This window comes from Lentzea indica, from assembly GCF_012184385.1.
Lineage (GTDB): Bacteria > Actinomycetota > Actinomycetes > Mycobacteriales > Pseudonocardiaceae > Lentzea > Lentzea indica.
Genome location: NZ_VSRL01000010.1, coordinates 1 through 57,671, shown reverse-complemented (window position 1 = coordinate 57,671; position 57,671 = coordinate 1). Strand labels below are relative to the sequence as shown.

The following is a 57,671-nucleotide window of genomic DNA, read 5'->3' as shown; positions in this document are numbered from 1 at the left end:
CGAGTTCGACTGGCCCGCGATCAGCAGCAGGGGAGGGCCGGAGCCGTCGACCGAATAGAAGAGGGTGGTTCCGTCGGCGGCACGAGCACGGGGCACGACTGGTCAGTCTAGAACCTTGACTCGGAGGTAGATGGTCTAGTCCAATTCGGGTTGACCCCTGCCGGCCGCCAACGCGTGAGGGATGGAGCAGCCATGCTGTTGTTCGCTCGAATATCCGCGGTGGCCGCACTGGTGCTCGGCACCGTGATCGTGAGCCTCGCCCCTGCCAGCGCCGCCGGAGTCACGGCGACGTTCTCCAAGCAGTCCTGGGACACCGGGTACACCGCGACGGTGACGATCAAGAACGAGACCAGCGCGCCCATCAGCTCCTGGAAGGTCGAGTTCGACTACCCCGCGTCGACGTCCGTCGGTGCCTACTGGGACTCGCTGCTCACCAAGAGCGGCAACCACTACGCGTTCGTCAACCGCGAGTACAACGGCTCTGTCGCTCCCGGCGCCAGCGTCACGTTCGGCTACAACGCCGGCGGCACCGCCGACCCGGCGAACTGCACGATCAACGGCGCGGCCTGTGCGGGCGGAGGCAACCCGCCGACCACGACCACGAGGACCACCACCACAACCACGACAACGACAACAACGACTGGCCCGCCACCGACGGGCAGCCTCCCGCGCAAGGTGCTCGTCGGCTACCTGCACGCCAGCTTCGCCAACGGCTCCGGCTACATCCGCATGCGCGACGTGCCGGACGAGTGGGACGTCATCAACCTCTCGTTCGCCGAGCCAACCAGCGCGACGAGCGGTGAGCTGCGGTTCAGCCAGTGCCCGGTCGCCGAGTGTCCGAACGTCGAGTCCGAGGCCGAGTTCATCGCCGGCATCCGGGCCCAGCAGCAAAAGGGCAAGAAGGTGCTGATCTCCATCGGCGGTCAGAACGGCCAGGTGCGGCTCGAGACCACGGCGGCACGTGACGCGTTCGTGCGATCGGTCGGCGCGATCATCGACAAGTACGGCCTGAACGGTCTCGACGTGGACTTCGAGGGCCACTCGCTGTCGTTGAACTCCGGTGACGTCGACTTCAGGAACCCGACCACGCCGGTGGTCGTGAACCTGATCTCCGCGCTGCGGTCGCTGAAGTCCCGCTACGGCGCGAACTTCGTGCTCACGATGGCGCCGGAGACGTTCTTCGTGCAGGTCGGCTACCAGTTCTACGGCGGCGCGGGCGGCGGCGACGCCCGCACCGGCGCGTACCTGCCGGTGATCGAGGCGATGCGCAACGACCTGACGTTGCTGCACGTTCAGCACTACAACTCGGGACCGGTGATGGGCCTGGACAACCAGTACCACTTCATGGGCGGCTCGGACTTCCACATCGCGATGGCCGACATGGTGCTCGCCGGGTTCCCGGTGCGCGGTGACACGTCGAAGGTCTTCGCGCCGTTGCGGCAGGAACAGGTCGCGATCGGCCTGCCGGCCGCGGTTCCGGCCGGCAACGGGTTCACGTCCGTCGCGGACGTCCACACCGCGTTGAACTGCCTGACGAAGGGCACGAGCTGCGGCAGCTACAAGCCGAAGGGCGTGTACCCGAACCTGCGCGGCCTCATGACGTGGTCGATCAACTGGGACAAGTTCAACAACTACGAGTTCTCCAAGGCCCACCGGGCCTACCTGCCCAGGTAAGGGAGTCGCGAGTGGTTGTGGTCGTTCCGGCGACCACAACCACTCGCCACCTCACGTCAGGGCACGTCGAGCTTGAAGGGGTCGTGTTCGGTCAGCAGCTTGTCCAGCCGGGCTCTGTCCACCCGGCTTGTTATGTAGGTGTCCTCCTGCCGATCCCTGAGCACCTTGGCCAGCGTGAACGCCGAGGTGACCGTGTAGAGCATCGCGATTCCGAGGAACGCGCGCACCCATCCGTCAACGGGCAGGAACACGACTCCGATACCGACGGCGGTCAGCGAGAGTCCGAACGAGAGGACCGCCTGCACGTAGAAGGCAGCGGTCGTCGGGGTGTGCGTGGGCGTGGGAGAAGTCATGATCCCGAGAGTCCTGCGTCACACTCGGGCTGTCATGAGTACTGCTACCCATTTCCAGGTCACGTTCAGGCCAGCGTGGACCAGAACTGGAGCTCGTAGGCCTGCAGCAGGCGGCCGTAGCGCCACGCGTGCTTCGGCTGCCACCCTGCGTCCAGCGCCGCCTGCACGGCCGCGATCGCCCGTTCCTCCAGCTGCGGCGCGGGCGTGGCGAAGAAGTCCACGAACGCGCACGCTTCGTCGCTGAACCCGTAGTGCTCGCGCAGCCCCTTGGCCATGCGGGCGCAGTAACCGCCCCACGCGGTGAAGTTCGCCAGGATCGCGAGGATCACGTCGGTCGGCTCGCCGTTCATCGCCATCCACGCCTGGTACGCCGGGTAGGCCTGGCAGCCGGGGTACGGCTCGTAGCTGTGGAAGTCCTTCGACGACATGCCCGCGGCGTTCGCGAGCGGCTCGAGCATCGGCAGCACCAGCTCCTCGCCGCCCGCCAGCAACGTGAAGAACGCCCGTGCGTTCGGCTCCTCCGCCTTCGCCGCGAGCGCCAGGAATGTTCGCCAGTCCGACGACACGATGTGGTTCTCTTCCGCGGCGAACGTCGCGATCACGGCGCGTGGCGCTTGGCCCGTTTCGATCAGCTTGACCACGAGGTTGTCGTGCTCACCGGGGTGCAGCTCCGTCCGGATGCGCGTGACCAGCTCTTTTGCGTTCATAGACCATGATTCTTCCGCACTGGAGAAATCGTTCGCCACACCATCGTGCCTGCGGGCACGATGTTTCCTCGTGGCTGAACACACCGGCGACGTGCGCGGCCGCGATCTCGCCGATCGAATGGCCGGCGAGCCGATCGGCCTTGATCCCGAACGACTCCGCCAGCCGGTACAGCGCCACTTCCAGAGCGAAGATCGCGGGTTGGGCGTTGCCGGTCTGGTTCAACGCCTCCGCGTCCTCACCCCACATGATCGACCGGAGCGCGGGGTCGAGGTGCGCGAGCACGGCGTCGAGCGCGTCCGCGAACACCGGGAACCGCTCGTACAGGTCCCGGCCCATGCCGAGCCGCTGCGAGCCCTGCCCGGTGAACAGCAACGCCAGGTCACGTTCGGCCACCTCTCCCCTGGCGATCTTGACGCCGTCCACAAGCACCACCCGGTGCTCGAACGAACTGCGCGACACGGCCAGCGAGTAGGCGAGATCGAGCTGGGAAGCATCAACGTCACCAAGGCGCACAAGCTGATCAGCCAGCGCCTCCTCGGACCGTCCCGACACCACCAGCGGCACCACCGCGGCGGTAGCCGTGACCTCGGGATCGGCAACTGCGAACGGCGGCGCTTCCTCGATGATCACGTGCGCGTTCGTGCCGGAGACACCGAACGACGAGACACCGGCGCGGCGCGGATGGTCGTTGACGGGCCAGTCGCGACGCGAGGTGAGCAGCTCGACGTTGCCGGTCTGCCATTCCACGTTCGACGAAGGAGCGTCGACGTGCAGGGTCTGCGGCAGCACACCGTGCCGCAACGCCTGCACCATCTTGATCACACCCGCGACACCGCCCGCGGACTGCGGGTGCCCGAGGTTCGACTTGATGGAGCCGAGCAGCAGCGGCGTTTCCCTGTCCTGCCCGTACGTCGCGAGCACAGCCTGCGCCTCGATCGGGTCACCCAGCGTGGTGCCAGTGCCGTGCGCCTCCACCGCGTCCACTTCGGACGGTGACAGCCCGGCGTTCGCAAGCGCTTGCCGGATCACACGCTGCTGCGACGGGCCATTGGGCGCGGTCAGGCCGTTCGACGCGCCGTCCTGGTTGATCGCGGAGCCGCGCAAGATCGCGAGCACCTCGTGGCCGTTTCGACGCGCGTCCGACAGCCGTTCCAGCAGCACGACACCGGCACCTTCTGACCAGCCGGTGCCGTCAGCGGCCTCGGCGAACGCCTTGCAGCGCCCGTCCGGGGCGAGCCCACCGGCCGCCGTGAACGCCGAGTAGGCGTTCGGCGTGGTCATGACCGCGACGCCGCCGGCCAGAGCCAGGTCGCACTCGCCGTTGCGCAAGGCATGCGCGGCCCAGTGCATGGCGACGAGCGACGACGAGCAGGCCGTGTCGATGGTGACCGCCGGACCTTCGAGCCCGAGCAGGTAGGAGATGCGGCCGGACAACACGCTGGCCGAGAACGCGGTCGTCGCGTACGGACCGGTCTCCTCCAGCGAGCGGTTGAGCAGCGACTCGTAGTCCTGGCCGGTGGTGCCGACGAAGACGCCGGTCAGGCTGCCCTTCAACGACGTCGGGTCGATGCCCGCGCGTTCCAGGGCCTCCCAGGAGGTTTCGAGCAGCAGGCGCTGCTGCGGGTCCATCACGACGGCCTCGCGCGGCGAGATGCCGAAGAAGCCCGCGTCGAAGTCGGCGACGGCGTCGAGGAAGCCGCCCTCGAACGTCGAGCTGGCGAGCCGCTCCAAGTCCCAGCCGCGGTCCGCCGGGAACCGGGAGATCACGTCACGCCCCTCGAACACCAGGTCCCACAACGCTTCCGGCGTCGTCACGCCACCGGGGTAGCGGCAGCCGATGCCGACGATCGCGATCGGGTCGTCGGTGGCGATCGTGGCCGCGCGGACCTCGATCTGTTGCGCGCCGCCGAACAGTTCGTCCCGCAGGTGCCGCGCGAGCGTCGTCGCGGTCGGGTGATCGAAGACGAGCGTCGCGGGCAGCGCGAGCCCGGTCGCGGTCTTGAGGCGGTTGCGCATCTCGACGGCGGTGACCGAGTCGAAACCCAGTTCCCGGAACGCCCTGCCGACCGGCACCTGGTCGCTTTCCGCGTAGCCCAACGTCTTCGCGGCCTCGGCGCGAACCAGGTCGAGCAGCGCGCGGTCGCGTTCGGCTTCGGTGAGCTTCACCAGCCGTTGCTTGAGCTCCGACTCCTCGACGACCTCGTCGGAGGCGAGCGCAGCGCGGACTTCGGGAATGCCGGTGAGCAACGGGCTCGGGCGTTCGGCGGTGAAGCTCGGCGCGAACTTCGCCCAGTCGATGTTGGTGACGGTGAGCTGCGTCTGGTCGTCGGCGACGGCCTGGCGCAGCACCTTCATCGCGAGCTCCGGCGGCATCGAGCCGATGCCGATCCTGTTGAGCGTCTCATACATGCCGTGGTCGGCCGCCATGCCGGCCTCCGCCCACGCACCCCACGCGATCGAGGTCGCCTGCAGACCCTGCGAGCGGCGCAGGTGCGCGAGTCCGTCGAGGTAGGCGTTGGCCGCGCCGTAAGCGGGCTGGCCGCCGCTGCCCCAGCTCGCCGCACCCGACGAGAACAGGATGAAACGCGCTTGTGGTGCCAGCTCGTGCAGGTGCCGAGCCGCGGTGATCTTCGTGTCGAGCAACGCCGTGACATCGGAGTAGCGCAGCTCGTCGATCGGGGCGTCACCGGTGCCGATGCCCGCCGCGTGCACGACGGTCGTGAGGTCGTCGATGCGGTCGAGCAGGCTTTCCAGCGCATCACGGTCTGCGGCGTCGCAGGCCGCGATCGTGACACGTGTGGTCTTTTCCAGCTCTGCCTTCAGTTCTGCGGCACCGGGTGCGTCGAGGCCCCGGCGGCTGGTGAGCACCAGGTGCTCGGCGCCCGCCTCGGCCATCCAGCGCGCGACGTGGCCACCGAGCGCACCCGTACCGCCGGTGATCAACACCGTGCCGGACGCCTGGAACTCCGGGCTGTGGTGGGCGTTCGTCCGGACGAGACGGCGCGCGAACACACCGTTGTCCCGGATGGCGACCTGGTCCTCGGAACCGGTCAGCACCGCCGCGAACCGTTGCGCGGCCTTGCCTTCCAGCCTCGGCGGCAGGTCGATCAGACCACCCCAGCGGCGCGGCAGGTCGAGTGCGGCGACGCGGCCCAGGCCCCAGATCGCGGTCTGCGCCGGGTCGACCTCCTCTGCGCCGACTGCGACAGCGTTGCGCGTGACGGCCCAGATCGGTGCGTTCACACCGGCTTCGGCCAGTGCCTGGACCAGGGTGATCGTCGCCTGCAGGCCGGTCATCGCGATGACGCCGCCGACAGTCTCAGGCAGTCGCTCGACGAGGTCTGCCCGGCTGATCCGCTCGTCGACATCGAGGTGCGCGGCGTCCAGAGCGTTGATCACGTCCTGAGCTTCGGCCCCGGACGTGACCACGAGCCACGTGCCGGTGGGCGAGCCCGTGACGGTGACCGGGGTCCACTGGTCGCGGTACCGCCAGGTGTCCATTGTGGATTCAGACCTGCGGCGGTTGCGCCATTGCGCGAGCGTCTGCGCGACGCCCCGCTCGACGCCGATGTCCTCGAGGCCTCCGTTGTCGACGAGCTCCCAGAACTCCGCGTCCACCGGGTCTGAGGTGTCCTTGACCAGCGGCTCCGGCCAGAACCTCTGATGGTCGAACGGATACGTGGGCAGCAGCGTGCCCTTGCCACCGGCGTACTGCCACCGGACATCGAGACCCGCGACCCACGCCTCGGCCAGCGAAGTCGTGAGCCGCCGCTTGTCACCCTGGTCCCGGCGGAGCGAGCCGATCGCGACGATCTCGGTGCCGACAGCCTCGGCGGTCTGCTGCGCAGGCAGCATCAGCACGGGATGCGCGCTCGACTCGATCAGCACGCGATGGCCGTCCCGCACGAGCTTTTCCACGACTGCGGCGAAGCTCACGGGCCGACGGGCGTTCTGGAACCAGTACTCGGCGTCGAGGCCCGCGGTGTCCATCCGCTCGGCGGTGACGGTCGAGTAGAACAGCACGCTGCCGGTCTGCGGCGTGATGTCCGCGAACAGGTCGAGGATCTGGTCGCGGAGCCGGTCGACCTGCGCGCAGTGCGACGCGACCGTGGACCCGATCACGCGGGCACGGATGTCCTTGGCGACACAGCTCGCGACGAACTTCTCCAGCGCCGGAACCGCTCCGGCGACCGTGCAGGCGTGCGGGCTGTTGACGCCCGCGATCGCCAGCTCCTCCGGCAGCAGCTTCTCGACTTCGGTTGCGGGCAGGGCGATGCTGGCGACGGCGCCGTTGCCGACGAGCTCGTCCGCGAACAGCTGGGACCGCTTGACCACGATCCGCGCGGCTTGCTCCAGGGTGAGGGCGCCCGCGATGTACGCGGCGGCGATCTCGCCTTGGGAATGACCGACGACCGCCGCGGGCTCGACACCGTTCTCGCGCCACGTCTGGGCGAGCGAGATCATGATCGCGAACAGCGCGGGCTGCAGGATCTCGATGCGGTCCAGCAGCTCGGCCTCGCCGCGCAGGACTTCGATCACCGACCAGCCGACGTGGTCCGCGATGGCCCTGTCGGCCTCGGCCATCCACCGCGCGAACGTCTCGTCCTCGTCCAGCAGCTCGACCGCCATGCCGTGCCACTGACTGCCCTGGCCGGGGAACACGAACACTGGTCCTGGCCCGGCCTCCACCGCGTGCCCTTCGACGACCTCGTCGCCGACGATCACGGCACGGTGCTCGAACCGGCTCCGCGCGGCCAGCGAGAACCCGACGTCCATCGGATCCTGACCACCGTCCACCAGCGCCTTGATCCGCTCGACCTGGGCCCGCAGCGACGCCGCCGACTTCGCCGACACCGCCAACGGGATCGAGCCCGCTGCATCGATCCCGGCTGCATCGATCCCGTTTGGGCCCCCTCCGGGGGAGACCGAGGTCCCCATCCCAATCATCTCAGGCAGGTCTGACAGTTTCGGGGCCTCGAGGATGACGTGGGCATTGGTGCCGCTGATACCGAACGAGGACACGCCGGCGCGGCGCGGGCGGGAGACGGAGGGCCAGTCGCGGGACGAGGTGAGCAGTTCGACCGCGCCCGCGTCCCATTCGATGTGCGAGGACGGCGCGGACACGTGCAACGTCTGCGGCAGGACGCCGTTCTGCAGCGCCATGATCATCTTGATGACGCCCGCGACACCGGCGGCCGACTGGGTGTGGCCGATGTTCGACTTGATCGAGCCCAGGTAGAGGGGCTCGTCGCGTTCCTGTCCGTAGACGGCGAGCAGCGCCTGGGCCTCGATCGGGTCGCCCAGCGACGTGCCCGTGCCGTGTGCCTCCACGGCATCGACATCCGTTGGCGCTAGGCCGGCCGATGCGAGAGCAGCGCGGATGACCCGCTGTTGCGAAGGGCCGTTCGGCGCGGTCAGGCCGTTCGAGGCGCCGTCCTGGTTGACCGCGGTGCCCTTCAGGACCGCGAGGACGTTGTGGCCGTTGCGCACGGCGTCCGATTGCCGTTCCAGCACGACCAGACCGACGCCCTCGGAAAAACCGGTTCCGTCGGCGCCCTCGGAGAACGCCTTGCACCTGCCGTCCGACGACACACCACGCTGCCGGGAGATCTCGATGAACGTCGCGGGAGTCGACATCACCGCGACACCGCCGGCGAGAGCCAGCGACGACTCCCCCGTCCGCAGCGACTGTGCGGCGAGGTGCATCGCGACGAGCGACGAGGAGCAGGCCGTGTCGATCGTGACGGCAGGACCTTCCAGACCGAGCACATAGGACACTCGGCCAGACGCGACGGATGGCGACGAACCGGTCCCGTGGTGGCCCTCGAACTCACCGCCGAGCAGCTGCGCGTAGTCGTTGTACATGACGCCCGCGAACACACCGGTGTCGCTGCCCCGCAACGAAACCGGGTCGATCCCGGCGCGTTCGAACGCCTCCCACGCGGTCTCCAGCAACAGGCGCTGCTGCGAGTCCGTGGCCAAAGCCTCGCGTGGCGACATGCCGAAGAAGGCCGGATCGAACTCGCCCGCGTCGTGCAGGAACCCACCGAGACGCGTCGCCGAGGTGCCGATGTCGTTGCCGGAGAACAAGGTGCCGAGGTCCCAGCCGCGGTCGGACGGGAACTCGGAGATCGCGTCCGTGCCGTCCAGCACGAGCTGCCACAGTTCCTCTGGCGTCGTGACCCCACCGGGGAACCGGCAGGCCATGCCCACGACAACGATCGGGTCGTCGTCCGAAACAGTCCGCGTGGCAACGGCGTCGCCGCCGTCCGCCCCGAACAGCTCATCACGCAGGAACGTCGCCAGCACGTGCGCGGTCGGGTAGTCGAACACGAGTGTCGCCGGCAGCCGCAGTCCGGTCACCGCGGTGAGGCGGTTGCGCAGGTCGACGGCGGTGAGCGAGTCGAACCCGAGGTCGCGGAACGCACGTCCGGCGTCGAAGCTCTCCAGCGCCAGCACTGCGCTGACCTGTGCGCGGATCAGGTCGAGCAGTGCGTCGAGGCGTTCGGTGTCACCCAGCGGACGCAGTGTCGCAGCCAGGCCGGTCGCCGCTTCCGAGCCTGCGACGGCGCGGCGCGCGCGGGTCCGGATCAGGCCGCGCAGCAACGAAGGAACGTCACCTTGCGCTCGCAACGTCGCGAGGTCGAGGCGAGCGGGCAGCAGCACCGCCTCACCGGTCGCGAGCGCCGCGTCGAACAGCGCGGTGCCTTGCAACGGTGTGATCGGCGGCATGCCGGCGCGCACCAGGCGTTCCCGGTCGGCGTCGGTGAGCGAACCAGTGAGGCCGACCGTGGCCTCCCACGTGCCCCACGCCAGTGAGACGGCGTTTCCCTGATGTTCGGCGAGCGCGTCGAGGAACGCGTTGCCCGCCGCGTAGTTGCCTTGGCCGGCACCGCCGAGAATGCCTGCGGCGGAAGAGAAGAACACCATCCTGGCGTCTGGCAACAGCTCGTGCAGGTGCCACGCGGCATCGACCTTGGGTCGCAGCACGGTGTCGAACTGCTCCGGCGTCAGCGACTCGATCACGCCATCGTCCAGCACACCGGCGGTGTGCACGACCGACTTCATGGTGTGCTTCTTCAGCAACCGCTGGAGTGCCTTGCGATCACTGACATCGCACTTGACGACCTTGACGGTCGCGTCCACCTCCCAGTCGGGTTTCTGGCCGCTCCTGCTGGCGAGGATCAGCTCCGTGACGCCGTGCTCGGCCACGAGGTGCTGCGCGATCACGCCACCGAGCCCACCCGCACCGGTGATCAGTACCGGGCTTTCCCAGGTGACTTCCTGCACCGCTGCGGCACGGGCCAGACGCGGCACCAGGAGCTGTCCCTGCCTGACGCGCACCTGCGGTTCGCCCACGGCAAGCGCCTGCGGCAGCACGGCGTCGTCGTCGATGTCGGCCAGCACGAACCGGCCGGGGTGCTCGGTCTGCGCCGACCGCACGAGGCCCCACACCGCCTGCCCGGCCAGATCCCCTTCGCGGGTCACGAAAGCCAGCCGCTCGGTACGTCCTGTTGAGATCCACTCCTGCAGCTTGGCGAGCACCCGCGTCGTCAGTGCACGCACCGACTCGATGACGTTGCCGTCTCCCACGACGTGCTCGACAACGACGCCCTCGGCCGCGTCGGACGGCAGCGCGACGGGCGTCCACTCGATCCGGAACAGCGAATCGCGGTCAACCTCGTTCCGCGGCAACGCAACGGGCCGCACGACGAGCGATTCGACCGTGGCGACCGGCTGTCCGGTGGTGTCGGCGAGCGCGATCTCCATCGCATCACCGTTGGAGCGCAACCGAACCCGCAGCTCCGTGGCTCCGGTGGCATGCAGGGACACGCCTTCCCACGAGAACGGCAGCCCGGCGCCGTCCTTCGCGAGCAACGCGGCGTGCAGGGCGGAGTCGAGCAACGCCGGGTGCAGGCCGAAGCCCGCGGTGTCCTGGGACGTCGTGACCTCGGCGTAGACGTCGTCTCCATCGCGCCACACCGCACGCAGTCCCTGGAACGCAGGCCCGTATTCGAAGCCCATGTCCGCGAACCGCTCGTAAGCTCCTTCAACGTCAACGCTTTCCGCGCTCGGTGGCCACGCGGTCGCGTCGAAGGCGCTGGCAGCGCTGCCGGTCGACAGGGTGCCGGACGCGTGCTCGGTCCACGGCGCGTCGTCGTCGGTGCGCGAGTAGATCACGACCGGACGGCGCCCGCTCGCGTCCTCTGCCCGGACGGCGACCTGCAGCTGCACGGATCCGTCGAGCACCAGCGGCGCGGAGATCGTGAGCTCATCGAGCTTCTCGCAGCCCACCTCGTCACCGGCCTTGACCGCGAGCTCCACGAACGCCGTGCCGGGCAACAGAACCGTGCCGCTGACAGCGTGATCCGCGAGCCACGGCCGGGAGCGCGCCGACAACCTCGACGTGAACAGCACGTCCTCGCCGCCCGCGACGCTGACCGCCGCGCCGAGCAACGGGTGCTCGACCGCGCTGAGCCCCAGCCCGGACGGATCGCCGGCCCTGACCTGCCCGGCGGGCCAGAACCGCTGCCGCTGGAACGCGTAGGTGGGCAGGTCGATCAGCTTGCCACCGCGGAAGTCCCACTTGACGTTCAGACCGCCGACATGGGCCTGAGCGAGCGCCGTGAGCAGCTGCCTGCGCCCGCCTTCGTTGCGCCGCAACGTTCCAAGCACCACAGCTTCGGTGTCGTGCGACTCGACGGTCTGCTCGACGCCGAACGTCAGCACCGGGTGCGCACTGGGCTCGACGAAGAAGCGGAACCCGTCGCGCAGCAGAGCGCTCGTGGCGTTCTGGAACTCGACGGTCTGTCGCAGGTTCGTGAACCAGTAGCCGGCGTCCATGATCTCGGTGTCGATCGGCTCGCCGGTCACCGTGGAGTACAACGGAATCACGCTGGTCCGCGGCTCGATGCCGGCGAGGTCGTCGAGCACCCGCCCGCGAATCGCTTCGACCTGCGGGGTGTGCGACGCGTAGTCGACCGCGATCATCCGCGCCCTGACGCTCTGCGTTTCGCACTCCAGCACAATCTCCGCGAGCGCTTCAACCTCACCCGCGACGACCGTCGCCCTCGGCCCGTTGACGGCAGCGACGGCGACCCTGTCTTCGAAGCGCGCGATCCACGGCCGCACCTCGTCCACGGGCAACGACACCGACAACATGCCGCCCTGCCGCGACAACGCCTCGTCGACGGCCTGCGATCGCAGCGCCACCACGCGTGCCCCGTCCTCGAGGCTCAACGCCCCGGCGACCACGGCCGCCGCGATCTCACCCTGCGAGTGGCCGACGACCGCCTGCGGCTCGACGCCGTACGAGCGCCACACCTCGGCCAGCGACACCATGACCGCCCACAGCACCGGCTGCACGACATCGACCTGGTCCAGCGGCAGCTCGTCGGTGAGCACCTCGATCAGCGACCAGCTCACGAACGGCCGCAGCGCCGCGTCGCACTCCGCGATCCGGCGCGCGAACACCTCGTTGGTGGCGAGCAGTTCGCGGCCCATGCCAACCCACTGCGAACCTTGGCCGGGGAACACGAACACCGTCTTGCCCGCGGCCGTGACCTGCCCGGTGACCACATCGTCCCCGATGACCACCGCGCGGTTGTCGAACGCCGCCCGCGCCGCCAGCGTGAACCCGACGTCGACCGGGTCCGCGTCCACGTTCCTGATCCGGCCGACCTGGGCTTCGAGCGCCTCCGCGGACTTCGCCGATACCAGCCACGGCACACCCTCGGCCGGGACCGATCCCGCTGTATCGATCCTGTTTGGGCCCCCTCCGGGGGAGACCGAGGTCCCCATCCCAATCATCTCAGGCAGGTCTGACAATTCCGGAGCCTCAAGGATCACGTGGGCGTTCGTGCCGGACACCCCGAACGACGACACACCAGCGCGACGTGGGCGTGAGACGCCTGGCCACTGACGCGTTGAGGTCAGCAGCTCGACGGCACCGGTCTCCCAGTCGACGTGGGACGACGGCTCGGTGACGTGCAGGGTGCGCGGCAGGACGCCGTGGTGCAGCGCCTGCACCATCTTGATCACCGACGCGACACCGGCGGCGGCCTGGGAGTGGCCGATGTTCGACTTGATGGAGCCGAGCAGCAGCGGTTCGGAGCGGTCCTGGCCGTACGTCGCGAGCAGGGCCTGGGCCTCGATCGGGTCGCCCAAGGTCGTTCCGGTGCCGTGGGCTTCGACCACGTCGACGTCGGAAACCGACAGGCCCGCGGAGGCGAGGGCGGAACGGATCACGCGTTGCTGGGAGGGACCGTTCGGGGCGGTGAGGCCGTTGGAGGCGCCGTCCTGGTTGATCGCGGAGCCGCGCACGACGGCCAAGATGGTGTGGCCGTTGCGGAGGGCGTCCGACTGGCGTTCGAGGACCAGGAGGCCGACGCCCTCGGACCAGCCCACGCCGTCGGCCGACTCGGCGAAGGACTTGCAGCGGCCGTCCGCGGAAAGGCCGCGCTGGCGGGAGAACTCGACGAACGTGGACGGCGTCGACATCACCGTCACGCCGCCGGCCAGTGCCAGGGAGCACTCGCCGTTGCGCAGGGCCTGGGCGGCGAGGTGCAGTGCGACCAAAGAAGAAGAGCAGGCGGTGTCGACCGTGACGGCCGGGCCCTCGAAGCCGAAGGTGTACGAGACGCGGCCGGACGCGAACGTGCCGGCGCTGCCCATGCTCTGGTAGCCCTCGAACTCGCTGCCGCTGATCACGACCGAGTAGTCGGTGTACATGACGCCTGCGAAGACACCGGTCGCGCTGCCCCGCAACGAGACCGGGTCGATGCCCGCGCGTTCCAGGGACTCCCAGGCAGTTTCCAGCAACAGGCGCTGCTGCGAGTCGGTCGCCAACGCTTCGCGCGGGGACATGCCGAAGAACGCCGGGTCGAACAGCGGTGCGTCGTGCAGGAAACCGCCGGAGCGGGTGTAGGAGGTACCGATGTGGTCGGGATCCGGGTGGTAGAGCGAGTCGACGTCCCAGCCTCGGTTGGACGGGAAGCCGGTGACGGCGTCGGCGCCGTCGACGACCAGGCGCCACAGGTCTTCCGGCGACGACACGCCACCTGGGTAGCGGCAGGCCATGCCGACGATCACGATCGGGTCGTCGGAGACCGCGGAACGCACCTCGGCAGAAGGAACGACCTTGTCAGAGCCGAAAAGTTCGTCGCGCAGATACCCGGCGAGCACACCCGCGTTCGGGTAGTCGAAGATCAGGGTCGCGGGCAGGCGCAGACCCGTGAAGGCGGTGAGCTGGTTGCGGAGCTCGACCGCGGTCAGCGAGTCGAAGCCGAGTGACTGGAAGGCGCGGCCGGGGTCGATCTCGCCGGTGCCCGCGTGGCCGAGCACTGCGGCGACCTGGCCTCGCACGAGGTCCAGCAACGCTTCCCGGCGCGCGGTCTCGTCAAGAGCAGCCAGGCGAGCGGTCAGCGAGACGGCGGTGTCCGAGCCCGCGACGACACGACGTGGACGGGTCTTGATCAGGCCTCGCAGCATCGGTGGGACGTCGCCGCGGCCGCGCAGCACGGGCAGGTCGAGGCGCACCGGCACGGCGTTGCCCGCACCCGTTGCCGCGTCGAAGAGTTCGACGCCCTGCTCAACGGTGATGCCGGGGATTCCGGTGCGCGCCAGGCGTTCCGCGTCCGCGCCGGACAGCATGCCCGCGATCCACGGGCCCCACGCCAGCGACGTGCCGGGCAGGCCGTTCACGCGGCGGTGTTCCATCAAGGCGTCGAGGAACGCGTTCGCGGCGGCGTAGTTGCCCTGGCCTGCCGTGCCGATCGTGCCCGCGACCGAGGAGAACACGACGAAGGCGTCGAGGTCGGACGTCAGCTCGTGCAGATGCCATGCGGCATCCACCTTGGGACGCAACACGGTGTCGACGCGGTCTGGTGTCAGCGACTCGACGACGCCATCGTCCAGAACGCCCGCGGTGTGCACGACGGCGCGAACTTCGTGCCGCGCCAGCAGATCAGCGACAGCGGCGCGGTCGGAGACGTCACACGCCTCGACGATCACGAGCGCACCAGCGCTTCCAGCTCCGCGACGTCGGCCTCACCGCGCCGCGAGACGAGCAGCAGATCGCGGACGCCGTGCGCGGCGACGAGGTGTCGCGCGATGATCAGGCCGAGGCCGCCGGTACCGCCGGTGATGAGAACCTTGCCCTGCCACGAGAACCTCTCGGCCGGAGCCAGCCGGGCCAGACGCGGCACGAACGCCTCACCGTCACGAAGCCGGATCTGCGGCTCGTCCAGCGCGAAGACCTCAGCCGGAACCTCGCCGTCCGCCTCCACCAGCACGAAACGGCCGGGGTGCTCGATCTGCGCCGACCTCACCAGACCGCACACCGCCGCCGCACCCAGGTCGCCGGGGCGCGTAACGAACACCAGGCGGTCCTGCCGCTCGTCCGCGATCCACTGCTGCAGCCGCGCGAGCACCCGAGACGTCAGGGCATGCGCGGCTTCGACCGGGGAGCCGTCCGAAACGACGTGCTCCACCTCCACTGAGGCCGTCTCGGTGGGCAGCGCGATGGGCGTCCAGTCGACGTGGAACAACGCCTCGCGCAAGATCCCGGAGTCACCGGCGGGAATCGGGCGGGTGACAAGGGAATCGACCGAGACGACCGGTGTGCCGTGGGGGTCTGTCGCCGCGATCGCGAACGACTTGCCCTGCGGGCGGATGCGCACGCGCAGCGCGGATGCGCCGGTCGCATGCAGCGAAACGCCTTGCCACGCAAAGGGCATGCCACCCTCGGACGTGCTGAGATCCGCAGCGTGCAGGGCGGCGTCCAGCAGCGCGGGGTGCAGACCATAGCGATCCGCCTCGTCGGCGACCGCGACCTCGGCGTAGACGTCGTCGCCCAGCTTCCAAGCCGCGCGCAGCCCCTGGAACGACGGCCCGTACGCGAACCCGTTGTCCGCGAACCGCTCGTAGAACCCGTCCAGCGCAACCACTTCCGCGCCGGTAGGCGGCCAGGCGGACGCGTCGAAGTCGGTGGTGGCCGTACCGGACCCGAGAAAACCGGTGCAGTGTTCGAGCCATGGCGTGTCCGGGTCGAGCCGCGAGTACATCGAGATGGAGCGCCGTCCAGTGCCGTCCGGCGCGCCCACGGCGACCTGGAGCTGCACCGGGTCGTTGAGCACGAGCGGCGCCGACAGCGTCAGCTCGTCGAGACGGTCGAGGCCCAGTTCGTCGCCCGCGCGCAACGCCAGCTCGACGAATGCGGTGCCGGGGAACAGAACGCGGCCACCGACGACGTGGTCAGCGAGCCAGGGCTGGGTCGCGGTGGACAGCCTGCTGGTGAACAGCACTCCCTGACCGTCTGCCAGCTCCACCGCCGCGCCGAGCAACGGGTGACCGACCGCGGTGAGGCCGAGACCGGACGCGTCGACGTTCTTCACGGTCGACGGCCAGAAACGCTGCCGCTGGAACGCATACGTCGGCAGCTCGATCCTGGTGGCGCCGTCGAAGAACGGCTTCCAGTCGACGTCCGTGCCTGCCACATGGAGGCGGGCGAGCGCGGTGATCAGGGCGGGTGCTTCTGGCCGGTCCTTGCGCAGCGCGGGAATGCCGCCGTCGACGAGTGCCGACAGGACGCCGTCCGGACCGATCTCCAGGAACCTCTTGTCCCCCAGTCCGGTCACGGCGTCGTGGAAGCGGACCGTGTCGCGGACGTGGCGGACCCAGCGTTCGGCGTTCGCGACGTCGCCCAGGCCGGGGATGGCCGGGGCGCTGAAGGTCAGGTCCTTGATGGCGTCGCGGAAGTCGTCGAGCATCGGGTCCATCAGCGGCGAGTGGAACGCGTGACTGACGGACAGCTGCTTGGTCTTGCGGCCCTCGAACTTCGCGACGACGGCGCGGGCTTCCTCTTCCACGCCCGCGATGACGAGGGATTCCGGGCCGTTGATCGCGGCGATGGACACGCCGGGGGTGAGGTGCGGCGCTACCTCTGTTTCGGTGGCCTGCAAGGCCATCATCACGCCGCCGGTCGGCAGCGCCTGCATCAGCGCGGCGCGCGCGGAGATCAGCGTGCAAGCGTCTTCGAGACTGAACACGCCCGCGATGTGCGCGGCGGCGATCTCGCCGATCGAATGGCCGGCGACGTGGTCGGCCTTGACGCCGAACGACTCGACCAGGCGGTAGAGGGCCACCTGCAGCGCGAAGATCGCGGGCTGCGCGTTGCCGGTCTGGTTCAGGGCTTCGCTGTCGTCGCCCCACATGACGCTTCGGATGTCGAGGTGCTGGGCGACCTCGTCGAACGCCGCGCGGAACACGGGGAACGCCTCGTACAGCTCGCGGCCCATGCCCAGGCGCTGCGAACCCTGGCCGGTGAACAGCATCGCGAGCGGCTTCCCGGTGGCGGTTCCGCGCGCGATCTCGGCACCGTCGAGCACCACCGCGCGGTGGTCGAACAGCGTGCGCAACGACAGCGAGTACCCGACGTCCCTCGGGTCCGCGCTCACCTCGGCCAGCTGCGCGAGCTGTCCATCCAGTGCCGCCTCGGACTTCGCCGACACGAGCCACGGAATCGATTCCGACTGGACCCCCCAGGGGGAGACCGAGGTCCCCTTTCCAATCGTCTCACCGGGCACCGACGATTCCGCGCGGGAAAGATCGACAACGCCCGAGTTGTCCACAGGCGTCGAGTTGTCCACAGAAACCGGGGTGGGGGTTGCGGCTTCGAGGATGAGGTGGGAGTTGGTGCCGGAGACGCCGAACGACGAGATGCCGATCCGGCGAGGGCGGTCGACAGAGGGCCACGGGGTGGCGGACGTGAGCAGGGAGACCGAGCCCGCGGTCCAGTCGACGTGAGAGGAGGGCTCGGTGACGTGCAGGGTGCGCGGCAGGACGCCGTGCCGCATCGCCTGCACGACTTTGATCACCGAGGCCACGCCCGCCGCCGCCTGCGTGTGACCGATGTTGGACTTGATGGAGCCGATGTAGAGCGGAACAGCGCGGTCCTGGCCGTAGGTCGCGATCAGAGCGGCGGCCTCGATGGGGTCGCCCAGGGTCGTGCCGGTGCCGTGGGCCTCCACGGCGTCGACGTCCGAGGGCGTCAGGCCGGCGGAGGCGAGGGCAGCACGGATCACCCGTTGCTGCGAAGGGCCGTTCGGTGCGGTGAGGCCGTTCGAGGCGCCGTCCTGGTTGACAGCGGAACCCCGCAGCAGGCCCAGAACCTGGTGGCCGTGAGCGACAGCGTCGGAAAGCCGCTCCAGGACCAGCATGCCCGCACCCTCAGACCACCCGACACCGTCGGCGGAGTCCGAGAACGCCTTGCAGCGTCCGTCGGACGCGAGACCGCGCTGCAGGGTGAACTCGACGAAAGCGTGCGGCGTCGCCATGATCGTCACGCCACCCGTCAGCGCCAGCGAGCATTCACCGGAGCGCAGAGCCTGCATGGCCAGGTGCATGGCGACGGACGACGAGGAGCAGGCCGTGTCGACGGAGACCGCGGGACCCTCGAAGCCGAACGTGTAGGAGAGGCGGCCAGAAAGCACGGACGCGATGAGGCCGGTGGAGGCGTGCCCGTCGCCGTCCACCGACACCAGATCCGCATAGTCCTGGCCGTTCGTGCCCACGAAAACGCCGGTCTGCGAACCCCGCAACGCCGTGGGATCGAAGCCTGCGCGCTCCAGCGCCTCCCACGTGAGCTCCAGCATCATGCGCTGCTGCGGGTCCATGCCGAGCGCCTCGCGCGGCGAGATGCCGAAGAAGTCGGCGTCGAAACCAGCCAGGTCCGACAGGAACCCGCCCTCCTGAGCCAAGGAGGCACCGGCGCGCAACGACGACAGGTCCCAGCCGCGGTCCGTCGGAAACGAGGAGACCACGTCCCGTTCCGACGACACGACGTCCCACAGCTGCTCGGGAGTGACCACCCCGCCGGGGAAGCGGCACGACATGCCCACGATCGCGATGGGCTCGCTGTGCTTCTGCTCCAGTTCGAGGACGCGTTCACGAGCCCGGCGCAACTCGACCGTGACTCGCCTCAGGTAGTCGGCAACCTTGTCCTGCTGCTCTTCCTGCACTGGTCCGTCCTCATTTCGTGCGGGCAACACTGCTACTACGAGAGGTCGAGCAACTCGTCGTCGATGATGTTCAGGAGGTCCTCGACGGAGACGTTGCGGATGTCTTCGTCCGAAGTGGACACAGGCTTCTTCAGGCGCCCGAGCAGCTTCTCCAGGCGATCGCGGATGGCGTCGTGATCGTCGGCCGAGGAGGAAACCAGCGCGGTCTCGAAGCGGGCCAGCTCGGCCAGAACGGAACCGTCGGCCGACGAGGACAGGCCGGCGAGCAGGTGCTCGGCGACCAGGCGCGGCGTCGGGTGGTCGAAGACCAGCGCGGACGGCACGGGCAGGCCGGTCGCGGCCTTCAAGCGGTCGCGCATCTCCACGGCGGTCAGCGAGTCGAAACCCTGGTCGCGGAACGCCTTCTCCGCGTGGATCGACTCGACGCCGGAATAGCCGAGCACAGCGGCAGCCTCAAAACGCACCAGGTCCAGCAGCACACGCGACCGGTCGGCCTCGGAGAGGCCGGCGAGCTTCTCCTGCAACGCGATCTCGGCGCCGGAAGCGTCAGCCTCCGAGGACAAGGCCGCGGCGACCTCGGGAATCGCGGAGAACAACGGCGACGGACGTGACGCGGTGAAGCCCGGCGCGAATCGAGCCCAGTCGGTGTTCGTGACGGTCAGAACCGTTTCGCCGTCCGACACCGCCTGCACCAATGCCGTCAGCGCCAGCTCAGGGTCCATCGGCAGCACGCCGTGGCGGCGCAGCTGGTCGTAGGCCTCCGGATCGGCCGCCATGCCGGCCTCCGCCCACGCGCCCCACTGCACGGACGTCGCCACCAGACCCTGACCGCGGCGGAACTGCGCCAGGCCGTCCAGATACGCGTTCGCGGTCGAGTACGCGGGCTGGCCTCCACTGCCCCACGCCGCCGCGCCCGACGAGAACAGCACGAACGCGTCGAGATTCCCGGTCAGCTCGTGCAGGTTCCGCGCCGACACCATCTTGGCGCGCAACAACTCCCCCAGCTGATCAGCGGACAACTCGGCCAACGGAGCGTCGCCGCTGTCAACACCGGCGCAGTGGACCACGGCGGTCAGATCCGGGAAACGTTCCAGCAGCTCTTCCAAAGCAGCGCGGTCGGCGACGTCGCAGGCCTCGACCGAGACCTCGGCGCCGAACCCTTCGAGCTGGGCGACCAGGTGCTCGATCCCCGGTGTCATCGGGCCACGGCGCGAGGTCAGCACGATGTGCGAGGCACCACGCGCGGCAACGGAACGAGCCACGAACCCGCCCAGCGCACCGGTGCCGCCGGTGATCAAGACTGTGCCGGACGGCGTCCAGTCCTCGCCGTGCTCACCACGCGGCGCCGGCACGAGGCGACGGGCGAACACACCGTTGCCGCGCACCGCGATCTGGTCCTCTCCCAGGGAGTTCGTCAACGCGGCCTGCAGACCCTGCGCGATCTGGTTGTCCACGCCGCCAGGCAGGTCGATCAGTCCACCCCACCGGCGCGGCATCTCGAGCGCGGCGACCCGGCCCATGCCCCACAACGCGGCCTGCACCGGCGACGTCACGATGTCGCCGTGCCCGGTCGACACGGCGCCGCGCGTCACCGTCCACAACGGAGCCTCGACTCCCTCCAGTGCCCGCAGCAGCTCCAGGGTCCCGGCCAACGGGTAGGGCACGTCGCCCGAGTCGTCCGCGACACCGAGCAGCGACGCGACGCCCGTGAACTCTCGACCGGCCAGCGAAGCGATCTCGTCCGGGGACACCGCGACCCCGCCGAGGATCTCCACGACGTCCCGTGTCCACGTGTCCCACTTCCCCGGCGGTACGACGACCAGCCAGGACCCGGTGAACGCACCGGACATCGACAGCCGGTGCCACGACTCCCTGAACCGCCAAGAGTCCACAACGGACTGCGAACGCTGCCGTGTTCGCCACGAGGACAAAGCGGGGACAACGGCTGCCGCCACCTCGGGATCGAGATCCAGCACGGAGGCCAGCTCGTCGTTCTCCACCAGCTGCCAGAACGCCGCGTCCAGCGGATCGGCCTTGCCTGCCGCGACCTCGGGCTCCGGCCAGAACCGGGAACGCTGGAACGCATAGGTCGGCAGGTCGACGCGCACCGCTCCGGCGCCCTCGAACAGCACGGTCCAGTCGACCGGGACGCCCGCGACGTGCAGGCGCGCCAACGCCGACACCGCGGAAGCCTCCTCTGGCCGTTCACGGCGCAGCATCGCCACGACAGCGGTGTCCAGCGGCACCGCACCGGTCTCGGTCATCTCCGCCACCAGCGCCGACAGCACGCCATCGGGACCGAGCTCCAGGAACGCCGACACACCCTGACGCCCCAACGCCCGCACGCCGTCGGAGAACCGCACTGCCTCACACACGTGCCGCACCCAGTACTCCGGCGACGTCAGCTGGTCGCGCACGGCCAGCTGCCCGGTCACGTTCGACACGACCGGGATCTGCGGCTCGGAGAACGACAGTCCCTCGACGACCGCGCGGAAGTCGTCCAGCATCGGGTTCATCAAGGGCGAGTGAAACGCATGGCTGACCGTGAGACGCTTAGTCTTGCGGTCCGCGAACCGGTCCACGACCGCCGCCACGGCATCCTCGGTGCCCGCGACGACGACCGAACGGGGCCCGTTCACCGCGGCCACTGAGACGTCCGGACCGAGCAGCGGCAGCACTTCCTCCTCGGTCGCCTGCAGCGCGACCATCGCCCCGCCTGAAGGCAGTGCCTGCATCAGCCGCGACCGCGCGTCCATCAACCGGCAGGCGTCCTCCAGCGAGAACACCCCGGCCACGTGGGCGGCGACGATCTCACCGATCGAGTGGCCGCCCACGAAGTCCGGCCGCACACCGAAGGACGCGGCCAGCCGGAACAGCGCCACCTCGATGGCGAACAACGCCGGCTGCGTGTACCGGGTCGCGTTCAGCGCGTCGACGTCGTGGCCCCACATCACCTCCCGCAGCGAGACGTCCAGGTGCTCCAGCACCGCGTCGAACGCCGAGGCGAACACGGGGAACCGCTCGTACAGCTCACGTCCCATGCCGAGCCGCTGCGAGCCCTGCCCGGAGAACAGCACGGCCAGCGGCCGCTCGGAGGCGACACCGCGCGTGATCTCCGTGCCGTCCACGACGACGGCGCGGTTCTCCAGCTGCGCCCGTGCCGACACCAGTGATGCCGCCACGTCCAGAGCGGGGGCGTTCACCGAGCGCAACCGCTCCAGCTGCGCGTCCAGAGCAGCGGACGTCTTCGCGGAAACCACCCATGGCACGACCGAGAGCACCGTGGACGGCTCCTCCGGCTTCACCTCGACCTCAGGCGCCTCCTCCAAGATCACGTGTGCGTTCGTGCCGGACACACCGAACCCCGACACGGCAGCACGTCGTTCACGCGAAACCGAAGGCCACGGCTGGTCGGACGTCAGCAGCTCGACACGACCAGTCCCCCACTCCACGTGCCTCGAAGGCTCAGTCACGTGCAACGTGCGCGGCAGAACGCCGTGCCGCAACGCCATCACCATCTTGATCACGCCCGCGACACCCGCGGCGGCCTGCGTGTGGCCGAGGTTCGACTTCACCGACCCCAGCCACAGCGGAACCGAGCGGTCCTGCCCGTAGGTCGCGAGCAACGCCTGCGCCTCGATCGGGTCGCCCAGCGTCGTACCCGTGCCGTGCGCCTCGACCGCGTCGACGTCCGAAGTGGACAGACCGGCGGACGCAAGCGCTTGCCGGATGACTCGCTGCTGCGACGGGCCGTTCGGCGCGGTCAATCCGTTCGACGCACCGTCCTGGTTGATCGCCGAGCCGCGCAGGACAGCCAGAACGGTGTGCCCGTTCCGCCGCGCGTCCGACAGCCGTTCCAGGACCACGAGACCGGCACCTTCTGACCACCCAGTGCCGTCAGCGGAATCCGAGAACGCCTTGCAGCGGCCGTCCGCGGCCAGTCCGCCCTGCCGGGAGAACTCCACGAACGTCTGCGGCGTCGACATGATCGTCACGCCGCCCGCCAGCGCGATCGACGACTCCCCCGACCTCAGCGACTGCGCCGCCCAGTGCAGCGCCACCAGCGACGACGAGCAGGCCGTGTCGACGGTGACCGCCGGGCCCTGCAGACCCAGGGTGTAGGCGACGCGGCCGGAAACGACACTGCCCGCCGTGCCGGTGGTCCAGTAGCCCTCGGTGCCGGCGGGCGCGTCCAGCAGCCCTGCGCCGTAGTCGTGGTACATCACGCCGGCGAACACACCGCCGTTCGTGCCGCGCAACGACACCGGGTCGATGCCCGCCCGTTCGAGCGCCTCCCACGACACCTCCAGCAGCAACCGCTGCTGCGGGTCCATCGCCAGCGCCTCGCGCGGCGAGATCCCGAAGAACTCGGCGTCGAACTCCGCGGCGTCGTACAGGAAACCACCCGAGCGCGTGTGCGAGGCGCCGTCGAACAGCTTCTCCAGGTCCCAGTTGCGGTCCGCCGGGAACGGCGACACCACGTCGGCACCCGACGTCACCAGCCGCCACAGGTCCTCCGGCGACGACACACCGCCGGGATAGCGGCAGGCCATGCCGACGATCGCGATCGGCTCGTCCGGTACCGCCCGCACGGCTTCCAACGGCACAAGGGCAGCGCGCTCACCCAGCAACTCGGCCCGCAGATGCCGTGCCAGAACCACCGGAGTCGGGTAGTCGAACGCGACCGGCGCGGACAGGTGCAGGCCCGTCGCCGCGGTCAGCCTGTTGCGCAGGTCGACCGCTGTCACCGAGGTCAGACCGAGCTCGCGGAACGTCTTCTTCGACTCCGCCCGTTCCGCGCCGGTCAGCCCGAGCACGCCCGCGACCTCGGTGCGCACGAGGTTGAGCAGGAAGATGTCCTGCTCCTCCGTCGACATCGCGACCAGCCTCTGCCGCAACGCCGCCAGGTCGCGCTCGTCGGGGGACGCCAGTCGCGCGGACACGTCGATCAGGCCGCGCAGCAACGCCGGCACCTCGGTCGACGACGTCTGTTCTCTCAAGGCAGCACTGTTGATCCGCATGATCACGGCCTGCGCCAGGCCGGCGGAGCTCGCGACGTCGAACATCGCGGTGAACTCGTGGGTCGACAGCTCACCCACCCGCGACGCCGTCGTCGGCGCGTCCGTCGACCCGACCGCGAGGAACGTCGCGGCCAGCTCGCGCCTGCGACGGTAGCGGGCCAGCGCGTCCAGGAACGAGTTGGCCGCGGCCTGCTCACCGGAGCCGACCAGTCCGAGGGCACCGGCGACCGTGCAGAGCATGACGAACGCGGTGACGTCGCCGTTCTTGGTGAGCTGGTGCAGGTTCACCGCACCGTCCACAACAGACCGGAACACGTCGGAGCGGGGCAGGTTCGACGACGGTTTCGCCGGGTGCTCACCCTCGCCGTGGATGACCGCGGTGATCGGCCTCTTCAGCTTGCCCAGCACCTCAGCCAGTGCGGCGCGGTCCGCCACGTCGCAAGCGGCGACCGCAACCCGCGCGCCCAGCTCCGACAGCTCCGACTCGAGTTGCGCCGTCGCCTCGTCGGTGCGGCCGCGCGGGCTGATCAGCAGCAGGTGCCGTGCCCCGTACGCGGCGACGAGATGCCTGGTCAGCGCCGCGCCCATGGTGCCGTCCGCGCCGGTCACGACGACCGTGCGCTTGGGGTCGATGCGCAGCACCTCGTCGCTGTCGACCGACGCCGACACGCGTTTGAGCCGGGGCATCAGCGCGATGCCGGATCGGATCGCGAGCTGTGGTTCGCCGGCGGCGACCGCGAGCGGCAGCACACCCGCGGACGGCGCGAGGTCGTCGATGTCGATCAGTGTGAAACGGCCGGGGGACTCCACCTGCAGCGACCGCAGCAAGCCCCACACCGGCGCGTGCACGAGGTCGCGCACGTCCTCGACACCGGCCGCGACAGCGCCACGCGTCAGCACAACGAGCCGGGACTGCGCCAGCCAGTCGTCGTTCACCCACGTCCGCAGCACACCGCCGACCTTGCGCAACGCCTCCTGCGCGGCCGTCGTGAGCTTGCCGCCGGTGTCCATGTCGTCGGGGCAGCACAGCACCGCCACGTCCGGCGCGGGCTCTCCGTCCACAACGGACACGTGCAGCGCGGCCGCGTCGGGGTAGGTGGCGACGTGAACGCCTGCCGACACAAGAGAAGCGGTGAGGCCGAACATGTCCGGGCCCACGACCGCCCAGCGCTTCGCCAGCTCCAGGCTGGTGGTGCGGACCGACGGCATCGGGGCCCAGTCCATGCGCAGCAACGACTCGTGCTGCCCGCCGCTCGCCGCGCGCAGCCGGGCGGGGCGGTCGAGCAGCACGTGCCGCGTGATCTTGCCCGAGGTCGTGCGCGGGATGTGGTCGATCTCGTACAGCTCTTCCGGGACCTTGAAGTTCGAGAGCTGCTCGCGGCAAGCGTCGTACAGACGCACGGGATCGAGACCCTGCTTGCCGGGCACGACGAACGCGATCGGCACCTCGCCGAGGATGTCGTGCGGCTTGCCGACGACCGCGGCGTCGGCGACGCCGGGCACCTTGAGCAGCACCTCCTCCACCTCGCCGGGGTGGATGTTCTCGCCGCCGCGGATGATGAGCTCCTTGACGCGGCCGGTGATCGTGACGTAGCCGTAGCGGTCGCGCTTGGCCAGGTCACCGGTGCGGTACCAGCCGTTCGGCATCGCCTGGGCCGTGGTCTCCGGCTGGTTGTGGTAGCCCGCCATGAGGCTCGGGCCGCGCACCCACACCTCACCCTCGGCCTCCGCGTCGACGTCGACACCGGTGTCCGGGTCGACCAGCCGCACCGCGAGACCAGGCACCGGCAGACCGCACGAACCCGGAACCCTGGTGCCGTGCGCCCAGTTCACCGCGATCAGGCCGCACGTCTCGGTGCTGCCGTAGCCATCGAGCAGCGCGACACCGAACAGGGCCTCGAACTCGACGCGCAACGCAGGCGGGCACGCGGAACCCGCGGTGAGACAACGGGTCAGGGCGCTCGACGAGACCTCCCGCGTGCGCGCGACTTCGAGAAGATGGTGGTACATGGCGGGAACACCGCACATGAACGTGTAGTCGTCACCTTCCAGCGCGGTCAGCACTTCGTCGGCCGCGAACCCGTCGAGGATGCGAGCACTGGCGCCGACCGCGGTGACCCCGACGACGCACAGCACGTGCGCGAGGGAGTGGTGCAACGGCAAGGGCCACAACACCTTGTCGTCGTGGTGCAGGCCGATGACCGGGGCGTAGCAGGCGGCGACCGACCACAGGCAGCTGCGCTGGGTCGACAGCACGCCCTTCGGTTTGCCGGTGGTGCCTGAGGTGTAGAGCATGAACGCCACGTCGTCCAAGCCCTGGTCGTCGCGCGCGGGGTTCGCGGGGCCTCGCGTCGTCAGGTCTTGGTACGACACAACGGAGTTGCCGCGCGGGAGCGGTTCGTCGCCGCTGACGACCACCTTGAGATAGGGACGGCCCGGCAGCAGCTTGCGGACCTGGTCGAGGTGCGCGAAGTCGGTGATCACGACGCGGGCGCCGCTGTCGTCCAGCACATAAGCGAGCTCGGCGTCGGCTGAGTGCGGGTTGAACGGCACCGCGACCGCGTTCGCGCGCGTGACACCGAGGTAGCTCTCGATGATGTCAACGCCGTTGCCGAGGAAGATCAGCGCCCGGTCACCCGGCTGCAGCCGCAGTTCGGCGAGGTGCCCGCCGAGCCGCCAGGTCCGCCGCTCCAGTTCCGCGTACGTGACCGCGCGGCGTGAGTCCGCGAACGCGACCTTCTCCGGCGCGTTCGCGGCGTGGTATCGCAGCAGCTCGGACAACGGCCGGATCAGCTCGGTTCGAAACATCCCGACGGCGCTCCCTATTTACTGGCGGGGTGGCTTGCACCTCGAGCGATGCTAGCCTCGGCCTCATCGGTCCAGTAAGTAGGAAATCCCCTAGCACCCCCCTAGGACCCCCCTATCATCCCGCCCGAAAGTGCTTTCCCCTGGCGGAGGAGTTTTGCGGAGCTCGCCCGGTGCTAATCTTTGATCACCGGCCCGGAAGAGAAGCTCGAACAAATACACGGTTCAACTCCGCCAAATGTTTTACCTACTCCTCGGAGGGGCATTCCAATGACTCAGGCGCAGCAGACGGTGAACCTTCCCAGCTCGGTGTTCACCGGCCTGACCGAAGTCAGCGAGATCGCGGCGACCGGAAACGTTCTCGGAGTCATCAACTACACCACCGAGTGCACCGACCCGCGCGTCGAGAATGGCCAGCTGAGGCTCGACCTGCACATGGCAGCCACCGACAGCGAAGCATTCGCGGAGGTGTGGACGACCGCTCGCCCTGTCGAGACGGGCGAGCACCACGGTGCCGTTTACGCCCACGACGGGGAGTACCTGCTCGTCGCCGGCCGGATCGCCCCGACGGGCCGCTACACCGAGGACACCCGCGCCGCGTACGTCGCCGCGCTGGACCTGATGGACACGCTCGGTTACAAGAACTGCTTCCGCATGTGGAACTTCATCAACGACATCAACGCCGACAACACCGAGGGCCTGGAGATCTACCGGGACTTCTGCAAGGGCCGCGCGGAGGCGTTCGAGCTCTTCCACTTCGGCGACAAGGAGGTGCCGAGCGCGACCGGAATCGGCTCGCAGGGCGGCGGGATCGCGTTCTACTTCCTCGCCTCCCGCTCCGCCGCGCTCACCTCGGTGGAGAACTCCAAGCAGATGGCCGCCTACCACTACCCGAGGCAGTACGGCCCGCGCCCGCCCAAGTTCGCGCGGGCCACCTACCTCGCCGCCACGCACACCGACCGCAGGTCAGGGCAGCTCTACGTGGCGGGCACCGCCAGCATCCGCGGGCACGAGACGCTGCACGACGGCGACATCGTGAAGCAGGTCGAGCTGTCGCTGGACAACATCGAGCACCTCATTTCCGACGAGAACCTGGCGGACTACGAGATCACGCAGGGCAATTCCTTGCTGAACCTCGACAACATCAAGGTCTACGTCCGTCACCGTTCCGACATCCCGGCCGTGCGGAAGATGTGCGAAGAGCGTTTCTCCCCGAACGCCCGAGTCCAGTACCTGAACGTCGACGTCTGCCGTGCCGATCTCCTCGTGGAGATCGAGGGCATCGTCGCCTGAATCGTCCAGCCGAACCAGAACCAGGAGCGAGAACAATGCCTCAGACGGTGAAGCTGACGGAGTTCACGTACACGCAGACCGCAGCCCCGTGGATGACGTTGCCCGCCACGCAGCAGCCCCACTGGCACCACCACCCCGACTACGACCTGATCGAAGCAGAACTGTCCGGCGCGCTGCCCCTGGTCGCACATTCCGAAATTCGCGAGGCGAAGCGAGCACTCGGCCTGGCCGCACTCGGTGAGGCGCGCGTCCTGCAGCTCGGCGACTGCGCGGAGACCTTTTCCGACGCCGACCCGCTGACAACTTCCCGAAAGGTGCGGAACGTGCAGCGCGTCGCCGCCCGACTGGCGGAACGGACCGGCCAGGAGGTGGCACGTTTCGGACGGATGGCGGGCCAGTACGCGAAGCCTCGTTCGAGCAACTTCGAAACTGTCGACGGGGTCGATCTGCCGTCCTTCCGTGGCGAGCTGGTCAATTCGTTCGAGAACGACATTTTCGCCCGCCGGCACGACCCCGAGCGAATGCTGCAGGCCTACGACGCCTCGGCCGCCGTTGTCCGAGAAGTGCGCGCCCATTGGACGGGAAGTGCCGAGGAACTGTCCGGTGGCCCGTGGGTAGCTCACGAGGCATTGGTGCTGGATTACGAGAACGCGCTCATTCGCACGGACGACCGCACCGGGGAGCAGTTCCTCACCTCGACGCACTTCCCGTGGATCGGTGAGCGCACCCGCCAGCTCGACCACGCGCACGTCTCGATGTTCGCCGCGATCGCGAACCCGATCGGCGTCAAGGTCGGCCCGACCGCGGACCCGGACACGGTCGTGAGGTTGTGCCAGCTGCTCGACCCGCACCACACGCCCGGCCGGTTGACCTTGATCATCCGCATGGGGCGCGAGGACGTCCACATCGCCCTGCCTCCGATCGTCCGCGCGGTGCGGCGCGCCGGCCACCCCGTCGTCTGGATCTCGGACCCCATGCACGGCAACACGGTCACGGCCGAATCTGGGCGAAAGACTCGACATGTCGCCCATATCATCGAGGAGGCCACGGCGTTCCGGCACATCCTGGAGACCGAGGGCGCACACGCGGCCGGTTTGCACCTGGAAGTGGCCGCGACCGACGTGACGGAGTGCGTCGGCGGGCCTGTCCCCGACGAGAAGGCTCTCTCCGAGCGCTACGAGACCCTCTGCGACCCCCGGCTGAACCCCGAACAGGCGCTCGGAGTGATCGACTCGGTTTTCTGACTCCCAGAAGATGTAACCCAGACAGGGAAACAGATGACGTCACCGCAGCCGGCCGGCCCGGCCGCAGCCGACACCACCCCAGAGTCCGTTGCGGCGGACGTGGCGGTGGTCGGCTGCGGCCCGGTCGGCCTCGTTCTGTCCATCCTCCTGGCCCACAAGGGATGGCGGGTCGTCATCCTGGAGAAGTACCGCGGTCAGTACCCGTTCCCGCGCGTCGTCGCGTTCGACGGCGAGACCGCGCGCTCGTTCGCGTCGGCCGGCATCGGCGCCGACCTGATGGAGCTCGGGGAACCCCTGGGCCAGTACATGTTCCAGAACGCCGAGGGCCGGGAGCTGTTCTCGTTCGAGGCCCCCTACGAGCCCGGACGTGACGGCTGGCCGATCGCCACCGTGATGCACCAGCCGACGTTCGAACGTGCTCTGCGCGAGCACGTCGCGTCCCTGCCGAACATCACGACATTGTTCGGGCACAAGGTGGAGACGATCGCCGACCACGGCTCGCACGTGTCGCTGACCGCGTCCGGTTCTGATGTCGCCGGTGACGTGACGGCCTCCTGGGTCGTCGGGTGCGATGGCGCGAACAGCTTCGTGCGCGACGTCATGGGCACGCGGATGATCGACCTCGACTTCAAGCACGACTGGTTGCTGGTCGACGTCGTCTTCCACGAGAAGCGGGCGTTCAGGCCGAACGACGTGCAGGTGTGCGATCCTGCGCGGCCCACGACGATCGTCGCTTCCGGTCGCGGGCACCGGCGGTGGGAGTTCATGAGGCTGCCGGGTGAGTCGATCGAAGAGATGTCCACTGTGGAGCGCATGTGGGAGCTGCTCGCGCCCTATGACGTGACTCCCGCGAACGCCGACCTGACGCGGAACATCGTGTACACGTTCCAGGCGGCGATGGCGGACAAGTGGCGCAACGGACGACTCTTGCTGGCCGGCGACTCCGCGCACCTGATGCCGCCGTTCGCCGGGCAGGGCATGTGCTCCGGCATCCGTGACGCGACGAACCTGGCGTGGAAGCTCGACCTCGTGCTGCGGGACATGGCTTCTGACGCGTTGCTGGACGCGTACCAGGCGGAGCGTGCTCTGCAGGTGCGGCACACGATCGAGATGTCGATCGAGGTGGGCAAGATCGTGTCGGAGCTGGACCCCGTCGCCGCGGCGCGGCGGGACGCGTTCCTGATCGCCATGCAGTCCAAGCCCGAAGGCGTCGACCTCGCGCCTTCCGCCTATGCGCTGGAGGACGGCGTTGTCCGGTGTGGCGCTGATGGGATCTTGCTGCCGGATGGCGAGTTGTCGCCCCAGGGTGTTGTCGCGCGTGGTGCCGTGCGGGACCGGTTCGACGACGTCGTGGGGCGTGGGTGGCAGCTCATCACCACGCTGGACCCGTACGAGGCTCTGGGTGAGGACGAGCTCGAGTTCCTGAAGACGCTCGGGACGCACCTGGTGCGGGTGATGCCGGCCGGGATTCCTCCGAAGATCGCTCGGGCGCACGAGGTGGTGGACGTCGAGCGGCTCTACCTGCCTTGGCTGGCCGGGCACAGGAAAGTCGCGGCGCTGGTCCGGCCGGACTACTACGTGTTCGGGTTCGCGAAGGACCGGGCGGATCTGCCCGCGCTGGTGAACGAGCTCAGGGGTCAGCTCCCGCTGCTCTGACAGCAGCGGGAGCTCCACCCCCGGTCGCGCTAGACCAGGACTGGGGCAGGGCGTGGCGGCGGCACCACCCAGCCGACGGTCAGCGGGTCTGCGCTCCCGTCGCGCTCCGCCGTGGGTTCGGTGTCCTCGAACGCGTGGAGAACGTTGCGGCGGGCGGCGCGGTCCGGGTCGAGCCAGCCCGGTGGGTAGAAGCGCGGCAGGCCGTGCACCATCCTGACTTCCCACGTGCTGTGGTGGATCAGGCGGTGGTGGTTGCGGCACAACAGCACGGCGTTGTCGACGGAGGTGCCGCCACCGTTGGACCAGAACCTGACGTGGTGGGCGTCGCAGTGTTTGGGCGGGCGGTCACAGCCGGGGAAGGCGCAACCCTGGTCGCGGGCCACCAGCACTCGGCGGATCGCGGCCGGGAAGGTTCTGGCCTTGCGGCCGATGTCCAGCGGCTGGGAGCGTTCGCCCAGGACGAGGGGGATGACGCCCGCGTTGCAGGCGAGCTGGCGGGCGTCCGCGGCGGGGATGCGCTCCCGGTTGTCGAGCATCGCCTGACCTGCCTGGTTCACCAGGTCTTCGTAGCGCATCGTGAGGGTGAGGCTGACCGGTTCGCCGCCGTGCTCGGGCAGCTGGTCGGCGCGCAGCACCAGGTCGACGAGCTCGGCGAGCGCGTCACCTTCGCGTTCGGAGCGCGAGCGGAGATCTGGGCCTTCCTCTGGCGTCTCCGGGCGAGGCTTGGCCAGCGGGTCGATCAGCGCCTCGTACTTCGCGCCGGTGATCCTGTCCAGCTTGGCCCAGATCTCGAGGTGCTCGCCCTTCCAGCGCATCACGTGCTGGTTCACCGGCGGCGCGGGCTCCTGGTCGGAGGGCTCGGGATCGTCCTGGTACAGGCGGTAGGCCAGTTCCTTGCCGAAGGAGCGGACGGCGCTCGGCTCGTGGGCCCGCGCGAACTCCACCACCGGGGCTTCGGCTTCAGCGGGGAGCTTCTTCATCACCTCGGCGACAGCGGCGATGTGGTCGGCTGAGAGCGTGCCTTCGGCGACGGCCGCGGCCGTCACGGGCAGATCGGGCTCCAGCACGCTGCCGGTCGGCGTGATGTCGTGGCTGAGCGCGTGGGCGTTCGCGAGCCATTGGCGGGCCGTCCTCAGGTCCCAGCGGACCGCGTGCCGCAAGACCTGCGGCAGATCTTTGTAGCCCAGCTCGTCCGCCGCGCCACGGCGGTCCAGCTCCGCGATCTTCTGCAGCACCGCGTGCTCGCGAACCCGGATCTCCACGACCTCGTCGACGACGCTGCTCAGCAGCTCGTCGGTGGACAGGAGACACAGGTCGGGTTCGCTCACGTGTTCGACGCTACCGCAAGATCACGGTTTGATAACGGCCGAGGGCGAACACGATCGAGTGAAAGGCTCGGAGTCCTCGGTGGACTATCACGCCGTGCTCGGCAGGTAGGAGTGCAGATCGGCCGGCAAGTCCTTGCGGTACTTGACTTTCAGCTTCCGGTACACCCTGGTCAGGTGCTGCTCGATCGTCGAAGGCGTGATGTACAGCTTCGACGCGATCTCCCGGTTCGTATACCCGACAGCCGCCAGAGCGGCGACCCGGCGCTCTGCATCCGTGAGCGTGGCTATGGGATCCACCGGCTTCTCCTCCGCCTGCGCGTCCTCGGCGTCGGCCTTGCCACGCGAAGGCAGCAGCTCCTCGCACAACTCGGCTGCGTCGCACACGTTGGCCACGTGCCAAGCACGGCGAGCCACGGTCCAAGCCCGCCGATGTTCCCGCAAAGCCTGATGCGCCTTGGAAAGATCAGCCAGCGCACGAGCCAGCTCGTACTGGTCCCCGTACTCCTCCAGAATCACCACCGCGTCCTGCAGCAGCTGCGGCCGGTTGTGGGGTTGGTTCGTCGCGGCCAGGAGCCTCAACGCGACGCCACGGGTACGAGAAGCGTCCGGTCCCAGCCGAGCCAGCTGCTCGTTGATCAACCGCTTGGCCTCGTCACGGTTCGCCCCGTGCAGCAACCAGGCCTCCGCGGCCGCCGTGCGCCAAGGAACCACCCCCGGCTGATCCACACCCCAGGAGGTCATGAGCTCGCCGCACGAAAGGAAGTCCGCGAGAGCCGCGTAGTGGCGAGTCGTGGCCAGGTAGTGGTGCCCGCGCGCGTAGAGGTAGTGCAACCCGTACCGCGATTGGAACATCGCCTCGGGTACCGGCTGTTCGAGGAACGAGGCAGCGTCCTCGTGCCGCCCCATCTTGGTGGCGGCGTTGATCAGAATCCCCAGCGGCATCCCCAGCGCCACACCCCATCCGCCGGCGGGCATGAAGTCCAAGGCGTTCTGCGCGTGCTCAAAAGCCGTGGTCAGGTCACCGCGCCGCAACGACACCTCGGCCCGCACGCACGAGAAGAACGCCCGTGCCACCGCGAGGTTCTTGGCCCGTGCCTCCTCCAGCAGCTTGTCGCACCACTGCGCCGCCACGTCGAGCCGGTCCGCGTACACCAGCGCCTGCAACGCCAGCATCGCCGACTCCGGCCCCCACGACCCGCTGTCGGAAGGCCGCGCGGCCTGCAGGACGTGCTCGGCATCGGTCGCGGAAGAGTCGTTGGGGCCGTACGTCAGCACGTTCGCCAAAGCGCTGACCGCCTTGAGCATCGGCCCGGACGTCAGGCTCACCATCCGGGTCTTCACCGGCTCGGACTGGGGCCGCCGTGCCAGCGTCGGGTGCGAGCAGGCCAGCCACAGCTCCATCGCGCGCAGCCCTGCGCTCGACGCCGCAGTACGCCGGACCCGCTCCATCGCCTCGGTGGCCTCGTCGACCTGGCAGTTCCACAGCATCGGCTGCACCAGCGACGTCACGTCGCGGTCGGAGAGCTGCCCGGCTCGCATCGCCGGCACCACCGTGGCCAGCCTGCGCCCGGCGGCAGACGGGTTGACCCGCCACTCCACCCGCACGAGCTTCGCCGCGATCGCCGCCCGCCCGTGCACCTCGACGCAAGCCCGATGCGCCAGCTCCACGTACCGCAACGCCGTGTCGATCTGCTCGTCGCGCAACGCGTGCTCGGCGGCCTCCTCGAAGACCGGAACCATCCAGGGGTTCTCGGAGTGGTCGGCCATCACCAGGTAAGGAGCGACCTCGGTGGCCGGCGCGCCCTCGTCGTGCAGCAGCAAGGCAGCCCCGAGGTACATCTCCTTGCGGTCCTGAGTGGACAGATCGTCCAGCACGGCACCGCGAGCGGCCGGGTCACGGAACCACCCGTCGCACAACAGCCCTGCCTCGTTCATCACGTCCAGCGCGGACGCGACGGTCTCGGCATCGGCGCGGGCAAGGCGTCCCAACGATTCGCGCGTCGCGTTCTCGCCGGTCACCGCCAAAGCCCGCGCAACAGGCAGAACGTGGTGGTCACAGCGGTGCAGGCAGCTGACCAGCGCGCGCCGATAGCTGGGGCCGATGACGAGACCACCGTCGTCGCGCGGCTTGCACAGCCTCTGGTCGTCGAGCAACGAGCGGACCAGCAACGGGTTGCCCCCGGACAGCGACATCGCGCCCTCGGCGTGCAGCGGCATCTCGAACAGCTCGTCCAACGCACTCAGCGGTGTCAGCTGGACATCGCGGCAGTGCGGGTGCCGCAACAGTTCGGTGTGCAACGGCGTGTGAGCGGCGCGCGGCGACGCGGTCTCGCTCAGCATCAGCAGCACCTTGGCCTGCCCCAGCCGTCGGATCAGGTAGAGAAGCCAGTGCAACGAGGAGGAATCCGCGTGCTGAACGTCGTCGATGCCGATCACCAACGGCGACTCGGCGGTCAAGTCCAGCAACGCGATGCACAGCGCGTGCAACTGCCGGGCAGCAGGTCCGTCGGCGGAACGGGTGGCGGCGTCGAGCAGCTCGCCCACCTCGGCCGGGGCGTCCAGCGGGTGGAAGATCTGGCCCACCACACCGAAAGGCAGGTCGCGCTCGAACGCCGAGCACGTCGCCTTCACGAAGTTGACGCCCGAAGCCTCACCGAAGGCGTGCAGCAGCTCGGTTTTCCCGCTCGCGACAGGACCCGTGAGCAGCGCGACCCTTCCAGATCCTGACAGGGAGTCCGTCAACAGTGCTTCCAAGGTGGCCCACTGGTCGTCGCGCTCGATCAGGCCCGCGAGCCTCGCCTTGGTGATGCTGTTGTCGGACGTCCCGGTCATGATGATGTGCCTCTCGCCAGGAAAGCCGCCGTGCCGCAGCGCGGTGTGTGCTGTTGAGGCACCACCGCGTCCCCCAGGATCGCGGGCATGACGAGTCGACGTCGAGGGTCGCAGGCGACCACGTCCTCATGAAATCGATACGCGCCAGTTCTAGGTGTTCGCCTGGACTTGCGGTGCTTTCCAACACTAGGGCTTCTTCTGGAGAACACTGGCACCCCGGGACACACCCCCGCGCCGTCCGGCAGGCTCGTCGCCACAACGTCATTTCCTTGTTGGGCGCCAGCCCGAAGGGTGAAATCCATGAGCCAGCGGCCGATCCTGTTCGTCAGTCTGCCGGAAAGCGGCCTGCTGAACCCCATGCTCGTGCTAGCGGAGGAACTGTCGCGCCGCGGTGTCGAGAACCTGTGGTTCGCCACCGACGACAAGGGCCGCGAGGAGGTCGAGGCGGCGGCGGTCGGCTCGCCGATAGAGTTCATCTCGCTGGGTGACGTGATTCCGGAGATGTCGTCGGTCACGTGGCCGGACGACGTCTACGCGAAGGTGACGCAGCGATCGCGGTTCAAGGCGCGCAAGGCCGTCATCGAACAGACACATCGGCCAGAGCTGCGGATCCCCAAGTACCGCAAGCTCTCCGAAGCGGTCGAGCAGATCCGGCCGGCGCTGATGGTCGTCGAGTCGATGTGCATGTTCGGCTACGAGGTCGCCATCACCAAAGGTGTTCCGTACGTGATCAGCAACCCGTTCGTGGCGTCGAACCTGGTGACGTCCGCGGTGCCGATCGGCCCGTCCTACACGCCGAAGGACTTCCCGCGCCCCCACACCGGCCTTCCCGCCGACATGTCCTGGAAACAGCGCTGGGCCAACAAGCTCTTCGGGTGGCGCACGCTCGCGATGGCGTTCTCACGGCAGAACAAGGAACGCAACGCGCAGAACGAGAAGGTCGTCGCGGAGCTCGGCATCTCCCCCGACGCACGCGGCCAGTTCGCGCGGGTCGAGAAGTCGGAGCTGGTCCTGTGCTACTCGATCCCGGAGATGGACTACGAGTTCGACATCCCCGAGAAGATCCGCACGGTCGGCGCGCTGGTGCCACCACTCCCCCAGGCAGAGCCCGGTGAACTCGGTGAGTGGCTGGACGCGCAGAAGTCCGTGGTGTACGTGGGTTTCGGCACGATCACGCGGCTGACCCGCGACCAGGTCGAGGCCTTCGTGCAGGTCGCCCGCAGCATGGAGGGCAAGCACTCGATCCTGTGGAAGCTGCCGCGCGACCAGCAGAAGTTCCTGCCCGGCGAGCTACCGGGCAACCTGCGCATCGAGACGTGGGTGCCGTCGCAGCTGGACGTGCTGGCACATCCGAGCGTCAAGCTGTTCTTCACGCATGCGGGCGGAAACGCGTACACCGAAAGCATTTACTTCGGCAAGCCGATGGTGTCACGGCCCCTGTGGGTCGACTGCTACGACCAGGCCGTGCGGGCCACGAGCTTCGGTGTCGGGCTGACGCTGGACAAGCCGCACACCGTCGACCCGCGGGACGTCGTGGACAAGCTCACTCGCGTCCTGGACGACCCGGGGTTCCGCGAGAACGCCGAACGTCTCGCCGCGCTCCAGCACGCCGCCGGTGGCCGCAAGGCGGCCGCCGATCTGATCCTCTCCTTGCCCGCACTGGCCCAGAACTCGACGGCATCGAAGTGAGTTGACGATGAGCTACCGATTCCCCGTGTCGATGCCTTCGTTGCGCGGCAACGAGCTCGAGTACACGACGAAGGCCGTGACGGACGGCTGGATCTCTTCGCAGGGCCCGTACGTGCCCCAGTTCGAAGAAGCTTTCGCCGCCTACAACAACGTCCGGTACGGCGTCGCCTGCTCGTCCGGCACTACAGCGCTGACACTCGCGTTGCGCGCGCTGGGCGTCGGGCCCGGTGACGAGGTGATCGTGCCCGAGTTCACGATGATCGCCTCGGCGTGGGCCGTGACCTACACCGGTGCGACGCCCGTATTCGTGGACTGCGCGGACGATCTGAACATCGACGTCACGTTGATCGAGGAGAAGATCACCCCGCGCACCAAGGTCATCATGCCGGTGCACGTCTACGGCCGGCAGTGCGACATGGAGCCGATCCTCGAGCTCGCCTACGAGTACAACCTGCGCGTGGTCGAGGACTCGGCCGAGGCGCACGGAGTCAAGCCGACCGGTGACATCGCGGCGTTCTCGCTGTTCGCCAACAAGATCATCACATCCGGTGAGGGCGGTGTCTGCGTCACCAACGACCCGCACCTGGCGCGGCAGATGGCACACCTGCGCGGTATGGCCTTCACGCGAGACCACAGCTTCCTGCACAAGAAGCTCGCGTACAACTTCCGGATGACCAACCTGCAGGCCGCGGTCGCGCTCGCGCAGACCGAACGCCTCGACGAGATCATCGCAACGCGCGCACAGATCGAGAAGCGGTATGACGAGGGCCTTCGAGGCATCGATGGAGTCACCCTCATGCCGCCGCGTGACGTGTTGTGGATGTACGACCTGCGCGCGGAGCGCCGTGAGGAGCTCATGAGGTTCCTCGCCGAGAAGGGGATCGAGACCCGCCTCTTCTTCAAGCCGATGAGCAGGCAGCCCGGCTATCTCGACCCCGTGTGGCCGGCGCTGAACGCGAACCGGTTCGCCGAGGACGGGTTGTACCTCCCCACCCACGCCGAGCTGACCGAAGACGACCAGGACCACATCGTGGGGCAAGTCCGCCAGTTCTACGAGGTATGAACATGACGAGTACCGCCGACTCCGACCTAGTCCCGTTCATGATGCGCCGCCCCGGCGCGCCCTTCCCTCCTCCCGAGTACGAGGACTTCCGCACCAAACCCGGCCTGGTGAAAGCCGCGTTGCCGTCCGGCGAGACGGTGTGGCTGGTCACCAGGCACGAGGAGGTGCGCGCGGTGCTCACCGACCCGCGCATCAGCTCCAACCCGACGCACGAAGGATTTCCGCGTCCGTCGCGCACCGTGGGCGCACCGTCCGCGGACGACGTTCCTGGCTGGTTCGTGTCACTGGACCCGCCGGACCACAACAGGTTCCGCAAAGCGCTGATCCCCGAGTTCACGGTGCGCCGCATCCGGTCGTTGCGCCCGGCGGTCGAGGAGATCGTCGACCGTTCCATCGACCAGATGCTGGCCAGGGGCGACTCCGCCGAGCTCGTCGAGGACTTCTCGCTTTCGGTGCCGTCGCTGGTGATCTCGTCCTTGCTGGGTGTACCGAAGGTGGACCGCGACTTCTTCGAGGAGAAGACGAAGGTCCTGGTGACGCTGACGTCGACCGACGAGGAACGGGACAAGGCGTCCGAGCACCTGTTGCGCTACATCAACAGGCTGATCACGATCAAGACCAAGCGCCCTGGTGACGATCTGATCAGCAGGCTTCTCCATGGCGGTCTGCTGACGCCACAGGAGCTTTCCGGCGTCGCGATGCTCCTGCTGATCGCGGGCCACGAGACGACGGCGAACAACATCTCGCTCGGCGTCGTGACGTTGCTGCAGCAGAAGCAGTGGATCGACGACGACCGCATGATCGAGGAGCTGCTGCGCTACCACTCGGTGGCCGACCTGGTGGCGCTGCGCGTGGCGGTCGAGGACGTCGAGATCGGCGGTCAGCTGGTCCGCAAGGGCGAGGGAATCGTGCCGCTGGTGGCGGGCGCGAACCACGACCCGGAGATGTTCGAGCGGCCGCACGAGTTCGACCCGTCCCGGTCGGCGACCGGGCACGTGGCGTTCGGGTACGGCGTGCACCAGTGCCTCGGCCAGAACCTGGTGCGGCTGGAGATGGACGTCGCCTACCGGGGCCTGTTCCGGCGGATCCCGACGCTCGAGATCGCGGTTCCACTGGAGGAGCTGCGGTTCAAGTACGACGGAGTCCTCTTCGGACTCCACGCGCTTCCCGTGCGCTGGTAGTTCTGGTTTGGGAAAGGAACGTCATGGCTCGGATCAGTGTGGACACCGGTAAGTGCATCGGCTCGGCTCAGTGCGTGCTGGCCGCGCCGGACGTGTTCGACCAGGACGACGACGGGTTCGTCACCGTGCTCGACGACGCCCCCACGGGCGAAGCTGAGTCGGCCGCGCGCACGGCCAGGGGCATCTGCCCGGCCACAGGCGATCACCGTGCAGGACTGAGTCAGCGGCCGCGGCGGGGTTTCGCGCGCTTGGCCGGTTGCTTCTGCTGCCGGGCCTTGGCGGGACCCTGCCGCTGCTGCGGCTTCTTCTGTGCAGTCGTCTGTGACGTCTTCTGGGCCGGCTCCGGCGCGGGGCCGCGGGTGCTGTTGACCGTGCGGCCGCGGACGATGCCGATCAGGTGCTCGACCAGCTCGGGGTTCTCGTCGCGGATCGGGAACGACAGCGCCACCCGTGACTGCGGAGCGTCGCTCAGCGGCACGTACTTGAGGTCCTTGCGGTGGTGCAGCCTGGCCAGCGACTGCGGCACGACGAGCAGTCCCACGCCCGCGGCGACGAGCTCGATGGCGTCCGCGGTGGTCTGCGGCCGTTCGACAGGCGGCTGACCGGGTGGTGAGTCCCATTCGAGCGTGTCGTCCAGCGGCTGCCACAGCACGTGCGTCGAGAGGTCCTCAAGGGACAGTTCCTCGGCCGCGGCGAACTCGTGGTCCTTCGGGAACACGACCACGCTGATCTCGGTGTAGAGCGGGATCGCGTGCAGGTCCTCGCGGTCGCCGGGCAGCCTGAGCAGCGCGGCGTCGGCCTCGCCCGACCGCACCGTCTGCGCGGCTTCGGCGGCGGTCACCTGTACGAGGTGCAGCGGGGCCTCCGGCAGGCGTTCCTGCCAGACCCGTGCCCACTTGCCCGGCGTCACGCCTGGGACGTACGCGAGCGTGAACGATCCGGTCACGTGCTGAGGCTACCGGACGAGGCGGTTACTCTTTCCGCATGAAGTCGCAGCAGACGATGAAGCCCGCCACCGCCGCCAAGAAGCTCGGCGTGTACCTCGAGGCGACGCCCGAGGAGTTCCAGGCGGGCGTCGTGTCGCGCGATGAGCTGAATGAGCTGCAGGCCAACCCGCCGGAGTGGCTGGCGGACCTGCGCCGCAACGGCCCGCACCCCAAGCAGCTCATCGCGCAGAAGCTGGGCATCTCGACCTCGGCCCTGGTGCGTGCCGGCATCACCGAGGCGCTGACCACCGACCAGATCAACGCGATCAAGGAAGAGAATCCGGACTGGCTGGTGCGCGAGCGTCAGGTCTACGCCGACTTCAAGGCCGAAGAGGCGCGCCTGAAGGAGAAGGCGCGCCTCGACGAGGAGTCGTCCTGAGTCGCTGACACGGTGCGGACAGGTGATGGTGCTCACCACGTGAGCGGGAACTTCTCCAGTCCACCGGCCAGCCGGCCACCGGGGTGCGATTCGAGCTCCGACTCCGGCACCGCGAGGCGCAGCGCGGGCAGGCGCTCGAAGAGGGTCGTGTAGGCGACGGCGAGGATGATCCGCACGAGCGGGGCGCCGGTGCAGTGCCGCATGCCGTGGCCGAACGTGAAGTGGTGGTTGGGCGAGCGGGTGACGTCGAACCGGTGCGGGTCGTCGAACGCGCGCGGGTCGAAGTTGGCGAGCGAGAAGTCGAGCATCACGAGGTCGCCCTCACGGATCGTGACGCCGCCGATCTCGATGTCCTCGCTCGCGTAGCGGGGCAGGACGGGCGAGCTGATGGTGGCGCGCATGACCTCGTCGACGGCGCGGGCCATGATCTCCGGGTCGGCCATGGCCTTCTCGCGCTGCTCCGGGTTGCGCAGGAACAGCAGCACACCGAAGTCGAGGTGGCTTGCCAGGCCCGCGAGGCCGGTGAACAGCAGCGTGACGACGTGGAGGCCGATCTCCTCGTTCGTCAGGCCGGTCTCGATGAAGCGGGAGATGACGTCGTCGCCGAGCTCCGACCTGCGCCGTTCGCCGATGTCGGCGGCGAACCCGAACAGCGGGTCCATGCCGGCCTCCGCGGATTCCTGGTCGGACGCGCCGACCGTGTCCATCATCTCGAGGAGTTTGCGGCGGTCCTCGACGGGGATGCCGACCATGTCGCAGAGTGCCTGCTGCGAGTAGTCCATCGAGTAGGCGTCGTGCAGGTCGACCGGCGGGCCGGCGGCGATGATCGCGTCGAGCTTGTCGTTCGCGATGGCCTCGACGCGTTCCTTGCGTTCGATGACGCGGCGGGCGGCGAAGCTCTTGGTGTAGAGGACGCGCTTCTTCTCGTGGCGCTCCTTCTCGACCTCGATGTCGTCGCTGGTGACGAGCATGTCGAGCATGGGGTTGCGCATGAACCGCGGCGCGTTGTCCGGGTCTTTGTGGCTTCGGCCGAGCTTCTGGTTCTGCAGCAGCGACTTCACCTCGGCGTGCCGGGTGACGAGCCAGCCCTTGTCGCCGGCGGGCGTCCGGATGCGGCACACCGGAGCCTGCTCCTGCAACCGCAGCCGGAGTTCGCTGAACGTCAGGATCGACGGCAGTTCGACCCCGATCAGGGGCAGTTCCTGCGATGTGGTCATGGACGCCTTCCCAGGTTTCTTCGGTGGGGGTTTGCTGTCAGGCCCTGACGGCGGCGAACGTGCCGAGCCAGTCCTCCATCACGTCGGCGACGACGCCGGCGTCCTCCTTCACCATCGCCATGTGGTCGGTGGTGACGACGCGGATCTCGTCGGCCGGCACGTCGACGTCCTGGTCGGTCGTCACGAGGTCGGTGCCCTTGACCTCGTTGGCACAGCGGATGAGCAACTTCGGAACAGTCGTGTGAAGGCCGGTGTCGATGATGAGCGGGAACCAGTGCGCCATGGCGGACAGACGGGTGCTGTTCATGTTCACCGCAGGTGAGTCCATGGTGTTGAAGTAGTTCGTCGTAACGGCGTCGAAGTCCATGCCCTCGCTGGAGTTGTAGTTCATGCTCAGCGTGTCGAGCATGATCACCGCTTCCGGGGTGATCCCCCACGTCTCCTCGAGCACTGCCGCCGCGAAGTAGGCGAGCGTGCCGCCGGAGGAGTGTCCGACCAGGACGAACGGGTCGCCGTCCGTGCCGTTCAGCACGCTCTCCGCGACCCACCTTGCGGCGGCCTCCGTGGTCCTGGGCAGCGCCTCGCCTTCGCCGAAACCGATGAGCGGCAAAGCGCTCACGTGCCGCTTGCCGCGCAGGTGAGCGGCAAGCCTGGCGTACATGTGCACGCCGGCGGTGGCGCCGGGTGCGCTGACGCAGACCAGCTTCGGGAGCTTCGGGCCGTCGGCGAGGGTGATCGGGCTCGGCAGGTCCTCGAGTTCAGCCGGGCTGTCGAACATCGGGCGCAGGTTGGCGACGGCCTTGAGCATCCTGAGGCCCTCGACGACCTTGCCGGTCGTGACGCTTTCCATGAACAGGCCGAACACCGTGTCGTTCGTGTTGACGGCCACGCCGTTGCTCGTCGGCCCGGCGATGGTGCCGAGCTCGCCGTCGACCCTGATCGCGAGTGCGGCTGGCGTGCCGCTGTCGAACACGGCGCTGCCGGGGAGTTTGAGTGCGAGCATGTCGTTGAGCTGGTTGCGCAGCTCGACGGCGATGAGCGAGTCGAAGCCGAGCTCCAGGAAGTTCTTCTCGGGGTCCACTTTGGACTTGTCGTTGTGGCCGAGGAGTGCGGCGCAGGTGCCGAGGACGAGCTCGCGGACCTCGTTGACGCGCTCGCCGGGATCGGTGTCGCGCAACCGGTCCAGCACCGTGATGGCGGCCATCTGGCTCTGCTGAGGGATGATCTGCTCGTCGACGATGTCGCGCAGCAGCGGGGCGACGCGCTGCTGGTTGCGGTTGACGTGCATGGGGATGACGACCCGCTTGCGTTCGGCGAGGGCGGCGTCGAACAGCGCGAGACCCTGTTCGGCGGCCAGTGGTGGCATGCCGGAACGGGCGATGCGGTCCATGGCGGCGTCGCTGAGGCCCGCGGTCATGCCGCCGTCCTGCGCCCAGGGACCCCAGGCGAGGCTGATGGTGTTCTCGCGACTGGTCGCGAGTGCGTCGAGGTAGGAGTTGGCGGCGGCGTAGTTGCCCTGGCCCGCCGCGCCCATGACGTTGGCGACCGAGCTGTAGAGGACAAGCAGCTTCAGGTCGTGCTGGGCGAGCAGGTGCGCGGCGTCGACCTTCGGCGTGAGGACGCTGGTGAGGCGGTCCGGGGTGAGCGCGTCGACGAGGGCGTCGTCCAGCACGCCCGCCGTGTGAATCACGGTGGTGAGCGGGCGTTCCGTGGCGGCGAACAGGGTCTGGACGTCGTTCGCGTTCGAGATGTCGGCGGCCGCGACCGTGACGGTGGCGCCCTTGTTCTCCAGTTCATGCTTGAGGTTCTGCGCACCGGGTGCCTCCTCGCCGCGACGGCTGGCGAGCAGCAGGTGCTTCACGCCGTGCCGGGTGACCAGGTGCCGGGCGAGCTCGGCGCCGAGGCCGCCGGTGCCACCGGTGATCAGGACCGTCTCGTCCTCGTCCCACTCGTGCTTGGCGTCCGGATTCTCGGGCAGTTCCTTGAGGCGAGCGACCTTGACCTTGCCCTCACGGACGACGACCTGCGGTTCGTCGCCGTTGACCAGCGAGGTGAGCAGGGCGCCGGAGACGTCGAGGCCGTCGCTGTCGACGAGCAGGAACCGGCCGGGGTTCTCGGCCTGCGCGGTGCGGACCAGGCCCCACACGGCCGCGGCGGCCAGGTCCTCGCCGGTCGCGGCGCCGCGGCTGACGAAGACGACGCGGGAGTTCTCGAACGTCAGCGCTTCCTGCAGGATGCTCAGTGCGCGCTGGGTTTGGGCGTGCGTGCTTTCCGGGGTGTTGTCGCCCGTGACGGCCACGACGAACACGTCAGGGGTGGTGGACTGGGCGGCCTCGGTGAGGGTCTCGCCGTAGCCGCTGACGGACTGGCCCGCCGCGTACAGGACGTGGGCGAGGTCGAACTCGTCGCCGCCGATGATGGCCCACCGCGCACCCGTGATGGCCGGTGCGTCCACAGTGGACTTCACCCAGTGGACCTCGTAGAGCGCGGGGCGGCTGGCGTTCGGCTGGGTGCCGGGGGCCATCGTGCTCTGTGGCCAGAACCGCTCGGTGTCGAACGGGTAGGTGGGCAGGTCCGTTTTCTCGCCGCGCCTCGGCCAGATGATCTTGGCGCCGGCGGTGTAGAGCTTGGCGAGCGCAGTGATGAACGCGGTGACCTCGTCCTTGTCCTTGCGCATCGTCGGGATGGCGCGGTCGACGAGCGCGGCCAGGACGGCGCTGGGGCCGATCTCGACGAACGTGGCGTCGCCGATGTCGCTGACGTTGTCAGTGAAGCGGACCGTGTCGCGGACGTGGTCGACCCAGTAGCCGGATTGTTGAACAATCCCACGAGCGATCAAGGGGATCGTGGGATTGTTGAACGAAATGCCCTCGATGGCTTTGCGGAAGTCGTCGAGCATGGGCTCCATCAGCGGCGAGTGGAACGCGTGGCTGACCTGGAGCTGCTTGGTCTTGCGATCGTTGAATTGTTCAACGATCCTACGTGCCTCTTGTTCCACACCGGCGATGACGACGGACTCCTCGGCGTTGATGGCGGCCAGGGAGACGCCGCTGGTGAGGTGCGGGGTGACCTCGTCCTCGGTGGCCTGGATCGCGATCATCACGCCACTGGCAGGGAGCGCCTGCATGAGGCGCGCGCGTTCCCGGACGAGCTTGGCCGCGTCCGCGAGGCTGAGGACGCCGGCGATGTGAGCGGCGGCGATCTCACCGATGGAGTGGCCAGCGACCTTGTCGGCCTTGAAGCCGTAGCTCTCCAGCAGCCGGTACAGCGCGACCTCGAACGCGAACAGCGCCGGCTGGGTGTAGCCGGTCTGGTCGAGCTTCTCCTCGTCCTCCCACATGACCTGCTTGAGGTCCTTCGGAAGGTGTTCGAGGGCCGCGTCGAGGGCTTCCCTGAACGCGGGGAACGCCTCGTAGAACTCCTTGCCCATACCCACGCGCTGGGCGCCCTGACCCGAGAACAGCGCCGCGATCGGCTTGCGCGCCACGGTGCCGGTCGCGATGACCTCGCCGTCCAGCACCACCGCGCGGTGATCGAACGTTGTCGGGCGCGTGGTCAGCAACGAGTACGCGATGTCCCGAGGGTCGCCTTCGAGGGCCTTGACCTGATCGATGCGCGCCTTCAGCGCGTTCGCTGACTTCGCCGACACGACCAGCGGATGCTTGCCCGCCAGGTCCTGAATCGACCCATCTGAATCGATCCCGCCTGGGGCCCCTCCGGGGGAGACCGAGGTCCCCACTCCCATCGTCTCAGGGAGGTCCGACAGTTCTGGGGTGGTCGGGTTCTGAGTGGACCGTTCAGGAGCGTCGGGGGCCTCTTGGATGATCACGTGGGCGTTGGTGCCGCTCACTCCGAAGGAGGAAATGCCGGCTCGGCGGGGTTTGCCGTTGCGGGGCCAGGGAGTGGTCTCGGTGAGGAGGCTGACGCTGCCAGCGGACCAGTCGACGTGCGAGGACGGCGACGTGATGTGGAGGGTCGGCGGGAGGGTGTCGTGGCGGAGGGCCTCGACGATCTTGATGACGCCCGCGACACCGGCGGCGGCCTGGGTGTGGCCGATGTTGGACTTGATCGAGCCGAGCCTCAACGGCGTCGTGCGGTCCTGGCCGTAGGTGGCGAGCAGCGCCTGGGCCTCGATCGGGTCGCCCAGCACCGTGCCGGTTCCGTGGGCCTCGACGGCGTCCACGTCGGACGCGGACAGGCCCGCGGAGGCCAGCGCCGCCTTGATCACCTCGCGCTGGGCGGGGCCGTTCGGGGCGGAGAGGCCGTTGGAGGCGCCGTCCTGGTTGATCGCGCTGCCGGCGACGACGGCGAGCACCGGGTGGCCGTTGCGCTGGGCGTCGGAGAGCTTCTCGACGAGCAGCACGCCGATGCCCTCGGACCAGCCGGTGCCGTCCGCGTCGTCGGAGAACGCCTTGCAACGGCCTGAAGTCGCGAGACCACCCTGTCGGGTGAATCCGGCGAAATTCGAGGAAGTCGCCATGACGGTGACGCCACCGGCCAGCGCGAGCGAGCATTCGCCGTTGCGCAGCGCAGCAGCAGCGAGGTGCAAAGCGACCAGAGACGAGGAGCACGCGGTGTCGATGGTGACGGCCGGGCCCTCGAAGCCGAACGTGTAGGAGACGCGGCCGGAGATGACGCTGGCGGCGGTGCCCATGCCGGCGTGTCCCTCGACGTCCTCCTGGGAGGCGATCAGGACGTGGCCGTAGTCCTGGCCGTTGGTGCCAACGAACACACCGGTACGCGAACCCCGCAACGACGTCGGGTCGATGCCCGCGCGTTCGACGGCCTCCCACGTGGTCTGCAGCAGGAGTCGCTGCTGCGGGTCCATCGCCAGGGCCTCGCGTGGCGAGATGCCGAAGAAGCCGGGGTCGAAGTCGGCCGCGTCGTAGAGGAACCCGCCCTGCAACGTCGCACTGGTGCCGCCTGCCAGAGTTCCCAGGTCCCAGCCGCGGTCGGTCGGGAACCCGGTGATGGCATCCCTTCCGGAGGACACCAGCTCCCACAGGTCTTCCGGGGAGCGGACGTCACCGGGGAACCGGCAGGCGATGCCGACGATCGCGACCGGTCCGTGCTTGCCGGACTCGGTCTCCTCCAGTCGCCGGCGGGTCTGGGCGAGATCAGCGGTGACCCACTTCAGGTACTCAACGAGCTTCTCTTCGTTCGGCATCGCCGGAAACCTTCCGTCCTGAGGTGGGGTCAGCGCTCGGTGCGTCGGCCGAGTTCGTTGTCGATGAAGGCGAACACGTCGTCCACGGTCGCCGAGTTGATGCGGTCGCTCACGGCTTCCTCGCCCTTGGCACCGCCGTAGTGAGCGAGAAGGTTGCGCAGGCGGGCGGCGACGCCGTCACGTGCCAGGTCCTCGTCGGTGCTCGCGGCCAGCGCGGCCTCCAAGCGATCGAGCTCGCTGGTGATCGACAGTCCGGCGTCGTCGCCGAGCAGCTCACCCGCGAGGTACGCCACCAGTTCGTCGGGCGTCGGGTAGTCGAAGACCAGGCCGGCAGGCAGCTTCAGACCCGTTGCCGAAGCGAGGCTGTTGCGCAGCTCCACGGCGGTCAGCGAGTCGAAGCCGAGGTCGCGGAACTGCTTGTCGTTGTCGATCGCCGCGGGCGTCGAGTGCCCGAGGACGCCCGCCGCGTGACCGCGCACGAGATCGACCAGGTACTTCGCGCGTTCCTCCGCGGGCAACGCGTTGAGCGTCGCCGAGAAGTCCACAGTGGACGCCTCGTCGGTGCCGGCCGTGCGCTTTCCGCCCCGCACCAGGCCGCGCAGCACTGCCGCGACCGGGCCGTTGGTGCGGCCGGTGTTGAGGCGTGCGGGGACGAGCACCGCGTCCTCTCGTGAGGTCGCGTCGTCGAACAGCGCCATGCCCTGCCGGACGGACAGCGGCGGCATGCCGGTGCGGCCGATGCGGTCCATCGCGCCGTCCCGCAGATGTGCTGTCATGCCACCGGTTTGCGCCCACGGGCCCCACGCCAGCGATGTCGCCACGAGTCCCTGTGCACGTCGGCGTTCCGCCAGTGCGTCCAGGAACGCGTTGGCCGCAGCATAGTTGCCCTGTCCTGCGCTGCCGAGCACGCCCGACACCGACGAGTAGAGCACGAACGCCTGGAGCTTCTGCTTTTTTGTGGCCTCGTGGAGGTTCCAGGCGCCGTCGACCTTGGGCTTCAGCACGGTGGTCAGCCGCTCCGGCGTGAGCGAGCCGATGATGCCGTCGTCGAGCACACCTGCGGTGTGAATGACGGCGGTCAGCTTCACGCCCTTGAGCACCTTCTTCACCGCCTTGAGGTCGGCGGTGTCGCAGGCGGCGATCGTGACGTCAGCGCCGTGTGCCGTCAGTTCTGCCTGCAGCGCAACGGCTTCCGGCGCGTCACCGCCACGCCGTGAGATCAGCAGCAGGCGCTTGACGTTGCGCTCGGCCACGAGGTGCCTGGCCAGTTCGGCACCCAGACCGCCGGTGCCACCGGTGATCAGGACGGTGCCTTCCGGATCCCACTCGGCCGTCTCGGCCGTGTCGGTGACGCGGGCGAGGCGGGCGACCCGCACTTGCCCGTCGCGGACTCGCACCTGGGTCTCCCCCGCGTCGAGCAGGCCGGTGGGCAGCGGGGTGCTGCCGTCGGTGTCGATGAGCAGGAACCGTCCGGGGTTCTCCGACTGAGCCGTGCGAACCAGGCCTTCGACAGTCGCGCCCGCCAAGCCGCTCGTCACGAAGGCCAGCCGATCCTCGGACTGCTGCACCAGTTCAAGCGCTTTGGCCGCGAGTTCGTGTGCCTGCTGGACGACGTCACCGTCCGCGGCGAGCTTGATCTCCCGCACGTCGGCGGCGGGCCCGGTTTCGGGTGCGGGCACCCATTCCAGGCGGAACAACGAGTCCTGATGCTGCTGCGCCGCGAGCGGTGCGCCGAAGACGACGTTGCGCGCGGACACGACCGGTGAGCCGTTGGTGTCGACCGCGGCGAACCCGCCGTTGCTCAGCCTCACTCGCAACGTGTCGGCGCCGACCGCGTGCAGGCTGACGCCGTGCCATTCCAGCGGCACCTGGTGTTCCTCGGTGACCCTGGTGGCGCAGTCCAGCAACGCCGGGTGGACGCCGTAGAACTGGGCGTCCGAAGTGCCTTCCGGCAGCGTGACCTCCGCGTACACGGCGTCACCCGCCTGCCAGACCTGCTCGCCGATCGCCGTCGCGCCCTTCGGCGGCCACTCGCTCACCGTGAAGCCGGCAAGGTACTCGCCCTCGGCAAGAGTTCCGGTGGCGATCTGGGTGAAGGGCTGTTCGTCGTCGGGTCGCGTGTAGACGGTGAGAGCGCGCTTTCCGTTGTCCGGCGCGCCGATCCACACCTGAAGCACGCCGGGCGTGATCGGCCCGGTGACGGTGAGCTCCTCGACAGTGCCGTACCCGACCTGGTCGGCTGCCCTGAACGCGATCTCCGCGAACGCCGTCTCCGGGAACGCCACCGCGAGCCGGTTGGTGAACACCACGGAGTCTTCTCGGGCGACCGACATCGCCGCGCCGAGCAGCGGGTGATCGGCGGGCCCGAGGCCTAGCCCGGACGCGTCGGCGGCCTGGGCCATCGGCGTCGGCCAGTAGCGGTCGTGGTCGAACGCGTACGTCGGGATGTCGACCCGCTTCGCTTTGACACCTTCGAACGCAGCAGTCCACTCGACGTCGGTGCCCGCGACGTGGAGTCGCGCGAGCGCGGTGAGCCATGCCGTCGTTTCGTCGCGGTCCTTGCGCAGCGCGGGGACGGCGTTCTCCACCGAGCGCGGACAGCACGCCGTCCGGCCCGATCTCCAGGAACGCGTTGACGCCCGCGGCCTCGAGCTCCCGGACACCGTCGGCGAACCGCACGGTTTCCCGGACGTGCCGCACCCAGTACTCCGGCTCGGTGAGCTCAGTGCTCACGATGCGGCCGGTCAGGTTGGAGACCACGGGGATGCGGGGCGCGACGAGGTTCAGCGCCGTCACCACGGCGCGGAAGTCCTCCAGCATCGGCTCCATCAACGGCGAGTGAAACGCATGGCTGACCGGCAAACGCTTAGTCTTGCGGCCCTGCGCGGCGAACCCGTCGGCGATCTGTTCGACCGCGCTCTCCTCGCCGGCGAGGACCAGCGACATCGGCCCGTTGATGGCCGCGATCGACACCTGATCTGTGATCGTGACTTCTTCTTCGGCGGCCTCGACGGCGATCATGGCTCCCCCTGCCGGGAGTGCCTGCATGAGCGCGGCACGCGCGTTGACGAGCTTGGCGGCGTCTTCGAGGCTCAGGACACCGGCGACGTGCGCGGCCGCGATCTCGCCGACGGAGTGGCCGCCGACGTGGTCGGGCTCGATGCCGAACGCTTCCGCGAGCCGGAACAGCGCCACCTCGATCGCGAACAACGCGCGCTGCGTGTTCCCGGTCTGGTTGAGCGCCTCCGTGTCGTCGCCCCACATGACATCGCGGACGTCGACGTGTTCCAGCACCGCGTCGAGCGCCTTGCGGAACGCCGGGAAGCGCTCGTACAGCTCCTTGCCCATGCCGATCCGCTGCGAGCCCTGCCCGGAGAACAGCACCGCCAGCTTGCGCCGCGTCGCCTGCCCCTCGGCGACCTCCGCGCCGTCCAGCAGCACCGCGCGGTGCTCGAACCGCGACCGCTTCAGCAACGAGAACCCCACGTCGAACGCATCGCCGTCGACCGCCTTGACCCGTTCGATCTGAGCGCGCAGCGAAGCGGGGGACTTCGCCGAAAAAACGAGCGGGGCCCCTTGGGGGGACACGAGGTCCCCACTCCAATCGTCCCACGGGACGACGGTGACACCGGCTCTGCGAGATCAACAACGGGCGGGTTGTCCACAGGCGCCGAGTTGTCCACAGAAATCGAAGACGGGGTTGCGGCCTCCAGGATCACGTGCGCGTTCGTGCCCGAGATGCCGAATGACGACACACCAGCGCGACGCGGACGGTCGGCGGCGGGCCATGGCGTGTTCGACGTCAGCAACGACACCGCGCCGGCCGTCCAGTCGACGTGCGAGGAGGGCGCGGTGACGTTGATCGTGCGCGGCAGAACGCCGTGCCGCAACGCCATCACCATCTTGATCACGCCGGCGACACCGGCGGCGGCCTGGGTGTGGCCGATGTTGGACTTGATCGAGCCGAGCAGGAGCGGTTCGGAGCGGTCCTGACCGTAGGTCGCGAGCAAGGCCTGGGCCTCGATGGGGTCGCCCAGCGTCGTGCCGGTGCCGTGCGCCTCCACGGCGTCGACGTCGGCGAACTTGAGGCCCGCCGAAGCCAGTGCCTGCCGGATCACCCGCTGCTGCGACGGGCCGTTCGGTGCGGTCAAACCGTTGGAAGCACCGTCCTGGTTGAACGCCGAGCCACGCACGACCGCCAGAACATCGTGTCCAGCCGTGACAGCGTCGGACAGACGCTCGACCACGAGCACACCGATGCCCTCAGACCAGGCTGTGCCGTCAGCGGTGTCGGAGAACGGTTTGCAGCGGCCGTCGCGCGCGAGGCCGTCCTGCAGCGAGAACTCCATGAACGAGCCCGGCGTCGACATCACCGTCACGCCGCCGGCCAGTGCCAGGGAGCACTCGCCGTTGCGCACGCCTGCACCGCCAGGTGCAAGGCGACCAGGGCCGACGAGCACGCCGTGTCGATCGTCATCGACGGACCTTCGAGCCCCAGCGCGTACGACAACCGGCCAGCGATCACGCTCGGCGAGGTGCCCGTGCCCGAGTAACCCTCCAGTGCCTGCTCGGAAGCGAGCATCAGGTGCGCGTAGTCCTGCCCGGAAGCGCCCACGTAGACACCGGTCCGCGATCCGCGCAGAGTGAGCGGGTCGATGCCGGTGCGTTCCAGCGCCTCCCACGACGTCTCCAGCACGAGTCGCTGGTGCGGGTCCATCGACACGGCCTCACGCGGTGAGATCCCGAAGAACGCGGGGTCGAACGAGGCGATGCCCTCGATGAACCCTCCCTGCCCGGTGACGGACCGCCCGGCACCGTCGCCGACGAGGTTCTCGTCCCAGCCGCGATCGGACGGGAATCCGCTGATCGCGTCGCGGCCGCCAGAACGAGCTCCCACAGCTCCTCCGGCGACGACACGCCCCCGGGGAACTTGCAGGCGATGCCGACGATCGCGATGGCCTCGTCGGAGACTCGCACCGAGTCCTCGACCTCGGTCTGCCCGCCGAACAGCTCGGCGATCAGATGCTCCGCCAACGCTTGCGGGTTCGGGTAGTCGAACACCAGCGTCGCGGGCAGCGTCAGCCCGGTCGCGGTGCCGAGCCTGTTGCGCAGTTCCACCGAGGTCAGCGAGTCGAAGCCCAGCTGCCGGAACTCGCGGTCGGCATCGATCGCGTCGGCGGACGAGTGTCCGAGCACCGCGGCAGCCTCGCCGCGCACGAGGTCCACGAGGGTCCTGGTGCGCTCGGCCGGGCGGACGTCCTGAAGACCCTGCAGCGCAAGGGTTCCCTGAGCTCGCGCCGCGGTCCGGCGACCGCCGCGCAGAAGGTTGCGCAGCAGCGGCGGCACCATCGTGGTGCTGGCTCCGGTGATGATCCGGGCGGGCACGACGAGCGGCTCGTCCACCCCGATCGCGGCGTCGAACAGCGCCAGGCCGTGCTCCAGCGAGATCGGCGGCATGGACGACTTCTCCAGCCGTTCCAACGCGGCCGCGTCCATCGTCTTGGTCATGCCGACCTCGGACGTCCACGCGCCCCACGCCAACGACACCGCAGGCAAGCCCAACCCTCGCCGGTACTGCGCCAATGCGTCCAGGAACGCGTTGCCCGCCGCGTAGTTGCCCTGACCGGCCGTTCCGAGCACGCCCGACACCGACGAGTACAGGACGAACTGCGCGTCCGGCAGCAGCGAGTGCAGGTTCCAGGCCGCGTCCACCTTGGGACGCAAGACCTTCTCCAGCCGTTCGGGCGTCATCGAGGCGATCACACCGTCGTCCAGCACACCGGCGGTGTGCACGACGGCGGTCACGTTGTGTCCACTCAGGACTGAAGCGAGTGCGTCCCGGTCAGCGACATCACAGGCCGCGATCGTCACGTCCGCGTCCAGCGACGCCAGCTCTCCCGCACCCGGCGAGTCGAGCCCGCGACGGCTGAGCAGCAACAGCTTCCGGGTGCCCCGCGCGACGAGGTGCCGCGCCAGTTCCGCGCCCAGGCCACCCGTACCGCCGGTGATCAGCACGGTGCCGTCCGGGTCCCAGCCCGCGGGCACGGTGATCACGATCTTGCCGATGTGCTTGGCGCGGCTCATGAACCGGAACGCGTCACGCGTCCGCCGCACGTCCCAGGACGCGATCGGCAGCGGCTCCAGGACGTTGCGCTCGAACAGCTCCACGAGCGCGACGAGCATGCGCTGGATGTGGTCGGGGTGCGCCTCGCCGAGGTCGAACGGCCGATAGACGATGCCCGGCACGTTCTCCCGCAAGTCGGTCTTGCCCATCTCGAGGAACCGCCCGCCCTCGCTGAGCAACCGCAGCGAGGCGTCGATGAACTCGCCGGTCAACGCGTTCAGCACGACGTCGACCCGCGGGAACTTGTGCTCGAAGCCGGTGTCGCGGGAGTTGCCGATGTGCGCGTCGTCGAGACCGAGGCCGCGCAGCACGTCCCACTTGCCCTCGCTCGCGGTGGCGAACACCTCCGCGCCGAGATGTCGGGCGACCTGGATCGCCGCCATGCCAACGCCACCGGCACCCGCGTGGACGAGGACCTTCTCCCCCGACCGCACGTTGCCGAGCTCGATCAACGCGTAGTACGCGGTGAGGAACACCAGAGCCACTGACGCGCCCTGCTCGAACGTCCAGCCGTCCGGAAGCCTGGTCAGATAAGGCTCCTCGATGACGCCGACCGGTCCCATGCCGCCGAACAGCATGCCGAACACCGGGTCGCCGACCTTCAGGTTCTCGACGTCCGGCCCGACCTCCGAGACCACACCCGCGGCCTCGGCACCGAACGAGCCCGCCTCGCCCGGATACATGCCGAGCGCGTTCAGCACGTCACGGAAGTTGAGGCCGGCCGCCCGGATCGCGATGCGGACCTGCTTGCCCTGCAACGGCTCCGGCGTCCACGGTGCCAGGACGAGGTTGTCCAGGCTGCCTTTCGCGGTCGTGTCGAGGCGCCAGGGCGTTCCCACCGGAGGCACCAGCGTCGGCCCCGTCTGCAGGCGTGCCAACCGTCCAGCGTGGACGGTTCCTTCACGGACGATCAGCTGTTGTTCCTCGGTCACCAGCATGCCCGGGGTCAGTTCGCTGTGCTCGTCCAGGTCGACGAGCTGGAACTTGCCGGGGTTCTCGGCCTGCGCGGACCTCACGAGTCCCCATGCCGCCGCCGCGCCGAGGTCGGTGATCGGTTCGTCGCTGACCGCCGCGGCGCCGCGCGTCACGAACACCACGCGCTCTTCAGCGTTCTGCAGGATCTCCAGCACGCGCTTCGTGGTCTCGTGAACAGCCGCCGCGTCGCCGCCGCCGTAGATCTCCACGACTTGCGCGTCGATCTCGGTGGCCTCGCCGACCTGAACGGGCACCCAGTCGACACGGAACAGCGAGTCCTGCACGGGGTTGCCGGCAGTGTTCGCGGACGGTGTCCTGACCACCAGCGACTTCACCGACAGGACGGGCGCGCCCTCGACGTCGACGGCGGTGACCTCGACGGCGTCGCCACCGGTGTGCTTCAACCGGACGCGCAGCCGCGACGGCCCGATGGCGTGCAGAGACACGCCGTTCCACTCGAACGGCAGACCCTGGCCGGCGCCGTCGACGAACGTGATGGCGTGCAGCGCCGAGTCGAGCAGCGCGGGGTGCACGCCGAAGGTCGCGGCGTCTTCGACGCTCTCCGGCAGCGCGACTTCGACGAGCACCTCGTCGCCGTGGCGCCAGGCCTGCTGGAGCCCTTGGAAGATCTGCCCGTAAGCGAGGCCGCCTTCCGCGAGTGTCTCGTAGAAGCTGTCGAGGTTCAGCGCTTCCGCGTTCGCGGGCGGCCACTCGCTCGTGTCGAACTCGGCCTGATGCGGTCCCTCGGCAAGGGTGCCTGAGGCGTGCTGGATCCACTCGTCGGAGTCGGGGTGCCGCGAATGAACGCTGACGGCCCTGCGGCCGTGATCGTCCGGCGCGCCGACCCGCACCTGCACCGCGACGGCTTCCTTTTCGGGCAGCACGAGCGGGACGACGATCGTGAGCCCGTCGACGCGGTCGCAGCCGACCATGTCGCCCGCGCGGATCGCGAAGTCGAGGAACCCGGTGCCGGGGAACAGCACCGCCCCGCCGACGACGTGGTCGGCGATCCACGGGTGCGTCGCGAGGCTGAGGCGTCCGCTGAGCACGAGCTCGTCGGTGCCCGCGACCGCGATCGCCGCGCCGAGCAGCGGGTGCCCGCCGGACCTCAGCCCGTAGGCGGCAGGGTCGCCCGCGCGGCCGCCGACCGTGGCCTTGGGCCAGAACCGCTCGTGGTCGAACGGATAGGTCGGCAGGGCGATGAGCCGGCCGCCGGTCAACCACGGAGTCCAGTCAACGTTGATTCCGTCAACGTGTACTTGACCGAGTGCGGTGGCCAGCGCGGCTTCCTCGGACCTGTTCTTCCTGAGCGTCGGGATCGCGCCGTCGACCAGGGCGCTCAGAACACCGTCCGGTCCGACCTCGAGGAACTTGGTCGCCGGGATCTTCGCGACGTTGTCGGTGAACCGGACCGCGTCGCGGACGTGGCTGACCCAGTACTCGGGGTCGGTGACGTCACCGGTCGCGCTGATCGGGATCTTCGGCTCGGTGAACGTGATGCCGCTGATCGCCGCGCGGAAGTCGTCGAGCATCGGCTCCATCAACGGCGAGTGGAACGCGTGGCTGACCTTGAGCCGCTTGGTCTTCTCGTATCGGCTCGCGATGGCTTCGACCTCTGCCTCGTCACCCGCGATGACGATGCTCGTGGGCCCGTTGACGGCCGCGATCGACACCTTGCTCGTGAGATGCCTGGTGACTTCTTCTTCGGTCGCCTGCACGGCAACCATCGCGCCCGTCCGCGGCAACGCCTGCATCAGGCTCGCGCGCGCACTGACGAGCTTCGCCGCGTCCTCCAGGCTGAGCACGCCCGCGACGTGTGCCGCCGCGATCTCACCGATCGAATGACCCGCGAGGTGGGCGGGCTTGATCCCGAAAGCCTGCAGCAACCGGTAGAGCGCCGTCTGGAAAGCGAACAACGCCGGCTGCGTGTACCCGGTCGGGTTGAGCTTCTCCTCTTCCTCGCCCCACATGACGCTCTTCAGCTCGGGGTCGAGGTGCGCGAGCACGTCGTCGAACGCGTCCGCGAACTGCGAGAACCTCCGGTACAGCTCCTTGCCCATGCCGAGGCGCTGCGAACCCTGCCCGGAGAACAGCACCGCGAGCGTGTGCTCCCCCGCCACCCCGCTCGCCACTTCCGCCCCGTCGAACAGCACCGCGCGGTGCTCGAACAACGCCCGCGACTTCACCAGCGAGTACGCGACGTCGACCGGCGCCGCTTCCACCGCGCTGATCCGCTCGACCTGAGCCCGCAACGACGCCGCAGACTTGGCCGACACCGCCAACGGAACCGATCCCGCTGTATCGATCCCGCTTGGGCCCCCTCCGGGGGAGACCGAGGTCCCCATCCCAATCATCTCAGGCAGGTCTGACAATTCCGGGGCCTCAAGGATCACGTGGGCGTTCGTGCCTGAGATGCCGAACGACGACACACCCGCGCGCCACGGCCGGTCGATGGAAGGCCACGGGGTGTTCTCGGTGAGCAATGAGACCGCGCCGGCCGACCAGTCGATGTGCGAAGAAGGTTCGGTGACGTGCAAGGTCTGCGGCAACAGGCCGTGCTGGAACGCCATCACCATCTTGATCACGCCCGCCGCACCGGCGGCGGCCTGCGTGTGGCCCAGGTTCGACTTCACCGAGCCCAGCCACAGCGGGTCGGCACGGTCCTGCCCGTACACGGTCAGCAGCGCCTGTGCCTCGATCGGGTCACCCAGCACGGTTCCGGTGCCGTGCGCCTCGACGGCGTCCACATCGGACGGTGACAGGCCACCTGACGCAAGCGCTTGCCGGATGACTCGCTGCTGCGACGGGCCGTTCGGTGCGGTCAAACCGTTGGAAGCACCGTCCTGGTTGAACGCCGAGCCACGCACGACCGCCAGCACCGGATGCCCGGCGGCGACGGCGTCGGAAAGCCGTTCCACGACGAGGATTCCGACGCCCTCGGACCAGCCTGTGCCGTCCGCGGACTCGGAGAACGCCTTGCACAGGCCGTCCGGCGCGAGCCCTCCCTGCCGCGAGAAGCCGGAGAACGACGTCGGAGTCGCCATCACCGTGACACCGCCAGCCAGCGCCAGCGAACACTCACCGCCCCGCAAAGCCTGTGCGGCGAGGTGCAGCGCCACGAGAGCCGACGAGCACGCCGTGTCGATCGTGACCGCGGGACCTTCCAGCCCCAGCGCGTAGGAGATGCGCCCGGAGATCACGGAGGCAGCGAGGCCGGTTCCGGCGTGGCCTTCCAGGTCTTCGTTGGAGGCCATGACGACGTGCTGGTAGTCCTGCCCGTTCGTCCCGACGAACACGCCGGTCCGCGAGCCGCGCAACGAGGACGGGTCCACACCGGCGCGTTCGACTGCCTCCCAGGACGTCTCCAGCAGCAGGCGCTGCTGCGGGTCCATCGCCAGCGCCTCACGCGGCGAGATCCCGAAGAACGCCGGGTCGAAGTCCGCGACTCCAGTCAGGAAACCACCGCGCACCGTCGAGCTCTGCAGTGAAGCCAGGTCCCAGCCGCGATCGGCAGGGAAGTCCGACATCGCGTCCTCGCCCGCGACCAGCAGCCGCCACAGGTCTTCCGGCGAGTCGATGCCGTTCGGGAAGTGGCACGCCATGCCGACGATGGCGATGTCGTCGGTGGTCTGCACGACCGACACGTCATCAACATCGCCACCCTCGCCGAGCAGCGACGCGAGCAGGTGCTCGGCCAGCACTCGCGGCGACGGGTAGTCGAACACCAGTCCGGCGGGCAGTGCGAGACCGGTGATCTCGGTGAGCTGGTTGCGCAGCTCGACGGCGGTCAGCGAGTCGAACCCGATGTCCCGGAACGCCTTGTCCGGCGCGACCGCTTCCTTGCCGGAGTGGCCGAGCACCTGAGCCGCCCGCGTGCGGACCAGGTCCAGGACGGGCTCGATCCGTTCCGCGGCAGGCAGTTCGCGCAGGTCGCGACGCAGTTCCGCGGCGGCCGAC

Annotated in this window: 18 protein-coding genes and 6 pseudogenes (1 of these 24 running past the window's edge); 9 read left to right on the top strand and 15 right to left on the bottom strand. The window is 68.9% G+C overall.

Annotation, left to right across the window (positions count from 1 at the left end):
* Window positions 1–96, bottom strand: partial view of an alpha/beta fold hydrolase gene (locus tag FXN61_RS04800; RefSeq protein ID WP_167970601.1) — the 5' end (the start) only. It extends 669 nt beyond the left edge of the window; 96 of the gene's 765 nt are visible here — the first part of the coding sequence; the start codon lies at window positions 94–96; the stop codon falls past the left edge of the window.
* Window positions 97–192: 96 nt separating this feature from the next.
* Here FXN61_RS04800 and FXN61_RS04795 point away from each other — a divergent pair, with 96 nt between their 5' ends.
* On the top strand, window positions 193–1,674 hold the full coding sequence (locus FXN61_RS04795) for a chitinase (protein WP_167970599.1): 1,482 nt from the start codon (window positions 193–195) through the stop codon (window positions 1,672–1,674).
* Window positions 1,675–1,730: 56 nt separating this feature from the next.
* Here the strand turns inward: FXN61_RS04795 and FXN61_RS04790 are convergent, their stop codons facing one another.
* The 5 genes and pseudogenes from FXN61_RS04790 to FXN61_RS50080 form a co-directional block, all read right to left on the bottom strand.
* The gene (locus FXN61_RS04790; RefSeq protein WP_167970597.1) at window positions 1,731–2,027 is read right to left on the bottom strand and encodes a YiaA/YiaB family inner membrane protein; all 297 of its coding nucleotides are present in this window, start codon (window positions 2,025–2,027) and stop codon (window positions 1,731–1,733) included.
* Window positions 2,028–2,092: 65 nt separating this feature from the next.
* Window positions 2,093–2,734, bottom strand: coding sequence for a thiaminase II/PqqC family protein (locus tag FXN61_RS04785; RefSeq protein WP_188134682.1), 642 nt, complete (start codon window positions 2,732–2,734; stop codon window positions 2,093–2,095).
* Window positions 2,682–14,747, bottom strand: a complete 12,066-nt coding sequence (locus FXN61_RS51520; RefSeq protein WP_312877547.1) for a type I polyketide synthase — start codon at window positions 14,745–14,747, stop codon at window positions 2,682–2,684. The genes FXN61_RS04785 and FXN61_RS51520 overlap by 53 nt, the downstream gene beginning before the upstream one ends.
* Window positions 14,744–18,649, bottom strand: a pseudogene (locus tag FXN61_RS04745) (type I polyketide synthase); the annotation flags it as partial. The gene FXN61_RS51520 and the pseudogene FXN61_RS04745, both read right to left, overlap by 4 nt.
* A 140-nt stretch (window positions 18,650–18,789) precedes the next feature.
* Window positions 18,790–26,583, bottom strand: a complete 7,794-nt coding sequence (locus tag FXN61_RS50080) for a type I polyketide synthase (RefSeq protein ID WP_188134681.1) — start codon at window positions 26,581–26,583, stop codon at window positions 18,790–18,792.
* Window positions 26,584–26,850: 267 nt separating this feature from the next.
* Between FXN61_RS50080 and FXN61_RS04720 the strand changes: the two genes are divergently transcribed.
* From FXN61_RS04720 to mhpA, 3 genes are read left to right on the top strand one after another with little or no spacing between them, the layout of a single operon-like run.
* Window positions 26,851–27,873 carry an FkbO/Hyg5 family chorismatase gene (locus tag FXN61_RS04720; RefSeq protein ID WP_167970593.1) on the top strand — a complete coding sequence of 341 codons (1,023 nt, stop codon included), beginning with the start codon at window positions 26,851–26,853 and terminating at the stop codon, window positions 27,871–27,873.
* A gap of 35 nt (window positions 27,874–27,908) precedes the next feature.
* On the top strand, window positions 27,909–29,117 hold the full coding sequence (locus FXN61_RS04715) for a 3-deoxy-7-phosphoheptulonate synthase (protein ID WP_167970591.1): 1,209 nt from the start codon (window positions 27,909–27,911) through the stop codon (window positions 29,115–29,117).
* 33 nt (window positions 29,118–29,150) lie between these two features.
* Entirely contained in the window at window positions 29,151–30,773 is a 1,623-nt protein-coding gene (gene mhpA / locus FXN61_RS04710; protein WP_167970589.1) for a bifunctional 3-(3-hydroxy-phenyl)propionate/3-hydroxycinnamic acid hydroxylase MhpA, read from the top strand.
* A gap of 29 nt (window positions 30,774–30,802) precedes the next feature.
* On the opposite strand, the gene FXN61_RS04705 is transcribed toward mhpA, so the two are convergent.
* Window positions 30,803–32,101: an HNH endonuclease signature motif containing protein gene (locus FXN61_RS04705; RefSeq protein ID WP_167970587.1), complete on the bottom strand. Its 1,299-nt coding sequence runs from the start codon at window positions 32,099–32,101 to the stop codon at window positions 30,803–30,805.
* Window positions 32,102–32,188: 87 nt separating this feature from the next.
* Window positions 32,189–34,933, bottom strand: a complete 2,745-nt coding sequence (locus FXN61_RS04700; protein ID WP_167970585.1) for a helix-turn-helix transcriptional regulator — start codon at window positions 34,931–34,933, stop codon at window positions 32,189–32,191.
* Window positions 34,934–35,233: 300 nt separating this feature from the next.
* On the opposite strand from FXN61_RS04700, the gene FXN61_RS04695 reads away from it, so the two are divergent.
* From FXN61_RS04695 to FXN61_RS56175, 4 genes and pseudogenes are all read left to right on the top strand, one after another.
* The gene (locus FXN61_RS04695; RefSeq protein ID WP_167970583.1) at window positions 35,234–36,622 is read left to right on the top strand and encodes a glycosyltransferase; all 1,389 of its coding nucleotides are present in this window, start codon (window positions 35,234–35,236) and stop codon (window positions 36,620–36,622) included.
* Between the two features lie 7 nt (window positions 36,623–36,629).
* On the top strand, window positions 36,630–37,685 hold the full coding sequence (locus tag FXN61_RS04690) for a DegT/DnrJ/EryC1/StrS family aminotransferase (RefSeq protein ID WP_167970581.1): 1,056 nt from the start codon (window positions 36,630–36,632) through the stop codon (window positions 37,683–37,685).
* A 2-nt stretch (window positions 37,686–37,687) separates the two neighbouring features.
* A complete protein-coding gene (locus tag FXN61_RS04685; RefSeq protein WP_167970579.1) occupies window positions 37,688–38,866 on the top strand; it encodes a cytochrome P450 in 1,179 nt (392 codons plus the stop codon).
* A 23-nt stretch (window positions 38,867–38,889) separates the two neighbouring features.
* Window positions 38,890–39,000 (top strand): annotated as a pseudogene (locus FXN61_RS56175) (ferredoxin); the annotation flags it as partial.
* 86 nt (window positions 39,001–39,086) lie between these two features.
* On the opposite strand, the gene FXN61_RS04675 reads toward FXN61_RS56175, so the two are convergent.
* Entirely contained in the window at window positions 39,087–39,812 is a 726-nt protein-coding gene (locus FXN61_RS04675; RefSeq protein WP_167970577.1) for a LysR family transcriptional regulator substrate-binding protein, read from the bottom strand.
* Window positions 39,813–39,868: 56 nt separating this feature from the next.
* Between FXN61_RS04675 and FXN61_RS04670 the strand changes: the two genes are divergently transcribed.
* Window positions 39,869–40,231, top strand: coding sequence for a DUF5997 family protein (locus FXN61_RS04670; protein WP_167970643.1), 363 nt, complete (start codon window positions 39,869–39,871; stop codon window positions 40,229–40,231).
* A 32-nt stretch (window positions 40,232–40,263) separates the two neighbouring features.
* Here the strand turns inward: FXN61_RS04670 and FXN61_RS04665 are convergent, their stop codons facing one another.
* The 6 genes and pseudogenes from FXN61_RS04665 to FXN61_RS50505 form a co-directional block, all read right to left on the bottom strand.
* Window positions 40,264–41,448, bottom strand: coding sequence for a cytochrome P450 (locus FXN61_RS04665; protein ID WP_167970575.1), 1,185 nt, complete (start codon window positions 41,446–41,448; stop codon window positions 40,264–40,266).
* Window positions 41,449–41,485: 37 nt separating this feature from the next.
* Window positions 41,486–46,615 (bottom strand): annotated as a pseudogene (locus tag FXN61_RS04660) (SDR family NAD(P)-dependent oxidoreductase); the annotation flags it as partial.
* A 29-nt stretch (window positions 46,616–46,644) separates the two neighbouring features.
* Window positions 46,645–48,924: a type I polyketide synthase gene (locus FXN61_RS04655; protein ID WP_167970571.1), complete on the bottom strand. Its 2,280-nt coding sequence runs from the start codon at window positions 48,922–48,924 to the stop codon at window positions 46,645–46,647.
* A gap of 343 nt (window positions 48,925–49,267) precedes the next feature.
* Window positions 49,268–53,071: pseudogene (locus tag FXN61_RS56905) on the bottom strand (SDR family NAD(P)-dependent oxidoreductase); the annotation flags it as partial.
* Between the two features lie 261 nt (window positions 53,072–53,332).
* Window positions 53,333–53,578, bottom strand: a pseudogene (locus FXN61_RS56900) (alcohol dehydrogenase catalytic domain-containing protein); the annotation flags it as partial.
* 48 nt (window positions 53,579–53,626) lie between these two features.
* Window positions 53,627–57,655 (bottom strand): annotated as a pseudogene (locus FXN61_RS50505) (type I polyketide synthase); the annotation flags it as partial.
* Window positions 57,656–57,671 lie beyond the last annotated feature (16 nt).

What these genes read in the sequence shown, in the direction of transcription:
- FXN61_RS04795 (WP_167970599.1), top strand. Translation starts at nt 193, where the DNA reads ATGCTGTTGTTCGCTCGAATATCCGCGGTGGCCGCACTGGTGCTCGGC.
- FXN61_RS04790 (WP_167970597.1), bottom strand. Translation starts at nt 2,027, where the DNA reads ATGACTTCTCCCACGCCCACGCACACCCCGACGACCGCTGCCTTCTAC.
- FXN61_RS04785 (WP_188134682.1), bottom strand. Translation starts at nt 2,734, where the DNA reads ATGAACGCAAAAGAGCTGGTCACGCGCATCCGGACGGAGCTGCACCCC.
- FXN61_RS50080 (WP_188134681.1), bottom strand. Translation starts at nt 26,583, where the DNA reads ATGTTTCGAACCGAGCTGATCCGGCCGTTGTCCGAGCTGCTGCGATAC.
- FXN61_RS04720 (WP_167970593.1), top strand. Translation starts at nt 26,851, where the DNA reads ATGACTCAGGCGCAGCAGACGGTGAACCTTCCCAGCTCGGTGTTCACC.
- FXN61_RS04715 (WP_167970591.1), top strand. Translation starts at nt 27,909, where the DNA reads ATGCCTCAGACGGTGAAGCTGACGGAGTTCACGTACACGCAGACCGCA.
- mhpA (WP_167970589.1), top strand. Translation starts at nt 29,151, where the DNA reads ATGACGTCACCGCAGCCGGCCGGCCCGGCCGCAGCCGACACCACCCCA.
- FXN61_RS04700 (WP_167970585.1), bottom strand. Translation starts at nt 34,933, where the DNA reads ATGACCGGGACGTCCGACAACAGCATCACCAAGGCGAGGCTCGCGGGC.
- FXN61_RS04695 (WP_167970583.1), top strand. Translation starts at nt 35,234, where the DNA reads ATGAGCCAGCGGCCGATCCTGTTCGTCAGTCTGCCGGAAAGCGGCCTG.
- FXN61_RS04690 (WP_167970581.1), top strand. Translation starts at nt 36,630, where the DNA reads ATGAGCTACCGATTCCCCGTGTCGATGCCTTCGTTGCGCGGCAACGAG.
- FXN61_RS04685 (WP_167970579.1), top strand. Translation starts at nt 37,688, where the DNA reads ATGACGAGTACCGCCGACTCCGACCTAGTCCCGTTCATGATGCGCCGC.
- FXN61_RS04670 (WP_167970643.1), top strand. Translation starts at nt 39,869, where the DNA reads ATGAAGCCCGCCACCGCCGCCAAGAAGCTCGGCGTGTACCTCGAGGCG.
- FXN61_RS04665 (WP_167970575.1), bottom strand. Translation starts at nt 41,448, where the DNA reads ATGACCACATCGCAGGAACTGCCCCTGATCGGGGTCGAACTGCCGTCG.